This is a genomic window from Anaerovibrio lipolyticus DSM 3074 (genome assembly GCF_900141865.1).
Lineage (GTDB): Bacteria > Bacillota > Negativicutes > Selenomonadales > Selenomonadaceae > Anaerovibrio > Anaerovibrio lipolyticus.
The window spans coordinates 1-57,671 of the sequence record NZ_FQYW01000018.1 but is presented as its reverse complement, the minus strand read 5'-3'; the positions used below and the strand labels follow the sequence as shown (position 1 = coordinate 57,671).

The 57,671-nt window shown below is 44.9% G+C and carries 52 protein-coding genes and 3 tRNA genes (1 of these 55 running past the window's edge); 43 read left to right on the top strand and 12 right to left on the bottom strand.

Annotation, left to right across the window (positions count from 1 at the left end; all coding sequences use genetic code 11):
* A protein-coding gene (locus tag B6K08_RS10595; protein ID WP_052212437.1) for a nicotinate-nucleotide--dimethylbenzimidazole phosphoribosyltransferase crosses the window boundary here: on the bottom strand, positions 1–67 show its beginning. It extends 1,874 nt beyond the left edge of the window; 67 of the gene's 1,941 nt are visible here — the first part of the coding sequence; its start codon is at positions 65–67; its stop codon lies beyond the left edge, outside the window.
* Entirely contained in the window at positions 64–2,259 is a 2,196-nt protein-coding gene (locus B6K08_RS10590) for a Tex family protein (RefSeq protein ID WP_039210630.1), read from the bottom strand. Before B6K08_RS10590 ends, B6K08_RS10595 begins: the two co-directional genes overlap by 4 nt.
* 205 nt (positions 2,260–2,464) lie before the next feature.
* Here B6K08_RS10590 and B6K08_RS10585 point away from each other — a divergent pair, with 205 nt between their 5' ends.
* The 4 genes from B6K08_RS10585 to rlmH all read left to right on the top strand — a co-directional run bounded on the left by B6K08_RS10585 (position 2,465) and on the right by rlmH (position 5,429).
* Positions 2,465–2,902, top strand: a complete 438-nt coding sequence (locus B6K08_RS10585; protein WP_407639843.1) for a transcriptional regulator PerR — start codon at positions 2,465–2,467, stop codon at positions 2,900–2,902.
* 159 nt (positions 2,903–3,061) lie between these two features.
* A complete protein-coding gene (locus B6K08_RS10580) occupies positions 3,062–3,823 on the top strand; it encodes an MBL fold metallo-hydrolase (RefSeq protein ID WP_039210628.1) in 762 nt (253 codons plus the stop codon).
* Between the two features lie 29 nt (positions 3,824–3,852).
* A complete protein-coding gene (locus B6K08_RS10575; RefSeq protein ID WP_052212435.1) occupies positions 3,853–4,944 on the top strand; it encodes a S1C family serine protease in 1,092 nt (363 codons plus the stop codon).
* Between the two features lie 5 nt (positions 4,945–4,949).
* Complete coding sequence (rlmH, locus tag B6K08_RS10570) at positions 4,950–5,429, top strand: 23S rRNA (pseudouridine(1915)-N(3))-methyltransferase RlmH (RefSeq protein WP_039210625.1); 480 nt, start codon at positions 4,950–4,952, stop codon at positions 5,427–5,429.
* Positions 5,430–5,485: 56 nt separating this feature from the next.
* Here rlmH and B6K08_RS10565 read toward each other — a convergent pair whose 3' ends face one another.
* Positions 5,486–5,932, bottom strand: coding sequence for an Lrp/AsnC family transcriptional regulator (locus tag B6K08_RS10565; RefSeq protein WP_027397728.1), 447 nt, complete (start codon positions 5,930–5,932; stop codon positions 5,486–5,488).
* Between the two features lie 193 nt (positions 5,933–6,125).
* On the opposite strand from B6K08_RS10565, the gene B6K08_RS10560 reads away from it, so the two are divergent.
* From B6K08_RS10560 to B6K08_RS10495, 14 genes are all read left to right on the top strand, one after another.
* Positions 6,126–8,102 carry a penicillin-binding protein gene (locus B6K08_RS10560; RefSeq protein ID WP_039210620.1) on the top strand — a complete coding sequence of 659 codons (1,977 nt, stop codon included), beginning with the start codon at positions 6,126–6,128 and terminating at the stop codon, positions 8,100–8,102.
* Between the two features lie 44 nt (positions 8,103–8,146).
* Positions 8,147–8,944: a Cof-type HAD-IIB family hydrolase gene (locus tag B6K08_RS10555; protein ID WP_039210616.1), complete on the top strand. Its 798-nt coding sequence runs from the start codon at positions 8,147–8,149 to the stop codon at positions 8,942–8,944.
* 27 nt (positions 8,945–8,971) lie between these two features.
* Positions 8,972–9,874: an RNase adapter RapZ gene (rapZ, locus tag B6K08_RS10550; protein WP_027397725.1), complete on the top strand. Its 903-nt coding sequence runs from the start codon at positions 8,972–8,974 to the stop codon at positions 9,872–9,874.
* Between the two features lie 13 nt (positions 9,875–9,887).
* A complete protein-coding gene (locus B6K08_RS10545) occupies positions 9,888–11,201 on the top strand; it encodes a gluconeogenesis factor YvcK family protein (RefSeq protein ID WP_027397724.1) in 1,314 nt (437 codons plus the stop codon).
* A gap of 33 nt (positions 11,202–11,234) precedes the next feature.
* Positions 11,235–12,191, top strand: coding sequence for a DNA-binding protein WhiA (whiA, locus tag B6K08_RS10540; RefSeq protein ID WP_039210613.1), 957 nt, complete (start codon positions 11,235–11,237; stop codon positions 12,189–12,191).
* Positions 12,192–12,199: 8 nt separating this feature from the next.
* Complete coding sequence (locus tag B6K08_RS10535) at positions 12,200–12,994, top strand: polysaccharide deacetylase family protein (protein ID WP_039210636.1); 795 nt, start codon at positions 12,200–12,202, stop codon at positions 12,992–12,994.
* Positions 12,995–13,064: 70 nt separating this feature from the next.
* A complete protein-coding gene (gene scfA / locus B6K08_RS10530) occupies positions 13,065–13,208 on the top strand; it encodes a six-cysteine ranthipeptide SCIFF (RefSeq protein ID WP_071997203.1) in 144 nt (47 codons plus the stop codon).
* Positions 13,209–13,289: 81 nt separating this feature from the next.
* Entirely contained in the window at positions 13,290–14,690 is a 1,401-nt protein-coding gene (gene scfB / locus B6K08_RS10525) for a thioether cross-link-forming SCIFF peptide maturase (RefSeq protein WP_039210633.1), read from the top strand.
* A 258-nt stretch (positions 14,691–14,948) separates the two neighbouring features.
* The gene (gap, locus tag B6K08_RS10520) at positions 14,949–15,962 is read left to right on the top strand and encodes a type I glyceraldehyde-3-phosphate dehydrogenase (RefSeq protein WP_080326099.1); all 1,014 of its coding nucleotides are present in this window, start codon (positions 14,949–14,951) and stop codon (positions 15,960–15,962) included.
* Between the two features lie 101 nt (positions 15,963–16,063).
* The gene (locus B6K08_RS10515; RefSeq protein WP_039206112.1) at positions 16,064–17,257 is read left to right on the top strand and encodes a phosphoglycerate kinase; all 1,194 of its coding nucleotides are present in this window, start codon (positions 16,064–16,066) and stop codon (positions 17,255–17,257) included.
* Positions 17,258–17,396: 139 nt separating this feature from the next.
* Positions 17,397–18,149, top strand: a complete 753-nt coding sequence (gene tpiA / locus B6K08_RS10510) for a triose-phosphate isomerase (RefSeq protein ID WP_027397718.1) — start codon at positions 17,397–17,399, stop codon at positions 18,147–18,149.
* Between the two features lie 19 nt (positions 18,150–18,168).
* A complete protein-coding gene (gene gpmI, locus B6K08_RS10505) occupies positions 18,169–19,701 on the top strand; it encodes a 2,3-bisphosphoglycerate-independent phosphoglycerate mutase (RefSeq protein ID WP_039206109.1) in 1,533 nt (510 codons plus the stop codon).
* A 105-nt stretch (positions 19,702–19,806) separates the two neighbouring features.
* Entirely contained in the window at positions 19,807–20,502 is a 696-nt protein-coding gene (locus B6K08_RS10500; protein WP_039206110.1) for an iron-sulfur cluster assembly scaffold protein, read from the top strand.
* A 34-nt stretch (positions 20,503–20,536) separates the two neighbouring features.
* Positions 20,537–21,538 carry a GGGtGRT protein gene (locus B6K08_RS10495; RefSeq protein WP_027406936.1) on the top strand — a complete coding sequence of 334 codons (1,002 nt, stop codon included), beginning with the start codon at positions 20,537–20,539 and terminating at the stop codon, positions 21,536–21,538.
* Between the two features lie 308 nt (positions 21,539–21,846).
* Here the strand turns inward: B6K08_RS10495 and B6K08_RS10490 are convergent.
* The 5 genes from B6K08_RS10490 to lysA form a co-directional block, all read right to left on the bottom strand.
* A tRNA-Glu gene (locus B6K08_RS10490) sits at positions 21,847–21,921 on the bottom strand.
* An 86-nt stretch (positions 21,922–22,007) separates the two neighbouring features.
* Positions 22,008–23,477: a glutamate--tRNA ligase gene (gene gltX / locus B6K08_RS10485; protein ID WP_039212250.1), complete on the bottom strand. Its 1,470-nt coding sequence runs from the start codon at positions 23,475–23,477 to the stop codon at positions 22,008–22,010.
* A gap of 62 nt (positions 23,478–23,539) precedes the next feature.
* Positions 23,540–23,628 (bottom strand) — tRNA-Ser (locus B6K08_RS10480).
* A gap of 83 nt (positions 23,629–23,711) precedes the next feature.
* Positions 23,712–24,653, bottom strand: a complete 942-nt coding sequence (locus tag B6K08_RS10475; protein ID WP_039207775.1) for an AEC family transporter — start codon at positions 24,651–24,653, stop codon at positions 23,712–23,714.
* A gap of 14 nt (positions 24,654–24,667) precedes the next feature.
* Positions 24,668–25,930 carry a diaminopimelate decarboxylase gene (gene lysA / locus B6K08_RS10470; RefSeq protein ID WP_080326098.1) on the bottom strand — a complete coding sequence of 421 codons (1,263 nt, stop codon included), beginning with the start codon at positions 25,928–25,930 and terminating at the stop codon, positions 24,668–24,670.
* 176 nt (positions 25,931–26,106) lie between these two features.
* On the opposite strand from lysA, the gene B6K08_RS10465 reads away from it, so the two are divergent.
* From B6K08_RS10465 to B6K08_RS10435, 7 genes are all read left to right on the top strand, one after another.
* Complete coding sequence (locus tag B6K08_RS10465; RefSeq protein WP_159446768.1) at positions 26,107–26,517, top strand: YkvA family protein; 411 nt, start codon at positions 26,107–26,109, stop codon at positions 26,515–26,517.
* Positions 26,518–26,564: 47 nt separating this feature from the next.
* On the top strand, positions 26,565–29,069 hold the full coding sequence (locus B6K08_RS10460; RefSeq protein ID WP_039207770.1) for a DNA topoisomerase III: 2,505 nt from the start codon (positions 26,565–26,567) through the stop codon (positions 29,067–29,069).
* A 17-nt stretch (positions 29,070–29,086) separates the two neighbouring features.
* The gene (locus B6K08_RS10455; RefSeq protein ID WP_039207768.1) at positions 29,087–30,433 is read left to right on the top strand and encodes a hemolysin family protein; all 1,347 of its coding nucleotides are present in this window, start codon (positions 29,087–29,089) and stop codon (positions 30,431–30,433) included.
* A gap of 1 nt (position 30,434) precedes the next feature.
* Positions 30,435–32,345, top strand: coding sequence for an ABC-F family ATP-binding cassette domain-containing protein (locus tag B6K08_RS10450; protein ID WP_039207766.1), 1,911 nt, complete (start codon positions 30,435–30,437; stop codon positions 32,343–32,345).
* Positions 32,346–32,402: 57 nt separating this feature from the next.
* Entirely contained in the window at positions 32,403–32,768 is a 366-nt protein-coding gene (locus tag B6K08_RS10445) for a VOC family protein (RefSeq protein ID WP_039207763.1), read from the top strand.
* Between the two features lie 97 nt (positions 32,769–32,865).
* Positions 32,866–34,143 (top strand): hexokinase family protein, encoded by a 1,278-nt coding sequence (locus tag B6K08_RS10440; protein ID WP_039207761.1) that lies wholly within the window; start codon positions 32,866–32,868, stop codon positions 34,141–34,143.
* Between the two features lie 98 nt (positions 34,144–34,241).
* A complete protein-coding gene (locus tag B6K08_RS10435) occupies positions 34,242–35,555 on the top strand; it encodes an SGNH/GDSL hydrolase family protein (RefSeq protein WP_052212073.1) in 1,314 nt (437 codons plus the stop codon).
* A gap of 41 nt (positions 35,556–35,596) precedes the next feature.
* Here the strand turns inward: B6K08_RS10435 and B6K08_RS10430 are convergent, their stop codons facing one another.
* The gene (locus B6K08_RS10430) at positions 35,597–35,875 is read right to left on the bottom strand and encodes a hypothetical protein (RefSeq protein WP_159446767.1); all 279 of its coding nucleotides are present in this window, start codon (positions 35,873–35,875) and stop codon (positions 35,597–35,599) included.
* Positions 35,876–35,885: 10 nt separating this feature from the next.
* Positions 35,886–37,598, bottom strand: coding sequence for an ABC transporter ATP-binding protein/permease (locus tag B6K08_RS10425; protein WP_080326095.1), 1,713 nt, complete (start codon positions 37,596–37,598; stop codon positions 35,886–35,888).
* A gap of 192 nt (positions 37,599–37,790) precedes the next feature.
* On the opposite strand from B6K08_RS10425, the gene B6K08_RS10420 reads away from it, so the two are divergent.
* From B6K08_RS10420 to B6K08_RS10380, 9 genes are all read left to right on the top strand, one after another.
* A complete protein-coding gene (locus B6K08_RS10420; RefSeq protein WP_039207753.1) occupies positions 37,791–38,450 on the top strand; it encodes a hypothetical protein in 660 nt (219 codons plus the stop codon).
* The gene (locus tag B6K08_RS10415; RefSeq protein WP_039207750.1) at positions 38,451–39,086 is read left to right on the top strand and encodes a YigZ family protein; all 636 of its coding nucleotides are present in this window, start codon (positions 38,451–38,453) and stop codon (positions 39,084–39,086) included. It begins immediately after the preceding gene.
* Positions 39,087–39,314: 228 nt separating this feature from the next.
* Positions 39,315–40,478 (top strand): glucose-1-phosphate adenylyltransferase, encoded by a 1,164-nt coding sequence (locus B6K08_RS10410; protein ID WP_080326094.1) that lies wholly within the window; start codon positions 39,315–39,317, stop codon positions 40,476–40,478.
* 31 nt (positions 40,479–40,509) lie between these two features.
* On the top strand, positions 40,510–41,610 hold the full coding sequence (gene glgD, locus B6K08_RS10405; protein WP_080326103.1) for a glucose-1-phosphate adenylyltransferase subunit GlgD: 1,101 nt from the start codon (positions 40,510–40,512) through the stop codon (positions 41,608–41,610).
* Between the two features lie 85 nt (positions 41,611–41,695).
* Positions 41,696–44,143, top strand: a complete 2,448-nt coding sequence (locus B6K08_RS10400) for a glycogen/starch/alpha-glucan phosphorylase (RefSeq protein ID WP_080326093.1) — start codon at positions 41,696–41,698, stop codon at positions 44,141–44,143.
* Between the two features lie 12 nt (positions 44,144–44,155).
* Positions 44,156–46,585: a 1,4-alpha-glucan branching protein GlgB gene (gene glgB, locus B6K08_RS10395; protein ID WP_039207151.1), complete on the top strand. Its 2,430-nt coding sequence runs from the start codon at positions 44,156–44,158 to the stop codon at positions 46,583–46,585.
* A 15-nt stretch (positions 46,586–46,600) separates the two neighbouring features.
* The gene (glgA, locus tag B6K08_RS10390) at positions 46,601–48,034 is read left to right on the top strand and encodes a glycogen synthase GlgA (protein WP_039207153.1); all 1,434 of its coding nucleotides are present in this window, start codon (positions 46,601–46,603) and stop codon (positions 48,032–48,034) included.
* A gap of 26 nt (positions 48,035–48,060) precedes the next feature.
* Entirely contained in the window at positions 48,061–51,510 is a 3,450-nt protein-coding gene (gene malQ / locus B6K08_RS10385; RefSeq protein WP_080326092.1) for a 4-alpha-glucanotransferase, read from the top strand.
* A gap of 82 nt (positions 51,511–51,592) precedes the next feature.
* Positions 51,593–51,679, top strand: a tRNA-Leu gene (locus B6K08_RS10380).
* Between the two features lie 239 nt (positions 51,680–51,918).
* Here the strand turns inward: B6K08_RS10380 and B6K08_RS10375 are convergent.
* Complete coding sequence (locus B6K08_RS10375; protein WP_071997202.1) at positions 51,919–52,068, bottom strand: YvrJ family protein; 150 nt, start codon at positions 52,066–52,068, stop codon at positions 51,919–51,921.
* A gap of 369 nt (positions 52,069–52,437) precedes the next feature.
* On the opposite strand from B6K08_RS10375, the gene B6K08_RS14225 reads away from it, so the two are divergent.
* The gene (locus B6K08_RS14225) at positions 52,438–52,569 is read left to right on the top strand and encodes a hypothetical protein (protein WP_268761948.1); all 132 of its coding nucleotides are present in this window, start codon (positions 52,438–52,440) and stop codon (positions 52,567–52,569) included.
* Between the two features lie 78 nt (positions 52,570–52,647).
* On the opposite strand, the gene B6K08_RS10370 is transcribed toward B6K08_RS14225, so the two are convergent.
* Positions 52,648–52,908 carry a hypothetical protein gene (locus tag B6K08_RS10370; RefSeq protein ID WP_039211890.1) on the bottom strand — a complete coding sequence of 87 codons (261 nt, stop codon included), beginning with the start codon at positions 52,906–52,908 and terminating at the stop codon, positions 52,648–52,650.
* A 61-nt stretch (positions 52,909–52,969) separates the two neighbouring features.
* Here B6K08_RS10370 and B6K08_RS10365 point away from each other — a divergent pair, with 61 nt between their 5' ends.
* The 8 genes from B6K08_RS10365 to B6K08_RS10330 form a co-directional block, all read left to right on the top strand.
* The gene (locus B6K08_RS10365; RefSeq protein WP_052212566.1) at positions 52,970–53,353 is read left to right on the top strand and encodes a hypothetical protein; all 384 of its coding nucleotides are present in this window, start codon (positions 52,970–52,972) and stop codon (positions 53,351–53,353) included.
* Positions 53,354–53,555: 202 nt separating this feature from the next.
* Entirely contained in the window at positions 53,556–53,777 is a 222-nt protein-coding gene (locus B6K08_RS10360) for a hypothetical protein (protein WP_039211886.1), read from the top strand.
* A gap of 181 nt (positions 53,778–53,958) precedes the next feature.
* The gene (locus tag B6K08_RS10355; RefSeq protein WP_039211883.1) at positions 53,959–54,393 is read left to right on the top strand and encodes a Nif11 family protein; all 435 of its coding nucleotides are present in this window, start codon (positions 53,959–53,961) and stop codon (positions 54,391–54,393) included.
* A 180-nt stretch (positions 54,394–54,573) separates the two neighbouring features.
* Positions 54,574–55,020, top strand: coding sequence for a Nif11 family protein (locus tag B6K08_RS10350; RefSeq protein ID WP_039211881.1), 447 nt, complete (start codon positions 54,574–54,576; stop codon positions 55,018–55,020).
* A 59-nt stretch (positions 55,021–55,079) separates the two neighbouring features.
* Positions 55,080–55,388, top strand: coding sequence for a Nif11 family protein (locus B6K08_RS10345; protein WP_039211879.1), 309 nt, complete (start codon positions 55,080–55,082; stop codon positions 55,386–55,388).
* Positions 55,370–55,582 (top strand): hypothetical protein, encoded by a 213-nt coding sequence (locus B6K08_RS10340; protein WP_039211877.1) that lies wholly within the window; start codon positions 55,370–55,372, stop codon positions 55,580–55,582. Before B6K08_RS10345 ends, B6K08_RS10340 begins: the two co-directional genes overlap by 19 nt.
* Positions 55,583–55,777: 195 nt before the next feature.
* Positions 55,778–57,157, top strand: a complete 1,380-nt coding sequence (locus B6K08_RS10335) for an S-layer homology domain-containing protein (protein ID WP_039211874.1) — start codon at positions 55,778–55,780, stop codon at positions 57,155–57,157.
* Between the two features lie 218 nt (positions 57,158–57,375).
* Positions 57,376–57,671, top strand: a 296-nt coding sequence (locus B6K08_RS10330) for a hypothetical protein (RefSeq protein ID WP_143254905.1), incomplete at its 3' end; no start/stop codon positions are given.

Genomic DNA, 57,671 nt, shown 5'->3' with positions numbered 1-57,671 from the left:
CCTTGGGAGGTATTTGAGCTATGAGAGCTTTAAAATCCTCTTCCTTCATTACGGGTAAATTCGTCATATAGCCTTGGCCTCCTGAGGGACCTGTTTGATGCTAAGGCCAATACGGCCCCTTGCTTCGTCCACGCTAATGACCAGAACGGTGACAATATCACCAACAGCCACCACATCCAAAGGATGCTTGACGTGCTTGTTGCTTAATTCGGAAATATGTACAAGACCAGCGGTTTTTATGCCAATATCTACAAAGGCACCAAAGTCGGTTATATTGCGGACAGTACCACGCATAATGGTACCTACCTTAATATCAGACAGCTTTACAATGGCTTTTCTGGTAAGAGGCACTGGCAGATCTTCACGAGGATCACGGCCAGGCTTGGACAAAGCATCCAAAATATCCTTAACAGTTGGTACACCGGCATTTAAGTCCTTGGCCAGCTTTTCAGGATTAGCAATTTTTATTTTGGCCTGGAGCATTTCCAGCTGCTTTTTGTCATTTAAAATATCCACATCGGCCCCTAATTTTGCCAAAATATTTTTGGCCAGCTCATAGGATTCAGGATGTACAGGGGTATTGTCCAAAGGCATTTTGCCCCCGCCGATACGCAGGAAGCCGGCACACTGGGTGTAGGCGGCATTGCCCAGACGGGCTACCTTTAGCAGCTCTTTACGGGAGCTGAAAGGACCATTTTCATTTCTGTAGGTTACTATATTCTTGGCAATAGTGGCATTTATGCCTGCCACATGCTTCAAAAGGGCTGGGGAAGCAGTATTCAGTTCTACACCAACGTGGTTTACCGCTGATTCAATGGTCTGATCCAGAGTATTGGCCAGTTCCTTTTGATTTACGTCATGCTGATACTGGCCGACGCCAATGGCCTTTGGATCGATTTTTACCAGCTCTGCCAATGGATCCTGCACTCTGCGGGCAATGGACACTGCACCGCGGATAGTAACATCATACTCAGGCAGTTCCTCCTTTGCCAGTGGGGAAGCAGAATATACGGAGGCCCCAGCTTCGCTGGTAACTATGTAGTGAGTATCAAGTCCGTTATCCTTTATGAGCTTGGCGGCAAATTCCTCTGTTTCAAAGGAGGCAGTACCGTTGCCAATGGAAATGAGATTGACCTTGTATTTTTTGATAAGAGCCAGTGCTTTTTTTGCAGATTCAGCGGCACCTTTTTCACCATGGGTAATATAAAGAACTCCATGGTCGAGGACATGTCCAGTTGGATCTACAATAGCCATTTTGCAGCCAGTACGGTAGCCAGGATCCAGTCCCATTACGGTAAAGCCTGCCAGTGGTGCCTGCAGTAACAGTTGGCGTAGGTTAGTTCCAAAAATATCAATAGCCTGTTTTTCTGCAGTTTCGGTAAGCTGATTTCTGATTTCTCTTTCAAGGGATGGCTGAATGAGACGCTTCCAGCTATCAGCCACAGTGTCTTTCAAAAGGCTTTGGAAAATGGAGTTACCTTTTATGAAACGCTTGCCAATGATAGAGAGAATTTTTTCTTCATCATCCTCCATTTTTACCTTCAGGCATTCCAGCTTTTCGCCACGGTTAATAGCCAAAATACGATGAGATGGCAGGGTGCGCACCAGTTCCTTATATTCCTTGTACATCAGGAATACTTTGCCCTCATCGGTGTTTTCTTTTTCCTCGTCCAAGGTGGTGGTAATAAAGGCGTTATTCCAAAGGAATTTACGCAGCTCCTGACGAAGCTGGGCATCCTCGGAAATCATTTCCGCAATAATATCCTGAGCTCCAGCCAAGGCATCCTGGGCAGTCTCCACTTCCAGTTCTGGATTGATGTATTCTGCAGCCACTTCCTCAGGAGTACCCACAGCAAGATTTTGCAGAATAATAGTGCTTGCCAGTGGCTCTAAGCCCTTTTCCTTGGCTTTTTGGGCTCTGGTGCGCTTCTTCTGCTTATATGGAAGATAAATATCCTCCAGCTCCTGCAGCTTAGTGGTTTTTTCGATGGCCAGCTGCAGCTCAGGGGTTAGTTTTCCCTGTTCCTCTATCTTGTTGATGATTTCCTCCTGGCGTTTTACAAAATTGCGGAGGTAGGCGAGTCGTTCGGAAATAATTCTAACCTTCTCCTCGTCCAGTTCCCCGGTTTTTTCCTTGCGGTAGCGGGAAATAAAAGGAATGGTGTTGCCCTCGTCTAAAAGCTCTGTAACAGCATCAACCTGAAATACTTTTATTTTTAATTCGTCAGCAATAATTTTACTGATATTTTCTGTTTTCATCTCAATTTATTCCTCCATCGTGTAAGCAATCGACAAATAATTATATCACATTATTTCCTTTTAAGAAAAATGAAACTATTATCCTATATTTTTATTGACATAAATGTTAAATATATGTAAAATACTCAATGGATAGTAATTATCCATTAATAATTGGGAGAAAGTAGTTACGTTTTACAACTAAATTTGGAGGAAGAAGAATATGATGATGGACATGCAAAGTGTAGCAGATATACTTCGCAGTCATGGCTTTAAGGTAACTCCGCAGCGTCTTGCTGTATATGATGCGTTGCAGAATACAACTGAGCATCCTAATGCGGAAATGCTTTATAATATGCTTTTGCCAAGTTATCCGGCCATGAGTCTGGCAACTGTATATAAGACCATGGAGATATTTGATCAGATTGGTTTGGCTCAGGTACTGAATATTGGTGAGGACAGTTATCGTTACGATGCCAGAATGGAAAATCATCCACATGTGCGCTGCAACACATGTGGCCGTGTAGATGACATTATGGAGTTTGAGGATGAGGCCATTATGGAACAGGTAGCAAAGCTGTCCGATTACAAGCTGACAGGCAGACAGCTGTATTTTTATGGTGAGTGTCCTAAATGTCAGGGAAAAAAGAAAAAATATAATTAAGGTAAATTGGGGCAGGACTGGACAAGGAGTCAGTCCTGTCCTTTTCTTTTGACCTTTTTGACCATTTTTGTTATGGTATATAGGGTTCTAAACAAAATCTAATAATATTTACAGAATTTTTTCAGCAGGGCTTCTTATACTTGGCTTATAGGAGGAAAGATGCAGGTTTCGGTTTTGGCCAGCGGCAGTAAAGGAAATTGTACCTTCATTGAAATGGAGGGAAGCAGACTTTTAGTGGACGCTGGTATCAGCGCCAGGCGCATTAAGCAGGAACTCAGTAATATTGGTCAGGCCATTGAGAAATTGGATGGGGTCTTTATCACCCATGAGCATAGTGACCATATTAATGGGCTTGCCACTTTGACAAAAAAATATGGTATACCGGTGTACAGCCGTCCGGAAACCTTTAGGGCCATGAACTGCTACAGGGATATTCCCCAGGAGTGTATTAATCCAATTATGGATCGGGTCAGAATAAACAAGCTGACTGTAAAGGCCTTTGGAATTCCTCATGATGCGGCTGACCCTGTGGGGTACTCCATAACTGGCAGTGTAAAATGTGTGGTAGCTACTGATATGGGCTTTGTGGACAGCAATCTGCGCAGAGAGCTGGAATCAGCCAGAGTAATGATATTGGAAGCAAACCATGATGTGGATATGCTGAAAAACGGCGAATATCCCTGGCCACTGAAACGGCGTATTTTAAGCAATCGGGGCCACCTGTCTAACATTGATACGGCCTGGACACTGGTGCATTTAAAGCAAAAACCGCAAAAGGTCTTGCTGGCACATCTAAGTGAATCCAACAACCTGCCGGAATTGGCAATGAAAACTGTGCGGCAGATTCTTGACCAGCAGGGAGTTAAGAACATGGAGCTCATACTTACTGCTCAGGATAGATGTGTCAGTGTGGATTTTTGATATATTTTTGTATTTTGGAGGGAGAGAAAATGATTACAAAGAAGAGAATTTTTAAGTCTTGTCTGCCGGTTGTAATGGGTCTCCTGGTAGCGGGATCGGTAATGCTGGGGGGATGCGGCAAGAATAATGTGGCCGAAGGAATTCCAGCCTCCAGTCCAAGCTATAATACCAATGTATCCGATGCCAGAAACACACCTGTGGTCAGGGCAGCCAAGAATGTGGGGCCTGCCGTGGTGGGTATTACCAATAAAGCCGTTGCCAGAGATTTCTTTTTTAACCTTCGCGACGTCGAGGGCTATGGTTCCGGTGTTATCTTCCGCAAGGATGGCTATATTGTAACCAATAATCATGTAATCGATGGGGCAAAGGAGATCATAGTATCCCTTTCTGATGGACGCAGTCTTAATGGCAAGCTGATTGGGGCGGATGAAATCACTGATTTGGCCGTGGTTAAGGTGGATGCAGATGATTTGCCGGCAGCAGATTTCGGCGACTCCGATGACATTATGGTGGGAGAGCCTGCCATTGCCATTGGCAATCCAATGGGGCTGGAATTTCAGGGTAGTGTCACCACCGGCGTAATAAGTGCCGTAAATCGTGTTCTTAACAAAGGCGAAAGCAATATGAAGCTCATTCAGACAGATGCGGCCATCAATCCGGGTAATTCCGGCGGTGCACTGGTAAATGCCGATGGCAAGGTCATTGGTATTAATTCCCAGAAAATCGTCACAAATGCTGTAGAAGGTATGGGATTTGCCATTCCAATTAATACTGTACGTTCTGTGGTTGAGGAGCTTATTTCCCAGGGACATGTTACCAGACCATATCTTGGGGTAAGTGTTTTTGACAAGGAGTCCGCAGCCCGTCAGGGTTATATTTTAAATGTGGATAAGGGCGTATATGTATTTAATGTATCCTTGGATGGACCTGCCGGACGTGCCGGTTTCCGTCGCGGTGATATAATTTTGGCTGTAGGTGGCACAGAGGTTAATACTGTGGGTGAACTGCGGGCAGCCATTACTGCTCATAAAGTGGGTGAAACGGTAGAGGTTAAATATGATTCCAATGGAACCACAAAGACTGTAAATGTAACTTTGGATGCCCAGCCTGTTGAGGGTTAAGCAGAATGAAGATTAATATAGTTACCGCCGGCAAAATAAAGGAAAAATACCTGACCGAGGGAATAAACGAATTTTTGAAGCGTCTGGGTCCCTTTGCCAATGTGAAAATCATAGAGATAAGTGAAGAAAAAATGAAGGATAATCCTTCAGAGGCTGAAAAGCAGCAGACTCTGACCTGGGAGGGACAACGTCTTTTAAAGCAGGTGCCTGAGGGCAGTTATCTTATAGTATTGGATGTATATGGCAAGGAGCTTTCTTCTGAGGAGCTGGCTGCCAAAATTGACAGCCTGGGCCTGTCGGGAAAGAGCAATATAACATTCCTTATAGGAGGAGCCTTTGGCTTGTCTTCTGAAGTAAGGTCAGCTGCAGATATGCTTCTTAGCTTTTCAAAAATGACCTTCACCCATCAGATGGTACGTCTGCTGCTGGTTGAGCAGATATACAGGGCATTTAAAATAAATCGTGGAGAAAAGTACCACTGGTGATGGAACAACAAAAAAATGGGGCTGCCTGGGGCAGTCCCATTTTTGGTATTTACGATTTACTCAATGGTAACGGAAGGTCTGTCTATAATGGAGGACAGCACAACAATAGTTTGTGTTTTGATTACACCGGTTTGTTCCTTGATGCGTGTCAGAAGATTTTCCAAAGTAGTTGTATTCTGGGTGATTATTTTTAAGGAATAATCAAAGTCACCAGTGATGTAGAAGCATTCCTTGATGTCCGACTCACCAACCACAAAATTTTTAAAGCTGTCACCATGGCTAGGATTATCAAAGCTCAGGTAAACCAAAGCCATAAGTTGCTTGTCCACAAGCTCAGGATTTAAAATAGCGGTATACTGCTTAATGACACCAGAAGCCTCCAGCTTTTTTAAGCGTTCACTGATAGCCGGCATGGATAGGGAAATCTCCGAACTCAAAACTGAAATTGTGACACGGGCATTTTCTTGTAGGCGCTTAAGAATCTTCTTATCAATATCATCCATTTTTAACACCACCATTCTGCTTACATTATACCAGTGAAAGGATACAAAAGTAAACTTTTATCTTCAAAATCATAAAATAATTCTTTAAAAAGAAAATATTCTGACATTTTATTTTGTTTAAGTGAAATTTTTGCATTTACTTTGTATTGGTGTAAAATAGTAAGTTAGAATAGTATAAATTTGGGGTAGTGTAATGAAAAATAAACAGACAAAGATTCTTATAAATATTAATAGACTCACCTTGTTTCTGATGTTTCTGTTTGTGGTTACCATTGGCAGATATTTTATTTTACAGGTAATCCAGCACGATGAAATGGAAGAAAAGATTATGAATATAGCCCGGGATAACGTGGTGCGCCAATCTCCCAGAGGGAAGATACTTGATCGAAATGGCAGGGAGCTGGCCATCAGCCGCATAGCCAAGCTGCTGGTCATACGGCCGGATAAAGTTGGCAGTGAGGAGGATATTCAGGTTTTATCAGCGGAGTTGAGTCCAATAATTAATATTCCTGCGGAAACTATTGCCAACCGCATACGTGAGGGCGGTGCCTACTATGCCGTTAAGCATGGATTGGAAAGTGATGAGGAAGCGGCAATAAATCAGCTAAAAAAAGACAAGGGATATGAATGCCTCTGGATGGATGATGAGGTTAAAAGATATTATCCAAACGATATGTTGGCCGCAAATATAATCGGATTTATCGGTATGGAAGATAAGGGCCTTGAAGGACTGGAATACTCCATGGACAGCATAGTAAAGGGGGATGTCCAGGAGGAGGATGTACTTACGGACATGAGGGGCCGTACCATTTTTGATTCCATTTTCTCCCTTTCTCAGAAGCGTTATAAGGGAGATAACTGCAAGACAGTTACCTTAACAATAGATGCCACTATGCAGTTTATTGTGGAGCAGGTTCTGGATAAAGCAATGATTGAGAACAAGCCTCAAAATGTTACTGCCATTGTTATGGATCCTAAAACAGGTGAAATTCTGGCCATGGCTTCCAGACCAAGTTATAATCCGAATAAATTTGGTGATTATAGCATGGAGGCAATAAAAAATCGTGCTGTGTCGGATATTTATGAGCCAGGATCCACCTTTAAGTCAGTTGTGGCCGGTGCTGCCTTGGAGGAAGGCGTGGTAACACCTAATCAGACTTTCTACGATCCGGGGCGTATTAACGTATCGGACAAGCATATTCAGAACTGGAATGGTGAGAGTTTTGGTACCGTAACCTTTACGGATATTGTTAAGAATTCCATTAACACCTGCTTTGCCATGATAGGTCAGATACTTACCGGTGAAAAGCTCAACGAATATGCCAAAAAATTTGGTTTTGGTGAGCCTACAGGTGTAGAGCTGCCGGGTGAGGCTACTGGTATGCTCTTTGAAAGTGATAAGATGGTGGATTCCGATATTGCGACCATGTCCATTGGCCAGAGTATTGCGGTGACACCTATTCAGCTGTGTACAGCCATGTCTGCCATTGCCAACGACGGTGTGCTTTTAAAGCCTCATATCGTAAAAAATATCACCAATGCTGATGGCTCCCTTTATAAAGAAAATGGCCGCGAGGAAGTGCGTCGCGTACTGAGTTCTGCCACTGACAAAACTCTCATGGGACTGCTGGAACAGGTAGTTGCCACCGGTGGCGGTCAAAAGGCTCAGGTTAAGGGCTATCGGGTGGCGGGAAAAACCGGTACAGCCCAGAAAATTAACAAGGACACTGCCGGCTACATGGAAGGCCGTTATATTGCGTCATTCTGTGGTTTTGCTCCTGTGGAAGATCCTCAGCTTGTGGTTCTGGTTATAATTGATGACCCTACAGCCGGTTCTTTCTACGGTGGTCAGATTGCTGCACCGGTGGCAGGGGAAATCTTTGCCCAGCTGCTTCGTTATAAACACATTGAACCATCATCTGACCCATTTGAGGATATGGATAAGAAGCACAAGGAACAGGAATCACAGCCAGCTGTCAAGACCGCTCCGCCGGGAAAACAGATAATGCCTGATCTCAATGGTATGAGTATTCGTGAGGTTTCCCAAAAACTGGGAGAGCTGGGAATTGGGATGAATATTCAGGGTACGGGCCTTTCCACAGGCCAGAGTATACCAGCAAATACAGTAGTGGATCCAGGTACAAGCGTAACGGTTTATTTTAAGCCATAATGATATTTATCTAATATCAATATACATAGGAAAGGAACATTATTATGAAAGCTAAGCTCTTTGTTACAGATATGGATGGTACCCTCTTAAACAGCCAGCGCAAGGTAACCAATGGTGTAAAGGCTGCCGTTAAGAAGGCTGTGGATGCTGGGGTTATTTTTACTGTAGCCACTGGAAGAATGCATATTTCTGCCCTGCCCCATGTGAAGGCTTTGGGAGTAAATGTGCCAATTATTACATATAATGGTGCCCTTGTAAAAACTGTGGATGGGGAGGAAGTATTTGCCTCCTATCTGGATCGTAAGCTGGTGGAAGAGCTGGTGGAATTTGCCGAGTCGAGAAAGCTTTATATTCAGATTTACAGCAATGAAAAGCTCTATTATAGAGAGGAAAATGATAAATCAGCATATTATCGCTGTGCTGCCGGTGTTAATGGTAATCCTGTGGGGAACGAGCTGGAAAAATTCATGGACAATGTGCCAAAGCTTTTGATTATGGTGGATACCCCGGAGGAAGGGGATAAAGTGGTTGATGCAATTTCGGAGCAGTTTGGTGGCCGTATAGAGGCTGTTAAGTCTACGCCAGTTTATATTGAGCTTATAAAACCGGGAGTAAATAAGGCAACAGCCATTGCTCGGCTGGCGGAGAAATACAACATACCTATGGATTCGGTGCTTGCTATTGGTGATTCCAACAATGATTTGACCATGATTCAGGCAGCAGGCTTTGGGGTAGCCATGGGCAATGCCAACGAAAACGTGAAGAAAATTGCAGAATATGAGGTGGCTGACTGTGACCATGACGGTGTTGCAGAAGCTATCGAAAGATTTTGTCTGGACTAACAGGCTGATTTTTAGAAGGAGGCTGTTATGGATAGAGATGAAAGAATGGATTTTATTATCGTAACGGGTATGTCCGGGGCGGGAAAAACCCAGGCGTGTCGCTATATGGAGGATATTGGGTATTTCGTAATAGATAATCTGCCTCCGGTGTTTATTCCAAAATTTGCCGAGCTGTGCCGTCATTCTGATGGTCATGTAAACAAGGTGGTGCTGGTAGTTGATACCAGAAGTAGGGAATTCTTTGATACATTTATCCATGTACTGGAAAATATGGACAGGGATAATCAGCCCTATGTAATGCTGTTTATGGATGCATCCGATGCTGCCATTATTCGCCGTTACAAGGAAACTCGACGTCGTCATCCTATGGCCCCTAGCTCCAGAATTCCCGAGGGAGTTGCCAAGGAGCGTGAGCGGTTGGCCCCTATCAGAAATAAGGCTACCTACATCATTGATACTTCAGATCTGAAAAAGATTGAGCTTAAGGAAAAAATACTGAATATATTTGCCAGCAAGCCAGGGGATAAGCTCAGCACCAATGTAATGTCCTTTGGATTTAAGTTTGGTATGCCTCTGGATGCAGATTTGGTATTTGATGTGCGTTTTTTGCCAAACCCCTTTTATGTGGAATCAATGCGCCATAAGAGCGGTGCTGTGCCGGAGGTGGCCCAGTATATCGAGCAGTATCCTGTTACCAAGGAGTTTGAGAAGCATCTTGATAATATGATAGATTTTCTAATGCCCCAGTATGAAAAAGAGGGGAAGACTCAGCTGGTAATAGCTGTGGGGTGTACCGGGGGAATGCACCGTTCTGTGTTTATTGCCAAGCATATATATGACAGACTGAAGGATAAGGGGTATTTGGTGAATTTAGAACACCGTGACCTGATGAAAAATGATGTTTGGGAACACGTTCGTGAGGAATGTTAAGGAGTAACAAACAATGAATTTTTTGAAATGGTTGTATCCAGGCATGAGATTCAAGCGCTGGCTGCTGCTGTTTGCCGCCGGTGTTATGCTGGCCAGTCTGGGCATAGCAATTATGTTCAACTATAAATATATAGACAGTATAGAGGAGTCCATATTCTGGGCTGTTTATACCTTTTCCGGGGAATACACCTATACTGCCACGGCGGTTATGGGATCTGTGATGGTAGTCATAGGCTTTTTGATTATGGCTATGGCGGCCCGCTTTATTATCCAGTCGGTTATTGATGTGGTGTATCCATCCTCTTCGGAGAAGCTGGTGGATTTGATTTATGAGAAACGAATGCTGGGCAAGGGACCTGCTGTTACCGTTGTGGGTGGCGGTCACGGACTCAGCGTGCTTTTGCGTGGCATAAAGGAGGTTACCACCAATGTTACAGCAGTGGTGACCGTGGCTGATGACGGTGGGTCCTCTGGCAGGCTTCGTGAGGAGCTGGGGATTATTCCGCCAGGGGATTTGCGAAATTGTCTGGTGGCCTTGGCTGATACGGAGCCTTTGATGGAAAAGCTGTTTCAGCACCGTTTCGGAGGCAGCAGCTCATTGTCTGGCCATAGCTTTGGCAATCTGTTTATTGCCGCTATGGCAGAGGTTACAGGTGATGTGGAAACTGCCCTGACAGAATCCTCCAAGGTTCTGGCTGTAAAGGGACGGGTGCTCCCTGCCAGTAAGGAGCATGTACGGCTGGATGCTATCATGGAGGATGGCACCATCGTCTGTGGTGAATCCCATATTCCGGAGGTTCATAAGCGGATTCATCGTGTTAAGCTGTTCCCTGAGCATGTGGAGGCAGTACAGTCCTCTTTGGATGCCATACGGGATGCCAATGCAATCGTTCTTGGGCCTGGCAGCTTGTACACCAGTATTATGCCTAATCTTTTGGTGGAGGGCATAGGTGATGCAATTTGCCGTAGCAAGGCAATTAAGATTTACATTTGCAATGTCATGACCCAGCCCGGGGAAACCGATGGTTATACCGCCTCCATGCATGTAAAGGCTATCTTGGATCACGCGGGGCGGCAGGCCATAGATTATGTTATTGTAAATTCCACTCCGGTACCTGAGGACTTGGCTCAAAAATATGCGGAAAAGGGTGCCTATCCGGTGGAGGTGGATGATGATGCACTTAATGCTCTGGGGGTAGGCCTTATTAAGGCAGACCTTATAAGTGGCAAGGATGTAATTCATCATGATTCCCGCAAGCTGGCCAGTAGTGTTATGCGGGCAGTTTATGGCATAAAGGCTGGCCTTGATGAAATAAGGAAGCATTAACAGAAATTATATTAGAAGTTTGGTGAGAAATATATGCCATCTTTTGCAGCTGATGTGAAAAATGAGCTGGCCCACAAACTGGATAAAAAATTATGCTGCCAGACTGCGGAGCTGGCAGCACTTTTGCGTATGGGTGCATCCATGACCCTGGGCCCTAACATGAGTCTGGGACTTAATTACGTTACTGAAAATGCGGCGGTGGCCAGAAAGACTCTGAGCTTGCTGAAGGCCACCAGCAATGTGCAGACGGAGGTAACTGTAACCAGGAGCAAGCGGCTTAAAAAGAATAACCGCTATATGGTGCGCGTGGTTCCATCGCCATTGGTTCGGCCACTAATGGAAAAGCTGGGAATGCTGGGTGAGACAGAGGGCTCCCTGGGCCGGGATAAGGCCCTATTGAAGAAGGTGTGCTGTCGTCACGCATATCTTCGTGGGGCCTTTATGGGTGGTGGCAGTATTAACAAGCCTGAAGCAGAGTGCCATCTGGAAATGGTCACTTCAAACTACGGCTTTGCTGACACCATTGCAGGAGTCCTTAAGCGCATGGGCTTTCCTGCCGGCTTTACGGACCGGAAAAACCATTACCTCATTTATATGAAAGATGGAGAGGCTATAATGGATTTCTTGTCCATTATAGGTGCCACTAAATCTTTGGATGATTTCGAGGGAGGCCGTAATCTTAAGGAAGTACGCAACCAGGTAAATCGTCTGGTTAACTGTGAAACTGCTAATCTGCAGAAAACCGTGGATGCAGCAATTTATCAAAATGAGTGTATAAAATATTTAAGGGATGAGGGAAAGCTGGAAGGCCTCACCAAGGCCCTTAGAAAGACAGCCCAATGCAGGCAGGATAATCCCGATGCCACCTTGGCAGAACTGGCAGAAATGCTGCTTGTGACCAAGTCCTGTGTAAATCATCGGCTGAGAAAGCTGGTGGCCCTGGCAGAGGAACTGCGGGGGAAAAATAAAGAAAAAGGTGAAGATGATTGAAAAAGTATATGAGGTTTATTAAGATAGCACTGTTGGTTGTTGTCCTTGGGGCAATATTGCTTTTTGCCGGGATTCAGTATCTTTTGTCTCAGCCGGCTCCGGAGGGATTTCCAATTTTGGAGTACCACATGGTACAGGAAGCTAATCCGGACAAGGCATATGAATACAACGTACCACCGGCAGAATTTGAGGCACAGCTTGATTATCTGGAGCAGCAGGGCTACACTACCATTTCCATAAGGGACTATCTGAGAGCAAAAAAGGGGCTGCAGCAGCTGCCGGACAAGCCGGTGATTCTCACCTTTGATGATGGCTACGAGACCAATTACACGGAGCTTCTGCCAATTTTGGAAAAGCGGGGGCTTAAGGCTACCATTTTTATGGTGGGAAATGATATTGGCAAGGAAAATTATATGTCCTGGGATCAGTTAAAGGACATCCAGCATCGTGGTGTGGAAATAGGCAGTCATACTGCTAACCATTTGCCGTTGACCAGTATGAGCCTTGCTGAAGCCAGGGACGAGGTTAAGCTTTCCAAGCTCTTAATGGAGTGGAATGGGATGGATACCATCTATACCTTGTCCTATCCTAATGGCAAATATGACAAGGAGCTGCTGGATATGCTGAAGGAGGAGGAGTATCTGGCGGCAGTAACTGGGGATGCAGGGCTTAATACCTTTGAAACAAATCCCTATCTTCTTCAGCGTATCAACATTCCACATCCATTGTTTGGCTTGACGGAATTTAAATGGCGCCTGTTAAAGGGAAGAATTATGACCCAGTTGGGAATAAACCAGCATTAAAATTTGCATATATAGACAAAAAAAGGTAAAATAACTTAAGACTTTGTTTAAGGTGAGGAGGTTACCTAATATGAAGCACATTCAGACTGTAAATGAGCCTACTTTGCAGGCTACCAAGACTTCTGGCGGCTGTGGCGAGTGCCAGGCATCCTGCCAGTCCGCATGCAAGACTTCTTGTACTGTCGGCAATCAGGTTTGTGAAAGCAAGAAATAATTATTTAGTGAGAAGGGCTCCCCGGGAGGGAGCTTTTTTCTTGTGTTTTTAGGAGAGTACTGTTTTATTATGAATAATGAAATGAGCACAAAAATCCATAAATTCGTCCAGAACGGCATGTATATTCTGCTGGATGTGAATAGTGGTGCTGTCCATGTAATAGATAAAATGATTTATGATATCATGGATATTTTTAATGGCAAAAATGATAATGAGGTTATAAATAACCTTAAAACCCAGTATACGGAAAATGATTTGAAGGAAGCTTTGGATGAACTTCATATTCTTATGGACAAGAACCAGCTGTTTGCTCCCGATATTGATGTTCCGCCTACCTTCAAGGCCAAGGGCCTGGTTAAGTCCCTGTGCCTGATGACTGCCCATGACTGTAATATGCGCTGCAAATATTGCTTTGGTGATACCGGCGAGTACGGCGGTGAGCGTCAGCTCATGAACAACAAGGTGGGCCGTGGGGCAGTTGATTATATCGTTGAACATAGCGGCCCTAGAAAACATTGTGAAATCGACTTCTTCGGCGGTGAACCTCTCATTAATATGCCTTTGGTGAAGGAGGTTACCGAGTATGTAAGAAAGCGTGAAAAGGAAACTGGCAAGGAATTCAAGCTGACCTTGACGACCAATGGTTTGGCCCTTAATGATGACAATATTAAGTGGCTCAATGATAATAATATCAGCCTGGTACTAAGCACCGATGGCCGTCGTGAGACCCATGACAATATGCGCCCTGACTGTGGCGGTCAGCCAACCTATGACAAGGTAATGAAGAATTTCAGGAAGTGCGTGGATTCCCGTAATGGCGAAAATTACTACATGCGAGGTACATATACTGCAGAGAACCTTGATTTTACCAAGGATGTTGAGGCTATGGCGGATGCAGGCTTTGATATTTTGTCCATGGAGCCGGTGGTGCTGAAGGATTCTCCGTATGGTCTTACTGAGGAGATGCTTCCGGCGATTTTCGCTGAGTACGACAGACTTACTGATTTCTATCTGAAGCGTCATCGTGAAGGAAAGGGCTTCTTCTTCTTCCATTTTAATATGGACCTTTCCAATGGTCCATGCGTGGCTAAGCGTCTGGCTGGCTGTGGCGCTGGTCATGAATACTATGCAGTGGCTGCCAATGGCGACCTTTATCCATGTCATCAGTTTGTGGGCCGCAATAAGTATAAATTGGGTAATGTATTTGATGACCTTGATGAGGGTGCTGAGGATATCACCAGATATTTCCGTGAATCCCATGTTATGAACAAGGAACGCTGTAAGACCTGCTGGGCAAAGTATTTCTGCTCAGGTGGTTGTCATGCCAATGCAGATCTGTTCCATGATGACATAAGAAAGCCTTATGAAGTGGGCTGTGAAATTCAGAAGAAGCGCCTTGAATGTGCCATCGCTGTACAGGCAGTTTTGTCCATGGAAAAGATAGGAAAAAAGGATTATAAGCCTGCCAGCGTTAATTGCTGATAAAGGTGCTAAAATTATTACTTTATAGTGATTGTAAGCTTACTTTAGTATGATACATATTATTTATGCTATAGTTATTGAAGCTTATGAATTTGCGTTGACAAGGTATCTTGAATTGGTGTAATATTAACTTACTTGAAAGATAAGGGACACTAGGATATATGATTGCCATCTGTCTGCCGTTCAGGTAGATGGGTGTCTTTTTCTGACGTGTTCTCAAATTATTTTATCTATATATTTTTAGGGGGTATTTTACAAATGGCAGTAAAAGTAGCTATTAATGGTTTTGGCCGTATTGGTCGTCTGGCATTCCGTCAGATGTTCGACGCAGAGGGTTATGAGGTTGTTGCAATCAACGACTTGACCAGCCCTAAGATGCTGGCTCATCTTCTGAAGTACGATTCTTCCCAGGGTCGTTACAAGTACGCTGACAAGGTAACTGCTGGCGAGGATTCCATCACTGTTAACGGCAAAGAAATCAAGAACTATGCTTGCGCTAACGCAGCAGAGATTCCTTGGGGCAAGCATGATGTAGATGTTGTTCTGGAGTGCACTGGTTTCTACACTTCCAAGGAGAAGGCTTCTGCACATCTGACTGCAGGTGCTAAGAAGGTTGTTATTTCTGCTCCAGCAGGTAAGGACCTCCCTACTATCGTTTACAATGTAAACCACAAGGTACTCACCAAGGAAGATAAGGTTATTTCCGCAGCTTCCTGCACCACTAACTGCTTAGCTCCTATGGCTAAGGCTCTGAACGATCTGGCTCCAATCCAGTCCGGTATCATGGCTACCATTCATGCTTACACTGGTGACCAGATGACTCTTGATGGTCCACAGCGTAAGGGTGACCTCCGTCGTTCCCGTGCTGCAGCTGTTAACATCGTTCCTAACTCCACTGGTGCTGCAAAGGCTATTGGCCTTGTTATTCCTGAGCTGGACGGCAAGCTCATCGGTGCTGCACAGCGCGTTCCTACCCCTACTGGTTCCACTACTCTCCTCTACGCTGTAGTTAAGGGTAATGTAACTGTAGAGCAGGTTAACGAGGCTATGAAGAAGCAGGCTACTGAGTCCTTCGGTTACAACGAGGACGAGATCGTATCCAGCGATATCGTTGGTATGCGTTATGGTTCCCTCTTCGATGCTACCCAGACTATGGTTAGCAAGGTTGCAGACGGCCTGACTCAGGTTCAGGTTGTTTCCTGGTATGATAACGAGAACTCCTACACCAGCCAGATGGTTCGTACCATTAAGTACTTCGCTGAGTTAGGCTGATAACTCGTCATCAAAAAACAATAGTTTAAAAGATCCATTGAGGTCCGGCCTTTGTTTGGGCCGGACCTATTTTATTGACGGAGGTTTTTATTAATATGGGTATGAATAAGAAAACCATTAAAGATGTAGATCTTAAGGGTAAGAAGGTATTTTGCCGCGTAGATTATAACGTACCATTTGATGAGAATATGAATATCACCAACGATACTCGTATTCAGGCTACCAAGGAAACTGTTAAGTACATGCTGGAGCAGGGTGCAGCAGTTATTTTGGCATGCCACATTGGCCGTCCTACCGAGGCTCGTGAGGACAAGTTCTCCACCAAGCACATCGTTAAGCGCGTATCCGAGGTTATGGGCGTAGATGTTAAGTGGGCTCCTGACTGTGTAGGTCCTGAGGCTGAAAAGGCTGCAGCTGACCTTAAGCCAGGTGAGATTCTCCTCTTAGAGAACCTCCGTTATCATAAGGAAGAGAAGAAGAACGACCCTGCCTTTGCAAAGCAGCTTGCTTCCCTTGCTGACATTGCCGTAAACGATGCATTCGGTGTTTCCCATCGTGCTCATGCAGCTAATGTTGGTATTGCACAGTATCTTGAGTCCGTTGCAGGCTTCCTCATGGAAAAGGAAATTAAGTTCATTGGTCAGACACTTGAGGCTCCAAAGCGTCCATTCGTTGCTATCATCGGTGGTGCTAAGGTTTCTGACAAGATCGGCGTTATCTCCAACATGATTGACAAGGTTGATACCATCATCATTGGTGGCGGTATGGCTCACACCTTCGATGCAGCACAGGGTTTGCCAATCGGTAACTCTATCTGCGAGAAGGATAAGTTTGAGGAGGCACTTGCACAGCTTAAAAAGGCTAAGGAGAAGGGCGTAAAGGTTGTTCTTCCTGTAGACCTTACTATTGCTGATGATTTCTCTGCTACTGCCAATACCAAGATTGTGGATGTTGACAAGGTTCCAGAGGGCTGGGAGGCTTTGGATTCCGGTCCAAAGACCTGCGATGAGTATGTAAAAGCTCTTGATGGTGCAAAAACTGTTGTTTGGAATGGCCCAATGGGTGTATTTGAGTTCGATGCATTTGCAAAGGGTACCCTGGCTGTTGCTGAGGCTGTTGCCAAGGCTACCGAGAATGGTGCAACCTCCATTGTTGGTGGCGGTGACTCCATTGCAGCTCTGAAGAAGACTGGCCTTTCTGACAAGATTTCCCACATTTCCACAGGTGGCGGTGCTACTCTCGAGTTCTTAGAGGGTAAGGAGCTGCCAGGCATTGCAGCCATCGCAGACGCATAAATGCTTGTCTTTGAACATGCCTTCCCCTTTTGGGAAGGTGCCCCGCAGGGGCGGATGAGGTATTCATTTTATAGTTTTGTGGCTATATTGTAACGTTTTTTTAAAAATATATAGATAATTTGAGGAGGATATAATTATTATGGCACGTAGACCTATTATTGCTGGTAACTGGAAGATGAACAACACTATCGCTGAGGGCGTTAAGCTGGTTAAGGAGCTGGCTCCATTGGTAGCTGACGTTGAGGCTGTAGATGTAGTAGCTTGCCCAACTGCAACTGCTCTGGCAGCTGTAGCTGATGCTTGCAAGGGTACCAAGATTCATGTTGGTGCACAGAATGTTCATTGGGAGCCAAAAGGTGCTTTCACTGGTGAAATCTCCACTGGCATGCTGAAGGAAATCGGCGTAGAGTATGTTGTACTTGGTCATTCCGAGCGTCGTGACTACTTCGGTGAAACTGATGAGGGCGTTAACAAGCGTGCTCGCGCTGCTTATGCCGCTGGCATTACTCCTATCATCTGCTGTGGTGAGTCCCTGGAAATCCGTGAGGCTGGTACTTACATCGATCATGTTGTAAAGCAGATCAAGGCAGCTCTTGATGGCTTCTCCGCTGACGAGGTTGCTAAGCTGGTTATCGCTTATGAGCCAATCTGGGCTATCGGTACTGGCAAGACTGCTACCTTCGAGCAGGCTGAGGAGGTTTGCAAGGCTATCCGTGAGGCTGTAGCTGAGGTATTTGGTCAGAGCGCTGCAGATGCTATCCGCATTCAGTATGGCGGTTCTGTAAAGCCTGCTACCATTAAGGATCTCATGGCTCAGCCAAACGTTGACGGTGCTTTGGTTGGTGGTGCTTCCCTGAAGGCTGCTGACTTCTCCGCAATTGTAAAGTTCTAATTTAGAGGTTGATAAAATAATGGCAAAATTAAAAAATGCACCTGTTGCATTAATTATCATGGATGGCTATGGAAACGGCAAAACCTGTGATCCAAATAATGCTATCCAGATAGCTAAGACTCCTGTTATTGATAGTCTCAGACAGAATTTCCCATCCACCCATATTCAGGCCTCCGGCGAGTTCGTTGGTCTCCCTAATGGACAGATGGGTAACTCTGAGGTTGGTCATACCAACATCGGTGCCGGTCGTATTATTTATCAGGCACTGACCCGTATCACCAAGGCTATCAAGGATGGTGATTTCTTCAAGAATGAGGCTCTGGTAAGTGTTGCTGATCAGGCTAAGGCCAATGGCGGCGCTCTCCATCTCATGGGTCTCGTTTCCCCAGGCGGTGTACACAGCCATAGTGAGCATCTCTATGGTCTCTTACAGTTCGCTAAGAACCAGGGCTTCAAGGATGTATATGTTCATGCATTCCTTGATGGCCGTGATGTTGATCCTTCCTCCGCAGCTGAATATGTTGCAGAGCTGGAGTCTAAGATTGCTGAAATCGGTTGTGGTAAGATTGCTTCCATGTCCGGTCGTTATTATGCAATGGACCGCGACAACCGCTGGGATCGTGTACAGAAGGCTTATGAGGCCATTGCGTTGGGCAAGGGCGTGACTGCTGATGATGCAGTGGCAGGCGTTAAGGCATCTTATGCAAATGAGGTAACTGATGAGTTCGTAGTTCCTGCTGTTGTAGGTGACTACAAGGGAATGAAGGATGGAGATGGTGTTGTATTCTTCAACTTCCGTCCTGACCGCGCCCGTGAGCTGACTCATGCATTTACTGATGTTGAGTTTAGCGGTTTTGAGCGCAAGGCTCTGAAGCTCTCCTTTGTTACCATGACTCAGTACGAGGAAGGCCTTAATGTAAAGGTTGCATATCCGCCTGAATCCATCACCAACACCCTTGGTGAGGTTATTTCCAAGAATGGTATGACCCAGCTGCGTATTGCAGAAACTGAGAAGTATGCCCACGTAACCTTCTTCTTCAACGGTGGTGTTGAGGAGCCTTATAAGGGTGAGGACCGCATTCTGGTTCCTTCTCCAAAGGTTGCAACCTATGATTTGCAGCCTGAAATGAGTGCTATTGAGGTTACTGACAAGGTTGTGGAGGCTATTAAGTCCGGCAAGTATGATTTCATCATTCTGAATTATGCTAACGGCGATATGGTTGGCCACACCGGCGTTATTGAGGCAGCTGTAAAGGCTGTTGAGACTGTTGATACCTGTGTTGGCCGCTTTGTTGAGGCTATTCGCGAGGTTGGCGGTGAGGTATGCATCACTGCTGACCACGGTAATGCAGATCAGATGGTTGATCCTGAGACTGGTGCACCTTTCACCGCTCATACAACCAACCCTGTACCATTCATCGTTGTATCTGACCGTGTAGGCTGGATTGCCAGCGATGGTGCTCTCTGTGATATTGCTCCAACACTGCTTACCCTGGCAGGCATGGAGATTCCTGCAGAGATGACTGGTACTCCAATGGTTAAGCTGAAGTAATAAGGCTGCCATTTAGATGTGTTTGAAGGTGTATAGTGGCCCGGACCTGGCTTTAGGGCCACTTGGCACTGAGTATTATATTATTAGCGAAGAGAGGAATACAAAATGATTTATTATGATAAGCATGTTGAAGACATGACTTGCATTGCAAAAGAAGTAAACCATGGTCCAGCTCCAATTCCTGAAGAGGGCAAATGGGTACAGTCTAAGGAAATTAAGGATATCAGCGGTCTGACTCACGGTATCGGCTGGTGTGCTCCTCAGCAGGGTGGCTGCAAGCTGACTCTGAATGTTAAGGATGGTATCATCGAAGAGGCTCTCATTGAGACCATCGGCTGCTCTGGTATGACTCATTCCGCAGCTATGGCTGCTGAGATTCTCCCAGGCAAGACTATTCTGGAAGCTCTCAACACTGACCTGGTTTGCGATGCTATCAACACTGCTATGCGCGAGCTGTTCCTGCAGATCGTTTATGGCCGTACTCAGACTGCATTCTCTGATAATGGTTTGCCAGTTGGCGCAGGTCTGGATGACCTTGGTAAGGGTCTCCGCAGCCAGGTAGGTACTCTGTACTCCACCAAGCTGAAGGGTGCTCGTTACCTCGAATTAGCTGAAGGTTATGTTACCAAGATGGCAGTTGACAGTGAAGACCGCGTAATCGGTTATGAAGTTGTTCACCTCGGCAAGGCTATGGAAGCTATTGCTAATGGTACTGATGCTAACGAAGCAATCAAGAAGAACACCTCCACTAAGGGCCGTTACGCAGATGCTGCCCGTTACATCGATCCTCGTAAGGAATAATTTGAGATAACGAACAGGAAGGACTGAAAATAAAATGGCATTATTTGAAGGCTATGAGCGCCGTATTGACGGTATTAATGAAGTTTGCAAGAAATATGGTATTGCTTCCATTGAAGCTGCTGCTGATATTTGTAAGGAAAAGGGTTTTGACCCAGCTGCTATCGTAACTGATCTGCAGCCAATCTGCTTCGAGAACGCTAAGTGGGCTTACACTCTTGGTGCTGCTATTGCTATCAAGAAGGGTGTAAAGACTGCTGCTGATGCTGCAAGAGCTATCGGCGAGGGTATTCAGGCATTCTGCGTACCTGGTTCCGTTGCTGACCATCGTAAGGTAGGTCTCGGCCATGGTAATCTGGCTGCTATGCTCCTCACTGAGGATGCAGAGTGCTTCGCATTTCTGGCTGGTCACGAGTCCTTTGCTGCTGCTGAGGGTGCTATCGGTATTGCTCAGACTGCAAACAAGGTTCGTAAGAACCCTCTCCGCGTAATCCTTAATGGTCTTGGTAAGGATGCTGCTCAGATTATCTCCCGTATCAACGGCTTCACCTATGTTCAGACTCAGTATGACTACAAGACTGGCAAGGTTAACGTTGTTAAGGAAGTTAAGTACTCTGACGGCCCTCGTGCAGCTGTTAAGTGCTATGGTGCTGATTCCGTTCCAGAGGGTGTTGCTATCATGCATCTGGAAAAGGTTGATATCTCTATTACTGGTAACTCCACTAACCCTACCCGTTTCCAGCATCCAGTAGCTGGTACCTACAAGAAGGAGTGCACCGAGCAGGGTAAGAAGTACTTCTCCGTTGCTTCCGGTGGCGGTACTGGCCGTACTCTGCATCCAGATAACATGGCTGCAGGTCCTGCTTCCTATGGTATGACTGATACTCTCGGCCGTATGCATTCTGATGCACAGTTCGCTGGTTCTTCTTCCGTACCTGCTCATGTTGACATGATGGGCCTCATTGGTGCTGGTAACAACCCAATGGTTGGTATGTCTGTTGCTGTTGCTGTTGCTGTTGCAGAGGCAATGAACAAGTAAGATTTGCTTACATAAATAAAATTAGGGCTTCCGCTTTGCGGAGGCCCTTTTTGTGTATATTATAACGCCATTGTTCAAATTTTTCTTCTTTTAGAAGAAAAATCTTCCAATTAGCGTTTCAACGAGCTGGGAGATATGCTCACTAGCTGTTGTAGTTTGTTTTCCCCCACCTAAAGAGGAAGGGGACATCTTAAAGCTCGTTATATTAAGGGCAGGAACTGCCTTTTTAAATTCTATACAAGGGTAGAAAACTACTGCCATTTTTCTAAAATAAAAAGCTCAAGGCAAATGCCTTGAGCTGAATTTTCTGGTGACGCGTAGGGGATTCGAACCCCTGAAGCCGCCGTGAGAGGGCGGAGTCTTAACCACTTGACCAACGCGCCGTTGACAAGGAATATAATACCTCTTTTAAAGGAACTTGTCAAATATTTTTTTTTAAAGTTTTAAGCGTAATTTTCTGCTTATGAAATTAGCCCTGAACCTTGGTAAGACCAAGATTTAAACGCTTCATGGATTCTTCACGGCCTAAGAGATAGAGCAGCTCAGTTACACCACCTGGTGTTACCTTCTGGCCGGAAAGAGCAATTCTGGCAGGCCACATAAAGGTGCCCATTTTGATACCGCTTTCAGCAACGCCTGGCTGCAGTACCTCATCAATACCCTCAGGAGTCCAGGTCTGAACCTTTTCAAGAACCTCAATAACTACTGGGAGAATTTCAGCAGCCTTTTCCGGAGTTACCTTGTTGCGTTTGTTATTATAGAGATCCACATCGTAATCTGGCAAATCCTTGAAGAAGCCAATCTGTTCAGGAATCTCATTGAAACGGCTAACTCTGGTCTTAAGGAGAGAAGCAAGATAAGTCCACTTGTCACCTAAAGACTCTGCAATAATGCCACCAAAGGCACTGGATTTCTTGGCAAAGTCCTCATCGCTCATGGCCTTGAAATACTCGCCGTTAACCCAGTCCAGCTTGTTGTAGTCAAATACAGCAGGGGATTTGCTGAGGCCCTCTAAAGAGAAGCGTTCAATCAGCTCATCCATAGTGAAGATTTCCTGCTCGGATTTAGGGGACCAGCCCAAAAGTGCCACATAGTTGGTAATGGCCTCCGGGAGATAGCCCATATCCACCAGCTGGCTGAAGCCAGTGGCACCGTGACGCTTGGAGAGCTTGGAAATGGAGCCGTCCTCGTTCTTGCCCATTACAGGTGGCAGATGGATGAATACTGGTGGCTCCCATCCCAGGAACTGATATAACAGTACGTGCTTAGGGGTGGAGGTAATAAATTCAGTACCACGGAAAATATGGCTGATGTCCATAAGATGGTCATCGATAACGTTGGCAAAATTATATGTAGGCATGCCATCACGCTTCAATATAACCTGATCCTCCAAAGTGTCACAGGCGATGGTAATATTTCCGTGAACCACATCGTGGAATGTAACCTCACCGGTAAGAGGCATCTTCTGACGGATTACATAAGGTCTGCCCTCGGCCAGATACTGGTCAATAACAGACTGCTCCAAATCGCGGCAGGCACGGTTATAGCCACCGAAGCTCTTGGCATCGCCGGCTTCCTGAGCTGCATGCTGCTCCTCGCTGCAATCATTGCAGAAGCAACGGTATGCATGGCCCTTTTCAATAAGCTCCTCGGCGTACTTCTTGTAAATATCCAGACGCTGGCTCTGGATATATGGACCGCAGTCACCGCCGATATCAGGCCCCTCATTTGGGATGATGTTGGCTGCCTTTAAGGTATTCTGAATGAATTCCACTGCATCAGCCACATAACGCTTTTGGTCAGTGTCCTCGATGCGAAGCAGAAAATCACCATTCTGGGACTTGGAAAAAAGATAACCATATAGTGCGGTACGAAGATTACCGATATGCATGTAGCCGGTTGGGCTTGGAGCAAAGCGGGTACGAACGCGATTTGACAAAATAACTCCTCCTAAAAAAAGAGATTGCTGGTGAGCAATCTGTTAAATACACTAAGTGATACTGGCAGAGAGGGTGGGATTCGAACCCACGGAGGCTATTAACCTCACTTGATTTCGAGTCAAGCACCTTCGACCACTCGGACACCTCTCCATAGCATTAAATTATATAGATGAATCCATCTGCATAACAGAGATATTATACACTAAAATGGGTCTAAAATAAAGAAAAAGGGCTTAAATAAGCCCTAAAGTCTTTCCAAGGAAAATCCAGCCGAAAAGAGTGAAGCAGGATAGTCCAGAGGTCATTATTATGCAGTTGCCAGCCAGTTCATAATCGCTTTCCATTTGCTGGGCCATGGTAAAGCCCACCACAGCACATGGTGCTGCAAAAACAGTCATAAGGGATACCAGCTCAATATTTCGATATCCCATCCATACAGCAATGGGCAGAATAATTGCCGGAGCAATTACAAGTCTTCCCAGTGTACACAGCATGATGGACAGATGGTCCTTCTTTATGCTGGAAATGGTAAAGGATGCGCCCAAAAGAATTAAAGCCAGTGGGGTTGTGGCACTGCCTATTTGGAAAATGGGCTTTAAAACGGCATTGGGTACCACAAGATGGCATAGATTAAAGATGATACCAACAACACAGCCCAATATCATAGGGTTGTGGGCTATCCCCAGAAGTACAGGCTTCAGTTTTATCTCGTTGCCTCGGAAGGTTTCAAAGATGGTTACGGCCAAAATGTTGTATAGTGGTATAACCACCGTAATGAGCATAGCGGTAATGGCAATATTGTCCTGGCCATAAATATTGGCTGCCACAGGAATACCTATAATAATAAAATTACTGCGGTAAATGGAATGAATCATGGCCCCACGCCGTTTATTATCCGTGACGAAATAACAAACAACAACACTGGCTACTGCTACGGTAGCAAGAATGGCTATCAGGGTAAAAAGCAGCAGCTGAGGCTGAAAGGCAATACTGAAATCTGCCTGGTACATATTTTTAAACAAGAGGCAGAAAAAGAGAATCTTAAACACCAGCTTGTTCACATGGGCGATTTCATCCTTGGTGAGCAGCTGCATTTTTTTTGTCAGCATTCCCACACCTATAAGAATGGCTATAGGAAGGACTGCCTCCAGAGATACTATAAAATTACTGTACATTAATTATCCCAGCTTTACTTCATAATTGCCCCATCAAAACCGGTGAGTGTGGCGAAGTAATCATCCAGAGTTTCGGCACGGCGAATCATTTCCACGCTGCCGTCTTCACGCAATAAAAGCTCTGCGCTTCTCAGCTTGCCGTTGTAGTTAAAGCCCATGGAATGGTCATGAGCACCGGTGTCGTGAATAACGATACGATCACCCATATCAATCTTTGGCAGCTGACGGTCAATGGCGAACTTGTCGTTGTTTTCGCACAGGGAACCGGTTACATCGTATACATGGTCCTTAGGGGCGTGTTCCTTGCCCACAACAGTAATATGATGATAAGCACCATAAAGGGCAGGACGCATGAGATTAGCCATGCAGGAATCAAGACCAATGTAATTTTTGTAGGTGTGCTTTTCATGGATAGCTGTGGAAACCAGATAGCCGTAAGGCCCGGTAATTGCACGGCCGGATTCAAAGCAGATGGCACACTGGCCAAGTCCTGCTGGTACCATGATTTCATCATAGAGCTTATGAATGGCCTCGCCTACTTCCTCCAGATTTACTTCCTCCTGTGAAGGCTCATACGGGATGCCGATACCACCGCCAAGATTTACAAACTCCAGGGTGATGCCCAGCGTTTCCTTGATTTCCTTGGCAAGATTAAACATGATGGAGGCTGTAAGGGCAAATCCTTCAGTTCTCAGCTCATTGGAAATAACCATACAGTGGAGCCCAAAGCGCTTTACACCACGGTCCTGAGCCATTTTATAGGCCTTGAGAATCTGATCATGGGTAAGACCGTACTTGGCTTCCATTGGCTTGCCGATAATATCGTTGCCGGCAATAAGATTACCAGGGTTGTAGCGGAAGGACATAATCTTTGGCATCCCCGCATGCTTTTCCAGATACTCGATGTGGGTAATGTCGTCAAGGTTGATTACAGCTCCCAGATCAATGGCCTTCTGAAATTCGTCTGCAGGGGTATCATTGGAGGTGAGCATTATTTTTTCACCAGTGATGCCAGCGGCCTCTGAAAGACAAAGTTCAGCCAGGGAGCTGCAGTCAGAGCCGGCACCTTCCTCTGCCAGAATCTGCATGAGTCTTGGATTTGGAGTGGCCTTTACAGCAAAATGCTCCCTGAATTCAGGAGCCCAGCTGAATGCTTTAAAAAGACGGCGGATGTTTGCCCTGATAGCCTTTTCATCATAGATATGAAATGGTGTAGGGTACTTTGCGATAATTTCTTCCAGCCGCTGCTGGGAAATTGGGAAAACCTTTTCTTTCATAAACAAGCCCTCCATATTTTAATTTGGTAGTTATAGCTAATTGATAAGCACTATTAATTACATAGATAGTATAAATTGTCATAGATAATATGTCAATTATATATTTTTTGTTATATTACAAAAAATAACCTTAATTTTGTGGTATAGCTTAAATATGGTAAAATATTATGATAGACATGTACATAATTGCAGTAAGTACAGAAGGAGATGAATTTATGAACCGGCTCTTTATGATTTTTCGTCTGATACGCAAAGACATTGTTGTAATGCTCTTTGCTCTTATAAATCGTCGTACCCCAAAGGTATTTCGTTTGGCCATATTGGCGGCTATTTTATATTTCGTCAGTCCCGTGGATATTGTTCCGGATGCCATCCCCGCCGCTGGTCTTGTGGATGATGCGGTAATTGTGCCGGCTATATTGGCGGGGCTGCGCCAGCTGTTGCCTCCGGAGGTGCTGGAGGATTGTGAGCACAGTGCCGGTCATTATGGAAAGTTTCTGCCCATGGTGGTGGTAATAGCTACCATATTGCTTCTTTTGTGGACTTTCCTTGTGGTATACGGAATTTACAAGTTGCTTTTCACTTGATTTATCCAATAAATATTTAGACAGAATTTATTCGAGAGGTTTTTACAGTGCGTTTATATATAGCAGAGAAGCCCAGCATGGGTGCTGAAATTGCCAAATGTCTTCCAGGGCCAATGCACCGGGGAGATGGCTTTATTGAAACCCAGGGGGGCGTTGTTACTTGGGGCTTTGGCCATATTTTAAGGCAGGCTGAACCCCAGGAGTATGATGAAAAATATAAAAGCTGGCGGGCAGAGGATCTGCCAATCGTTCCTACGGAATGGAAATTGTTGGTGGATGCCTCCTGTGCCAAGCAGTTTAATATTATAAAGGGCCTCATAGATAAGGCTGATGAAATAGTTCACGCAGGTGACCCGGACCGGGAGGGACAGCTGTTAATAGATGAAGTGCTGGATTTTGTGGGCAACACTAAGCCTGTAAGACGAATTCTTCTCAATGCCCTTGATGAAAAGAGTATTAAGGAAGCTAACAGTTCCCTTAGAGAAAACAGTGAGTTTTTCAATCTCAAGCAGTCAGCTCTGGCCAGAGCACGGGCAGACTGGCTTATTGGCATGAATTTATCCAGAGCCTATACCCTGGCAGCCCAGAGGGCAGGCCACAGGCGTCTTGTACTTCCCGTGGGACGGGTTAAGACACCTACCCTTGCTTTGGTGGTGCGCAGGGAACGGGAAATAGAAAACTTTAAACCAGTGGACTATTACACCATAAAGGGTAAGTTTCACCATGAAAATGGAGATTTTTACGCTACGTGGAAGCCAAAGGAGATTCAGGCTGGTCTGGATTCTGAGGGGAGACTGGTGGACAAGGCCGTGGCGGATGCCAAGATGGCGGAATTTCTCGAAGCCCCAACAGATGGTGTTATATCTGCCTACACCAAGAGCAAAAAGCAGGAGCAGCAGCGGCTGCCATTTTCCCTGTCATCACTCCAGGTGTTGGCTGGAAAACGGTTTGGCTACGACCCACAGCAGGTATTGGATACAGCCCAGAAGTTATACGAGCGAAAGCTCACCACATATCCCCGTTCTGACTGTGAGTATTTGCCAACCAACCAGTTCAAGGATAATGGGGCCATTTTAAAGCATTTGCAAAATTTCGGTGATGAACAGCTGGCCAAGTGGGCGGCTGCAGCAGATGGCTCAATCAAGAGCCGTGCCTGGAATGACAAGAAAATCTCTGCTCATCACGCTATTATTCCTACCCGTGTTCCAGCCGGGGCAGAAAAGCTGACCCCAATGGAGCGAAATATTTATTTTTTGGTGGCTCAGGCATATATTGCCCAGTTCTATCCTGTGCATACATATAATCAGACAAAAATAGAGATCGATTACAAGGATGAGCTTTTTACAGCCAGCGGTAGAGTAGAGCTGGATTTGGGCTGGAAGGCTCTTTATACATCCCAGACAAAGGATAAGCATGAAGAAAATGGTGATAACGGAGATAATAACGAGGAAGATGACAGTGCTTCCTTGCCTATGATGAAGAAAAAGGATGGGGTAGCTTATCTTGAAGGTGAAATGAGCCAGAAGGCCACTAAGCCTCCAATGAGATTTACCACATCTACTCTGTTGGCGGCCATGAAGGATATTCATAAATTCGTAAAGGACCCCGAATCCAAGAAGAAGCTGAAGGATGTGTATGGCATCGGCACAGAGGCCACCAGGGCTACCATTATCGATGATCTTATCCGCCGTAAGTTTATGAACCAGACCGGAAAGAAAAAATATCTTCAGCCTACTCAGTCAGCCTATATGCTCATTGATGCTATGCCGGAGGAGCTGTCATATCCGGATTTTACAGCCATTTGGGAGGATAAATTGCATTCCATGGCTGATGGTGACGGCTCATTAAGTGATTTCATTGAAAATCAGGTGAAATTTACCACAGAGCTCTGTCAAAAGGCCTATGGAGCCAAATTACAGGTGGCCTCCACCACAGAGGGGGGAGAAGCTGCCAATGTGTGCCCGCGGTGCAAAAGTGGTGTGCTTTTGAAGCGCCACGGAAAAAACGGTGATTTTTGGGGCTGCTCAGCCTTTCCAAAGTGTCGTATGACCTGTGACGACAAGGATGGAAAGCCGGATCTGGAGGGGGCAAAAGCCCGTATTCAGAGCCGTAGTTTTGGTGGGGGCTCCAATTTCTCAAATGGTAACCGCAGAATTGTCACGGCAGCGGCAAGTATTGACGAAAGCCCTTTTGGTAATCCGTATATTAGCGAGGAGGAGATGGCAGCCTTTAATCAGGAATTTCAGCTAATGGATTCCTTTACGGCTTCTTCCTTCAGTGGCTACAATGAAACAATACCTTCCTTTGGTAATCCACGCAACAATGGCAATCAGGGCGGTTGGAGCAAGGATGAGCCAAAGGCTTCGGCGGCACCTATGGAGCATTTAAGTTCAGAAGATAAAAAGGCTGATTCCAAATATCTCTGTCCGAAGTGTCGTGAGGGCAGTTTGCGGCGCATCAAGGGGCGTAACGGAAATTTCTGGGGATGCAGCAATTATCCACGTTGTACAGCCACCTTTGATGACGAAAAAAATATGCCTGTTTTCAATTAACATAGGAGGAAATTTTCTTGGATATAACAGAGGTTATAATTAAACTTATAATCATAGTAATTTTGGTTGCCCTTAATGGATTTTTTGTGGCTGCAGAATTTGCCATTGTAAAAATGCGAATGTCCCGCTTAAACTCCATGATAGAGGCAGGTAACCGTCGGGCTGTATATGCCAAGCCTTTGGTGGAGCATGTTGATGTCTCTCTATCCGTAACCCAGCTGGGGATTACCTTGGCTTCCCTGGGCCTTGGACTTTTGGGAGAGCCTACCATCAGTCATGTGTTGAAGCCGGTATTTGAAATTATTGGACTTAGTGGAGCATTGTCCACCACCATTTCCTTTATTATTGCCTTTTCACTGGTAACGGCAGCCACCATTATTATTGGTGAGCTGATTCCAAAAAATGTGGCAATCCAGCAGGTGGAAAGGGTAATGCTGGCAGTGGCCATTCCCCTCATGTTCTTCCAGAAAATTATGTACCCATCTGTATGGGTGTTGAACAAGGTTGCTGTGTTTGTGGCCGGCATTTTTGGGGTTGATATATCCAACAACGGCGATGAAGTGGCCCATACAGAGGATGAAATCAGACGTCTTATGGAGGAAAGCCATAAGCAGGGCTACATAGATAAAACAGAGCTGGATTTTGTGGACAATGTATTTGATTTTGCAGACCGCAATGTACGTGAAATTATGATTCCACGCACTGATATGGTATGTCTTTACTTGGAGGACAGCTTTGAGGAGAATATCAAGGTAGCCATGGAGGAGCACCTTACCCGTTATCCGGTGTGCGGTGAGGACAAGGATGATATTGTGGGATTTTTGCATATTAAGGATTTGATGCAGTCCTTATACAAACGTCGTCGTCCTATTCTGAGAAAGCTGGTACGACGTACTCTGGTTGTGCCGGAAACCATGAAAATCAGTATGCTGTTGAAGATGATGCAGAAGCAGCGTTCACAGCTGGCCATTGTGGTGGATGAATACGGCGGCACTGCAGGCATGGTTACCATTGAGGATGTCATTGAGGAAATTGTAGGTGAAATTCAGGACGAATTTGACCAGGAACGCCCTTCCATTGAAAAGCGTTCTGACCTTATTTACTCCATTGATGCCATGCTGTTATTGGAGGAAGTCAGCGATATTTTCGAAATGGAAATTGAGGCGGATAACATTGATACTATTGGTGGCTGGCTCTATAACAATGTTCAGTCGCCTCCTATGATTGGCATGAAGGCATCCTGTGACTGCGTGGATTTCTTTGTGGAGGAAATCGATAATTTGCGCATTACCAGAATATTGCTTCAGTTGAAGAAGCCGTTGGTGGAGGACCATCCGGAAATCACCGCCGAGGAGGAAATATAACTTGGTTTTGACAGTGGAAGACCTGGGCAAGAGCTACGGCGAAAAAGTCTTGTTCAGCCATGTAAATCTCAATGTAAATGAAAATGATAAAATCGGTATAGTGGGCGTAAACGGCACTGGAAAGTCAACATTTCTGAAGACGGTGGCGGGGAAGCTCACAGCGGATACAGGAAATATGGTGACCATGAGAAACCTCCGTATCAGCTTTTTGGAGCAGTCCAAGGAATTTGATATGGAAAACACTGTGCTCATGGAGGTATTCAAGGATGATAGCCCATTAATGAGTGCCCTTAGGGATTATGAGGCAGCTCTTGCAAAGACTGAGGCCGGGGATCTTTCCCCAGAGGTGCAGCAGGCACTGGTTAATGCCTCTGCCAAAATAGACAGTGTTAATGGCTGGAATATGGAAAGTGAAGCCAAAACCATTTTGAATCATTTGGGCATTCACGATTTTGAGGCCAAGGTGGGGAGCTTATCCTCAGGCCAGCAAAAGCGCATGGCTTTGGCCACGGCCTTGATTCAGCCTTGTGATCTGCTGATTTTGGACGAGCCTACCAACCATCTGGACAGTGAAACCATTGGCTGGCTGGAGGACTATCTTGCCCACTGGAAGGGCTCACTTCTGACAGTAACCCATGACCGTTACTTCCTTGACAGGGTTACCAACGGCATATTGGAATTTGACAAGGGGCGAACCTATAGCTATGATGGCAACTATTCCCAGTTTTTGGAATTAAAGGCAGCCCGTATCGAACAGGAGGAAGCAGGAGAGCGTAAGCGTCAGAACTTCCTTCGCAACGAGCTGGCATGGATTCGCCGTGGAGCACAGGCCCGCAGTACAAAGCAGAAGGCCCGTATTCAGCGTTATGAACAGGTAAGGGACCAGAAGGTGGACCTTAACCGCAATCAGGTGGAAATCGGGCTGGCAGGCAGCCGTCTGGGACGAAAAATTATTGAGCTGGAAAATGTCACCTACGAATGGGAGGGCAAAACCTATATCAATGATTTTACCTATACCGTCCTAAGAAATGACAGAATTGGTATTTTAGGTGGAAATGGTACGGGAAAATCCACCCTTCTTAACATAATTGCGGGGCGTCTTCAGCCTACAAAGGGAGTAGTGGACATTGGCCAGACCGTTAAATTGGGGTATTTTGCCCAAACAAATGTGGAAATGGACGGAAGGCTCAGGGCTAAGGAATACATCCAGGAGGCTGCCCATTATATTACCATGGCCGACGGCACCAAGCTGTCAGCAGGCCAGCTGATGGAAAAATTTCTATTTCCTCCAGACCTTCAATGGACGGAGATTTCCCGTCTGTCAGGAGGCGAAAAGCGCCGTCTGTACCTTTTGCGCATTTTAATGGAGGAGCCTAATGTACTGCTTTTGGATGAGCCTACCAATGATTTGGATTTGGACACCATGGCGGTACTGGAGAATTTTATAGAGGACTTTAACGGCGCTATCATTTTTGTTTCCCATGACCGTTTCTTTACTGACCGCATGGCCCAAAAGGTCTTTGTATTTGATGATGATGCCCATGTTCAGATTTTCATGGGCGGCTATTCCGATTACAAGGCAAAGGCTGATGCAGAGCAGGCAGAAAAGATGCATCTCCAGCGTCAGGCGGAAAGGGCAAAGACCACTGCAGAGCCAGCCATGGAAAAGGCCAAGCCAAAAAGCAAGAGCAAGGGCCTGAGCTATAATGAGGCCAGAGAGTACGGAGAAATTGAGGCGGTAATTGCCAGCAAAGAAAGTGAGCTTAAGGTAGTGGAAATGCAGATGTCAATGAACGGCTCGGATTATGATATGCTGCGGGAGCTTACTGGGGAGCAGGAGCGGATTACCGCTGAGCTGGACAAGCTCATGGACCGCTGGGCCTACCTTGAGGAAAAGGCTCAGGAGTCATAAAACAAGAATTTTTACTTAAATATGGATTTTTATCTTTAAAATAAGGAGTTTTGGGTAATGAAATTTACTATGGCACATAGCAGTATTGCAGTTAAGGACGTGGAGCGTTCCGTGGATTTTTATAAAAAGGCTGTGGGACTTAAGGTGAAAAGCGTGAAGGATTTGCCACATATTAATCTCACCTACATGGTGGATGAGGAGGAGTCCGGTTATGAATTGGAAATTACTCTGAAAAAGGACCATGAGGGGAATTATAATTTAGGTGAAAATCCTGTTCATCTGGCCTTTTGGGTGGATGATTACAAGGGAGCCCTGGCAATGCATCAGGAGATGGGCTGCGTATTGAGAGTAGTGGAGCCGGCGGGTATTCATTTTATCCAGGACCCGGACGGCTATGTAACGGAAATAATGCCAAATCCTTAACCTTCCCCTGGAGGGGAAGGTCAGACTGTAGACAAATAGGACTGTCTGCGAAGCAGACGGATGAGGTGTTTTGTATAGTTTTTAGGGGGCATGCAGGGTGGCGTTTAATGAGGTTTTATACAAGGAAATAATGGAGGAGCTGGATATCAGTAAGGAGTTTATTACTGATGTGGCCGGGGCCTTTCGCTGGGATTTGGAGCAGGGGCTTAAGAAAAGCGAATATTCTTCTCTGCCTATGCTGCCTTCCTTTATTGGCTTGCCTGCTGGCAATGAAAAGGGAGAATATCTGGCTGTGGATTTTGGGGGCACCAATGTGCGGGCTTCTGTTGTACGCCTTATGGGAAATAGCACCTTTGAAGTCCTGCGCTGGGTTGAAAAGCCTCTGGTAACTGCTGAATATAATTTAATCAACAGCTCTGCATCCTCTGATGACCTCTTTGATTTTTTGGCAGAAGCAGTGGGAGAAGCTGTTGAAGGAGATAGGGAAAAGCCATACTTTTTGGGGCATACCTTTTCCTTTGGTACGGAGCAAAAGGATATTAATCGTGCAAGGCTCATAAAATGGGCCAAGGAATTTGCCGTACCAGGGGTTGAAGGCGAAGATATCAATGCTTTGCTGGAAAAGGCCCTTATTCGTAAAGGATTTGGCAATATAAAGCCTGTGGCTATTCTCAATGACACTGTGGCTGTGCTTTTGGCATCAGCCTACAACTATCCTGATACCCGCATAGGCTGCATTTATGCTACTGGCTATAATACTTGCTATATGGAGGTTATGCCAGATGTAGGAAGGCCGGCCTGTATTATTAATATGGAGTCCGGGGCCTTTTCCAAGATGATTCCGAGCAAATGGGATCTGGAGCTGGATAGGGCGTCAGAGCAGCCGGGGCGGCAGCGCTTGGAGAAAATGGTATCGGGAAAATATATTGGGGAGCTGTTCAGCAGGCTTACAAAAGAACTGTTGGATTTATCCCAAAAGCCCAGCTTTTCCACTGTGGATATGTCCGCCATAATGGAGAACTCATCCGAGTCTGTTAAAATATTTGTTGATACCCTGGGTAATGTGGCTGAGGATGAAGAAATTATTGAAAAGTTGCGTAATCTGGCCAAGGCCATTACCATTCGTTCTGCCCGAATTGTTGCTGCCAGCTGGGCCGGCACTTTATGGCATATCGCTGGCAGCGGCAGGGTGGAGCCCCAGCATATAGCTGTGGATGGTTCCTTGTTTCAGCACATGCCCTATGTTCAGGAGAATGTGAGACGGGCCCTTTATGAAATAATGGGAGCTGAAGCGGGAGGCTTGGAGCCGGTTCTTGTGAAGGATGGCTCCAGCATCGGTGCCGCTATCGCCGCAGCTGTTGCAACCTGTCATTAATAGTGATAAGCTATTATACAAGTATTACTTTTTACCTATGTGTTATGGTAAAAAAATATGGATAAAGCAAGTTTATCTATGTACTTGGGAGAGATAACATGAAGTTTTCCAATAAAATTGTGGTGGCGGTTATAGTTGGCCTAATGTCCTTTTCCGGGGTGGTCGTGGCAGAGGATATTAATACTGAGGCTATTGGTAACGCCATTGGAAATATAACTAACGAGATTGATACTGAAAAACCACTTCAGACTGAGCCACTGAATAAGGTCAGAATTAGCTGGGAAACCATTCCGGGGGCAGTAAGCTATCGTCTGGTTATAACAGATGGGGACTCCGCCAGCAAAGATGCGGAGGTAAAGCATTTTAATCTCATACCAAATAATGGTTATGAGTTGGATACTGCCAATATGTTTAAAGCCAAGGATTATTATTGGCGGGTGTGTCCTTTGGATTATGACGGCAATGTCATGGGAGCTTACAGCGACCCTAAGCCCCTTGTTGGTGAGGAGGTAAATCCAAAAGCTCCGTTGGCTACTGCGGAGTTTGAGAAAATGGCATATATGCCTCTGTATCCGGTGTTTTCCTGGATTCCTGTTGATGGCAGCGGTGGCTATGAAATCAGGGTCAGCCGTGAAAATAAATTTTCTCCTGGACGGTATGAAGTGGTTCGGGTAATGACCACCAAGAATAATGTTTACTATGAAGAAGGTGGCTACACCTGGCCAGGTCATTATATGTGGCAGGTCCGTTCACAGAACAAGGCGGGAGAGCCAAATACTGAATGGTCTGAACCAAAATATTTTGATGTGGAGAGCCATGTGAGGGTAGCAGCTCTGGGTGACAGTATTACCCATGGTGGTGGCGTATGTAATGTTCCTCCTGGTTATGCTATGTACAGCTGGGAATATTATTGCCAGGTTCCTGTTAAGAATTTAGGACGAAGTGGTGACAGTGTTCAGGATATGGCCCAGCGCTTTGACCAGGATGTGATGGCTTTTACTCCGGGGATGCTGATAATAATGGGGGGCGTAAATAACTTCCGAGCCGGCGAGGACGGCTGGGATACCATTGCTGCCATGGAGCAGATATTGGCAGAATGCCAGTACCACAATGTGATTCCCGTTTTTGTAACCGCGACTCCTATAAATCCTAGTTTAATGTCAAAGGTACCTACCATTGAACCGGCGGCCTGGAACTGGAAGGAGCAGCAGCAGCTTCTGAATCAGTGGATAAAGAATCAGCCATATCATGTGGATGTGACTCCGGCCCTCACTGATGCCAACGGAAATCTGAAAGCAGAGCTCACTACTGATGGCCTTCATCCGGACCATCTGGGCAAAAAAATAATAGGGGAGATCATCAGCAACTATCTGCTGACCACCTTTCCAAATTACAATTTAACAGCAAAATAAAAAAAGCTGTCTCACGAAATAATTGTGAGGCAGCTTTTGCGTTAAAGGAGAACCATCATAATGGAGCCGATGAACATGGCGATGCTCATGCCCTTTAGCAGATTGGACATAAACCAATCCTGATTTCCTCTGGCCAGCTTTAAGACTACATGAAATTCATATATGAGGAAGGAGGCCGTAAAAAAACATAGGGGCAAATCACCATCGGAAAGGCCAAAAAGAAATAAGACCAAAGACAGGGCTATGCCGGCTTTTTCGCCATTACTGAAGGCGGGCTCAACTTTATTGTTATTTTCCTCTATAGGTATTTTTGAACGCATTCCGGGCATATTAAACGGTCCTTTCAATCATCCAGGCACCGCCTCCAATGAGACGGAGAATGGTATTATGACGGGATAGCAGTGTGGAACGGTGGCCTACACTGACCACAGACATCTCTGGTAATTGGGCTTTTAGGGTATCGTAGGAATGAGCCTCCATATCCTCGTCCATGGCGGAGGTTGATTCATCCAGGAATACCATTTGTGGCTTAAAGAGCAATATACGGATAAAGGCGATGCGCTGCTGCTCACCCAATGACAGAATACGGCTCCAGTCGTCCACGTCGTCCAAACGGCTTGTTAAATCTGCCAATCCAAAATCCTTAAGATATGCTCCCAGGTCTGTGGAGTCATTTTCTGGAACATTTTGTGGGTAATAAATGGCCTGACGCAGGGTACCCAATGGCAGATAAGGACGCTGTGGCAGGAACATCAGACGCCAGTCATCCGGCCTTGCAATGGTTCCGCTGCCGTAAGGCCAAAGATTTGCCAGGGCTCTTAAAAGAGTGCTTTTGCCAGAGCCGGAGGGCCCGCTTATTAGGGCGTATTCCCCAGGGGTAAATTCCAGATTAAGGCTTTCGATGATTTTTTTGCCTTCTGGAAGAAGTATATCAATATTGGAAAGGGTTACCTTGTTATCAGCTTCGTTAACTGTGGTGAATTTGGATTCCAGCTCGTCCACTTCCTCCATGTGGGCGGTAAAGTCACCAAGACGGCGGATAACTGCTGCGTATTGGGCAATGGAATCGTAGGCTGTAACAAAATAGCTTAGGGCATCCTGTACCCGACCAAAGGCACTGATGGTCTGCATAAGGCCGCCTAGCTGCATTTCCCCAGAAAAATATTTTGGGGCTGCCATAATAAGGGGATAAATAATGGCCAGCTGGGCATAACCGTTAATGTAGAAGTTCAGTAGCTTGGTACGCTTCATAAGGCCCCAGAAGTTTTTAACCACCATTTTAAAGCGGTCTCCAAAGCCATTGAGCTCTGGGGATTCACCGCGATAAAAGGCGATGCTTTCACTGTTTTCCCGGACACGTATCATATTGAAACGGAAATCTGCCTCGTAGCGTTGCTGGTCATAGTTCAGCTTTATCAGCTTGCGGCCAACTATATGGGCCAGCCAGGTACCTGCAATGGAGTACAGTAGTGATAGCCATACCATGTAACCAGGAATGGAAATGGCTGTTTCGCCAAGGGTCAGGTCCAGGGAACCGGAAAGGCTCCACAATACAAAGATAAAGGCTGCTAATATGGTGAGCTGCTTCAGAAAACCTAGTGAAAGGCTCAGGGTCAGGGTAATAAAGGAATTGATATCCTCGGAAATACGCTGGTCCGGGTTATCCATATCTGACTTTAAAACTTGGAGCTTATAATAGACCTGTTTGGCCATCCAGCTATTTAAATAATTGTTTGTCATCCATGTACGCCATTTTATTTGCAGCATTTGCTGTAGATAGATGGCATAAACTGCAGCGATTATGTATATGAATGCTATAAGGGTAAAGTGCCTCACCAGGGGCCAGAAGTTATCAAGATCATAATTCTGCAGGGCATTATAAAAATCATTATTCCATTGATTCAGCATTACCAGGAGATAAACCTGGGCCAGATTTAGAATGATGATGACTGCCAGCATGCCCCGTGCCCACCATCGTTCTTCAGATTTCCAATAAGAGCGCATCATACTCCAGATGCTTTTTGCAATATCCTTTTTCGTCATTAGGAGTCTCCTTTTTATAAAAATAACTTTTATAATTATAACGCTATTGTTCAAATTTTTCTTCTTTAAGAAGAAAAATCTTCCAATAAAGGGTATTGTATGAAAACTGTGATATTTTGCCTCAACCCCAGTTTGGTGTATAATATCTTAATAGATTTTACATTGTCTTAAATTCTGTTGAAGGGATTTATTATGCTATTGCCTATTCTAATTGCAGTTATAGTGCTGGCCCTTATGGTTCTGGTGCTGGAAAAAAATATTAAAAGCCGCATGGCATTTTATGCCTTTTGTGGTTCCCTGTTGCTGGCTACTTCTATTGTGGGGTATGGCTATTATTCAAGTACCTCTAACTCATACGAGGAGCTGGATGAGTCGACTATACGACATATTACAGCCCAGCAGCTGGCCTTTGGTGAATGGTATACCAATTACAAGAAAAAGCTGGATGCCATTGATTATTGTTGGGTATCCTATCATCGTATAATGAAGGATTTTCAAAATGAGGATATTTCCCTGCGAGAGGCATATAACCGCCTTACTCAGCTGGAATCCAACGTGGTCAGCCTCCATAATGAGATTTATCAGATGACACCGCCCATTAGCTTGGATGATGCCAACTATGATTTGACGTCATCCATTTTGAAAAAGACTAAGGCTTATTCTGATGGTCAGCTAAAGACAATACGGGCCACCAAGATGATGGCAGATCCGGAAAAAATGCTTACGGAACAGCATGATGTACAGATGGGTTATTTAAAGGATGCCATGCTTGTAAATTCTCCTGATATGCTCTTTACTGCCGGTGAGATTAATTCTCTCAGAAAAAATCTTACTATACCGGAGGTGAACTGATTGCAGCCATATAAGACCACCTCGGATTTTGGAACATCATATTATGAAATCCAAAAATCAAAATTTTATACATATACAGCCCATGTGGAGAATGAGGCAGCAGCCAGAGAGTTTGTGCAGGGTATCAAGAAAAAACATTTTGATGCCAGACACAATTGCTCCGCATGGATTTTGGGCACTGACAGCAGCCAGCAAAAATCCAACGATGACGGGGAGCCGGGAGGAACTGCGGGAAATCCTATATTGGAAGCTATAAAACAGCATGGCCTCACCAATGTGGTGGTAGTGGTAACCCGTTATTTTGGTGGAATTAAGCTGGGAGCTGGCGGCCTTATCAGGGCCTATAATCATTCAGCCTCATTGGGGTTGGAGGCCACACCTCAGGTGGAGGTAAAGCCCTTTTGCATGGTTTCGGTGGAGATGGATTATACTTTGTTGGGCACTGTGGAAAATTGGGTACGAACCAATAATCTTCGCTCCGGGGAAACGGAGTATACAGACAAGGTGACCGTGAAGCTGTTAATTGAGCCCGATGATGTAGAAAATATACAGTCATCCTTGGTGGATTTAACTGCAGGCAGGTGTGACATTAATGTAGCCACCCCTGAATATTTGGAAGTTCCGGTGAAAAAGTAGTTTGACAGCATAATATATATCTGAATTCTGTGAAAATGATAGGAAAAAACGTTTATTTTTTCAACAAAACTACTTTTTTGCAGGATTTTTTTTTTATATGAAGAAATAATTACAGTACAAGTAATATATTTTTATTTTTCAGTAGTGTAGTTTTTCAGGTAACGGCTACGTAGGGAAATATATACAATGGCTGAGCCTGGAGCTGAATTAAGCGCAGGAGTGAGTATTATGAGTAAGACAACATGTGTGGCCATGATACTGGCAGGTGGTCAGGGAAGCCGCCTGGGGGCACTAACTAAAAAAATTGCCAAACCAGCTGTACCGTTTGGCGGTAAGTATCGAATTATTGATTTCCCACTTTCAAATTGTGCCAATTCCGGCATAGACAAGGTTGGCGTACTGACACAGTATCGCCCATTGGAGCTTCATAATTATCTGGGTACTGGTGATGCCTGGGACTTGGATAAGTCAGATGGTGGTGTTTTTATTCTGCCACCTTATGCAAGGGACAAGGGGGCAGACTGGTACAAGGGTACAGCAGATGCCATTTATCAGAACCTGAATTTTATTGACATGGTGGACCCGGAATATGTGCTGGTGCTTTCCGGCGATCATATTTATACCATGGACTATGCCAAAATGTTGGCAGCCCACAGGGCCAACAAAGCCGATGCCACCATCGGCGTATTTGAGGTGCCTTGGGATGAAGCACCACGCTTTGGCATTATGAATACCGATGAAAAGGACGGCCGTATTGTAGAATTTGAGGAGAAACCAGCAAAACCAAAGAGCAATCTGGCTTCCATGGGTATTTATATTTTCAACCGGGATTTCTTGGATAAATACCTTAGAGAAGACGCTACTGACGATAACTCCTCCCACGATTTTGGCAAAAATATTATTCCTAAGATGTTGAATGATAAGGCCAGGATGTATTCCTATGCCTTTGAGGGTTACTGGAAGGATGTAGGAACTATTGAGAGTCTGTGGCAGGCCAATATGGATCTTTTGCAGGATGAACCTCCATTCTCCTTTACCAGTGCATGGACAATTTATTCCAACAATCCATCCTTGCCACCTCATTATTTAGGCAAGGAAGCCAAAGTCACCTGTTCTATGCTGAATGAAGGCTCCATGATTATGGGGGAAGTTGATCATTCGGTATTGTTCTCCGGCGTTAAAATCGGTAAGGGAGCCAAGGTTACAAATTCAGTAATTATGCCATTTACCGTTATTGAGGAAAATGCAGTAATTGACCATGCCATTGTTGCACAGAACTGCATAATTTCCGCCGGGGCTCACGTTGCTGGTTCAGAGGGGGCTATTGCCGTGGTTCCGGAAGGTGAAACCGTTGCGGCAGAGCAGGCAAGTGTGGGACAGCAGGTAAGCTGATTTACGAAAACGAGAAATGGAGCTGATCATATTGGGTAATGTAATGGGGATTATAAGACTCGATGGTGCCAACAGTATGCTGAAGGAGCTTTGTGAACACCGTCCGGTGGCCGCGCTTCCTATTGCGGGCCGCTATCGTATATTGGATTTTGCCATGTCCAGCTTGGTAAATTCTGGTATTGGTCATGTAGGTGTTCTGGTATCAAAAAAGGCAAGACCTGTTTTTGACCATCTGCGCTCTGGTAAGGATTGGGATTTGGCACGTCATCGTGATGGCTTGGCTTATCTCCCTAATGACGGCGAAAATGGTAATAATAGCGCACTCGCCGGACTATATCAAAATATAGATTTTGTTATGCGCAGTTCGTCAGAGTACGTGTTTTTGGTACAGGCTGATACGGTGTATAACATTGATTTTAGACATGTTCTTCTGTTCCATCAGAATACTGGGGCAGATATCACCATGGTATATTGCAAGGCTCGGGAGGATTTGCCGGGAGAGGCAGCTTCCATGCAGGTTGCTGAAAATGGCAAGGTGACTGACATCGCCAAGCGTATGACCTCCACCAAGGGTTCCAACGACTTCATGGGTATCTACCTCATGCGAAAGGATACTTTGGTGAAGCTGGTTACCTCTACCTTCGAACGTGGAGGCAACAGTATGCTGGTGGATGGTATTATACGTCATATGGATGATTTCAGCATTTATGGCTACGAGCACAAGGGCTTTTCCACCAGAATAAATTCCACTATGGCCTACTTTAACGCCAACAAGGCCATATTAAATCCTGATATTTGGAATGAGCTTTTTATGAGTGAACATCCTATCCACACCAAGAAAAAGGATGCGGCTCCGGTGCAGTACAAGAATACTGCCAAGGTTACCAATTCCCTCATCGGCAATGGCTGTGAGATTTATGGTGAGGTTGAGGACAGTATCCTCTTTAGAGGAGTACGGGTGGCTGAAGGCGTAAAGATTAAGGATTGCATTATTATGGAGCAGTGCCAGATAGAGCAGTATGCAATGCTCAGGGATGTAATCTGCGACAAGAATGTTGTCGTTTCTGAGGATCAGTGGTTAAAAGGTGCTGAGAATTATCCTTTGATTATTGCTAAGAGCACCGTTATTTAATAATTGATTTCAGGCCGCTGATGATAAGGGGTATCCTGTCGTCAGGGGCCTGTTTGGCTTTTTTTTATTATATGGGAGTGATTATATGGCATTTATTGAAAGAGATATTGATGAAATCAAGGATGAACTTAAAGAACGCTTTATACTTACATCCAAGATATTGTATGGACGTGAGCTTTCGGAGCTTTCCCAGAATGAGGTATACAATGCTGTTGCAGCAGTGGTAAAGCAGTACACCACTGAAAATTGGATTAAGACCAACAAACAGTATGCTATTAATGACAATAAACAGATTTATTATTTTTCCATTGAATTCCTGCTGGGCAGACTTCTTAACACCAATTTGATTAATCTGGATTTGAAGAATGCCCTGAAAATTGTATTGAAGGAGCTGGATGTTAAGCTGGACGATATCTACAACGAGGAGCCAGATGCAGGCCTGGGTAATGGTGGTCTGGGCAGACTGGCCGCTTGCTTTATCGATTCCATGGCTTCTCTGTCCTTGCCAGCCCATGGTTGCGGCCTTCGCTATCAGTATGGCCTTTTTGAACAGAAAATAATCAATGGAACCCAGATTGAGATTCCGGATAACTGGCTTCGCGATGGTTACGCCTGGGAATTCAGAAAGCCTAACAAGGCTGTAAATGTCCGTATTGGTGGTCATGCCTATATGAAGGAAGTTCCTGGCGAGGAAAATTTACAGCTGGTGTATGAAGGCTATACTGATATTATGGCTGTTCCGTATGATGTGCCTGTTATCGGTTACAAGAATACCACCGTTAATACTCTGCGCCTCTGGAACGCAGAGGTTAATATGGACTTTTCAGACTATGGCACATTGACTCAGGAGGAGATAAACCAGCGTCAGGAGTATCGTCGTTGGGTAAACCGTATTACTGAGTACCTCTATCCTGACGATAGACTTTCCGATGGTAAGAAACTCCGTTTGCTGCAGGAGTATTTCTTTGTGTCTGCCGGTGTACAGAGTATTATCCGTCACTTTATGCGGACCCACGACAATGTTTATGATCTTTCTGACAAGATTGGTATTCATATTAATGATACCCATCCAGCCACCGCTGTACCGGAAATGATGCGTATTTTGGTGGATGACTATGGACTTGAGTGGGAAGATGCATGGGATATTACCACCCAGACCTGTGCATATACCAACCACACCATTTTGCCGGAAGCACTGGAGAAATGGGATGTGGGCCTCTTTAAGGAAATGTTGCCTCGTATCTACATGATAGTGGAGGAAATTAACCGTCGCTTCCTGGAGGGGATTCGCAAGAAATATCCTGGTGATGAGGCACTGGTTCGTGAACTGTCCATCATTGAAAATGGTCAGGTTCACATGGCCCGTTTGGCAGTGGTTGGCTCTTACAGCGTTAATGGCGTGGCCAAAATTCATTCAGATATCTTAAAGACCAGTACCTTGAAATATTTCTATAAGGTATTCCCTAGAAAATTCAATAATAAGACCAATGGTATCACCCATCGTCGTTGGCTTATCAGTGCAAACAATGATTTGGCACATCTCATAGATGATAAGCTGACCCGTGAGTGGCGCCAAAATATTAAGCTTTTAAAGAAAATTAATAATTATGTGGATGATCCTGATTTCCTGAAGGCTATCAAGAAGGTAAAGAGGGCAAGAAAACGGGATTTGGCAAAGTATGTATTGTCCCATAACAAGGTTCGTGTAAAGATTGATTCCATCTTTGACATTCAGGTTAAGCGAATTCACTCCTACAAGCGTCAGCTTATGAATATACTGCATATTATGTATCAGTATAACCGCTTGAAGAATGACCCTGATTACGATATGCCTGTACCGGTGGTATACTTCTTCGGTGGCAAGGCTGCGCCTGGTTACTACACAGCCAAGGAGACAATCCGTCTTATCAATGCAGTGGCTGACAAGATTAATAATGATGAGAGTATTAACGGTAAGATTAAGGTAATATTTCTGGAGAACTTCGGAGTGTCCTTGGGTGAGATGGTATATCCGGCAGCTGATGTCAGTGAGCAGATTTCCACAGCCTCCAAGGAAGCATCCGGTACAGGCAACATGAAATTTATGATGAATGGTGCCATAACTCTGGGAACCATGGACGGTGCCAATGTAGAAATTCATGAGCAGGTGGGCGACGATAATTGCGTAATCTTCGGGCTAAGAGCTGATGAGGTTATTTCCTACTATGAAAATGGAAATTATAACGCGTGGGATGAATACAATACCAATGAAAATGTCCGCACTGTTATGAATCAGCTTACTGATGGTACCTATGGTAATTTCCGGACATTATTTGATTATCTGATTAACAGTAATGATGAGTTCTTCATCTTGAAGGACTTTAACGCATATATTGAAGCTCATGAGGAAATCGTCCGTCGTTATCAGGATCAGGATGCATGGCTTAGATCCTCTGCTGTCAATATTGCAAATTCTGGTATTTTCTCCTCAGACCGTACCATTACTGAGTATGCTGAGGATATTTGGGATATTGAGCCTGTAGAGATTAAGTAAGAGGGGATATACATGGAGACATCAGAGTTAAGCGAGTATGATTTGTTCTTGTTCCATCAGGGGACTAATTACCGTGCCTATGAAATGTTAGGTGCCCATATAATGGAGCAGAACGGTAAAAAAGGTGTACGATTTACAGTTTGGGCACCTCATGCCAAGGAAGTTTCAGTTGTGGGTGATTTCAATAACTGGGACACAAGAGTAAATAAAATGTCCAAACTGGGGGATGGAGAGATATGGAATCTCTTTATCCCCGATGTCGGGCCTGGTACTGTGTACAAATATGCTATTTTGCCACAGCATGAGGGACCACATATTATGAAGGCTGATCCCTATGGCTTTTTTGCCGAGAAAAAGCCTGAGACAGCTTCTATTGTTTATGAATTGGGAAACTACAAATGGAAGGACAGCAAGTGGGCTAAATTCAAGGAGGACCACCCTTCCTACACCCGTCCAATGCTCACCTATGAGGTTCATCTAGGTTCCTGGAGACGTACTCCTGATGGGGAGTATCTTTCCTATATGGATATGGCTGACCAGCTGGTGGACTATGTAAAGAGCATGAACTACACCCATATTGAATTGATGCCGCTTTGCGAGCATCCGTTTGACGGTTCATGGGGGTATCAGGCTACAGGATATTATGCCGTTACCAGTCGCTATGGCACTCCTGATGAGTTCCGTTATCTGGTGGATAAGGCTCATCAGGCTGGTATCGGCATCATTATGGACTGGGTTCCTGGCCATTTCTGTAAGGACAATCAGGGACTTCGTGATTTTGACGGCCAGAATTTGTACGAATCCGACAATATACAGCGTGCTGATAATGCAGGCTGGGGTACTGTAAACTTTGACTATGGCCGTACTGAGGTACAGAGCTTTTTGATTTCCAATGCCATGTTCTGGATGGATCAGTATCATATTGATGGTTTGCGCATTGATGCTGTGGCAAACATGCTGTATCTAAATTACGGTCGTCAGGATGGCGACTGGGTGCCTAATAAATTTGGCGGCGATGGTAATCTGGAGGCCATTGATTTTCTGCACAAGCTAAATGAGGCAGTATTCAAGAATTACCCTCAGGCATTGATGATTGCTGAGGAATCCACCTCATGGCCAAATATTTCCAAGCCGGTTTACATGGGGGGCATGGGCTTTAATTATAAGTGGAATATGGGCTGGATGAATGATATTCTGCGCTATATCAGCCTGGATCCTATTTATCGTAAGTGGCATCATGACAAGCTGACCTTTTCTCTGATGTATGCTTTCAGTGAAAACTTTGTGTTGCCGTTGTCACATGACGAAGTGGTTCATGGCAAGTGTTCACTTATAAGTAAAATGCCAGGTGATTATTGGCAGAAATTTGCCGGTCTCCGCGCCTTCTTCGGCTATTGGATGGCTCATCCCGGAAAGAAGCTGCTCTTTATGGGAGGAGAGTTCGGTCAGTTTATTGAATGGAACTTTGATGACAGTCTCGATTGGCATCTGGTGGAGCAGTATGAAAAGCATACCCAGATGTTGGAGTATTCAAGAGCCCTTAATAAATTCTACGTTGACCATAAGGCATTCTGGGAGGTGGATTTTGACTGGAGAGGCTTTGAGTGGATTGATTGTGACAATGCTGATGACAGTTTGGTATCATTTATTCGTAAGGCTGAGGATGGCTCTTTCATTATTGCCATTTCCAACTTTACTCCGGAGGTGCGCCATGGCTATCGTTTCGGCGTTCCTGCAGCCGGCGTTTATCGGGAAATATTCAATAGTGATGCAGAGGAATTTGGTGGTTCCAATGTACTGAATGATTATGATATTGTCTCCGAGGATATGGAATGGCAGGGAAAGGCAAATTCCATTCTGGTTACGGTGCCACCGTTGGCAACCATTTATTTGGAATTACAGTCCCCCAGTGACGATGGGGTGAAGAAAAAGACAACCGCCAAAAAGACTACAGCAAAAAAGACAACAGTAAAGGCCAAGGCAACTTCTGCGGCTAAGACCCGGACAACTGCAAAAGCTAAAAAAGATGAACCAGAAAAAGCAGAATCCACGGCCAAGAAAACTACTGTAAAGAAAGCGTCTACTACTAAGAAGACAACAACTACAAAGAAAACTGCCACGGCAAAAAAGACTACGGCAACTAAAACGGCTGCTGCCAAAGCCGAGGCAGAAGAGGAAACTAAGCCTAAGACAACAAGGACCAGAAAAACTGCTGTAAAGGCTAAGGAGGATGGGGCAAAGGAAGTAAAGCCTAAAACTACCCGGGGAAGAAAGCCAAAAGCTGAAACTGCCCAGGAAGCTGAAACCAAACCTAAGCCCCGGACCCGCAAAGCCACAACTGCAAAGGCTAAAGAAGACGGTTCAAAAACCGCTGCAAAAAAGGAAGAAGTAAGTGAGAAGCCCAAGAAAACAACCAGGGGTCGTAAGAAGACCGAGGAATAGAGAGAGGTGCAAGCTATGAAAGTTTTGTATGTAGTTTCTGAAGCAGTTCCTTTTATTAAGACTGGCGGATTGGCTGATGTGGCCGGTTCTTTGCCAAAATACCTTAAGGCTGAGGGCATTGATGCCAGAGTTATTTTACCTAAGTACAGCTCCATTTCTGAGGAATATCGCAACGCGATGGAGCATGTGGGTGATATTACAGTACCAGTATCCTGGCGTGAAAAGTATGCCGGGGTGGACAAGCTGGAATATGAGGGGGTTACCTATTATTTTGTAGATAACCAGGAGTATTTCTATCGGGATGGCCTTTATGGCTACTTTGATGATGCTGAGAGATTTTCCTTTTTCTCCCGTGCTGTACTGAATTTATTGCCAGCCATGGATTTCTGGCCAGATGTCATCAACAGCAATGACTGGCACGCAGCACTTGTAAATGTGTTCCTGAAGCTGGAGCATCAGGGAGATAGCCGGTACGAAAATATTAAGACTGTATTCTCCATCCACAATCTTAAGTATCAGGGCGTTTTCGACAAGAATATTATGGGAGATGTACTGGGCCTTGATTGGCAATATTTCAATAACGGTGATTTGGAGTTCAATGATTGTGTGAACTTTATGAAGGGCGGTATTGTTTATGCGGATAAAATCAGTACCGTAAGCCGTACTTACGCTGAGGAAATTCAATATGAATTCTTTGGGGAACATCTGGATGGTCTGCTTCGTTCCCGTTGTGAGGATTTGCGGGGCATTATCAATGGCATCGATAATTCTGTATACGATCCGATGACTGATAAACATCTCTATGAGAATTTTGATATCCATTCCCTGGATAAGAAACTTACCAACAAGGAAAAACTTCAGGAACAGCTGGGGCTTCCTGTAAGCCGCAACACTCCGATGTTGGCCATGGTTTCCCGTTTGGTGGAGAACAAGGGTATTGAGCTGATTATCAGAATTTTAGATGAGCTCCTGACCCATGAGGACTGCCAGTTCGTTATTTTGGGTACTGGCGATAAGGGTTATGAGGATTGGTTCCGGGAGCTTCAGTGGCGTTTCCCTACCAAAGTGTCCGTAAATATTTACTTCTCCAATGATTTGGCCCAGAAGATCTATGGTAGTGCGGACTTCTTCCTTATGCCATCTATTTTTGAACCATGTGGTATTGGCCAGATGATAGCTCTTCGCTATGGTACTGTACCAATTGTCCGTGAGACAGGTGGGCTCAAGGATACGGTAAGACCATTTAATAAGTATGATAACACTGGTAACGGATATACCTTTGCCAATATAAATGCCCATGATTTGATGTATTGCGTTAAGCGAGCCCTTACCGAATACGATAATATTCGGATTTGGAACATGCTACAGCATAATGCCATCAGCTCTAATTTCGATTGGAAAAAGTCGGCAAGTGAATATATTGATATGTACAAGCAGCTTTTAGCCTAGTGCTTATGCTGTAAGGGGGTCATTATGTGGCTGCGCTATTAAACGTTATTCACGACTCGCAAAATGAATTTTACCGTTTCCCTGTTGGGGCGGCTGCCACCGAAAGCAAGGTGCGGCTGAGATTAAAGGTGGAAACAGACAAGGACACTGAGGTCAGCGGTATAAAAATCCGTATATGGGAGGACCGGGTAGGGGAAACCCTTTATAGTATGGCCCGTATGGAGGATGGGGAATACTATGAGGGATATGTTAATATGCCTAAAAAGGGAACCCTGCTTTGGTACTATTTCATAATCAGCGTTAATGGTCAGGTTTGTTTTTACAGCAACAATGATGAAATGATGGGGGGCGTGGGACAGCTTGCTGATTATCCTCACGCAGCCTATCAGATTACTGTCTACAATAAGGAAGCAAAAACTCCTGACTGGTTTAAGCACTCCGTAATGTATCAGATTTTCCCTGACCGGTTCTATCGTAAGGGAAATGAAATGGTGGAGAAGCCAAATGCTCTCTATCATGCATCCTGGAAGGATAAACCAAGGTATTACAAGGACCCGGATAATGGGGAAATAATCGCCTATGATTTCTTTGGGGGAAATTTTGCCGGCATCAGGGAAAAGCTTCCTTACTTAAAAGATTTAGGGATATCAGTGGTGTATCTCAACCCAATATTCGAATCTGCCAGCAACCATCATTATGATACTGGTAATTACATGAAAACGGATCCTATCCTGGGGACAAACGAGGAATTTGCCCAGCTTTGTGCCGAGGGTAAAAAAATTGGTATACGGTTCATCCTGGATGGTGTGTTCAGCCATACCGGCGAGGACAGTATATATTTCAACAAGTATGGGAATTATGATTCGGTGGGTGCTTGTCAGAGTAAGGATTCACCTTATTACAGCTGGTACAGCTTTATTGATTATCCAGATAAATATGAGAGCTGGTGGGGCTTTACCAATCTCCCAAATGTGAGGGAGGAGACCCCTGCCTATATGGATTACATTATTCATAAAGAGGATAGTGTACTTCATTATTGGAATAAGCAGGGAATCAGCGGTTGGCGTCTGGATGTTATAGATGAGCTTCCGGAAAAATTTTCTCAAGCCTTCTATAAGGAGCTGAAAAATACCGATCCGGATTCGGTACTTATCGGTGAGGTATGGGAGGATGCATCCAACAAGGTGGCCTATGGCGTGAACCGGCATTATCTTTGTGGCTATGAGATTGATTCTGCTATGAATTATCCTTTCCGCAGGATAGTAATAGACTTCCTTTTGGGGTATGTGGATGGCCATCAGATTTGCCGAAGGATAATGAGTCTTAAGGAAAATTATCCGGCGCAGAACTTTTATGCAATGATGAACCTTTTGGGAAGCCATGATCGGGAGCGTATACTGACCATATTTGGTGAAGCACCTTCCTGTGAGGGCGTCCCGGAGAGAATTCAGGCAAAGTATAAGCTGGATGATGAAAGACTAAAGCTGGGTAAGAGTCGTCTGAAAATAGCTGCGGCATGGCAGATGACATTCCCTGGAGTACCGTGTATATATTATGGCGATGAGATTGGTATGGAAGGCTATAAGGATCCTTTCTGCCGTCTCCCTTACGATTGGGATAATGGGGATGAGGACCTGCGCCAGTGGTACAAAAAGCTCATTCATCTCAGAAATGAAAATGTGGCCCTGCAGACAGGAAAATTCCTACCAATTTATTCCGATGGTGATATCTTCGGTTATGCAAGGGTTATTGATGATGGCAAGGATGTATTTGGCGAACCGGCGGAAAATGACGTTTTCATTGTTCTTATGAACCGTGGTAATGAAATGCGGACGGTCTATGTGGATGTTCGTGATCTGTGGGCCGGCAGCTTTATAAATGTCTTTGGTGATGGCAGGGAGCTCAACGTTATTCGTGAAGTTCTCCATGTTTCCATGAAGCCGTGCAGCGTCAAAATATATCGGTGTGTGAAGAATGAGGAACAGCATATCAGGGAGTGCGGTGTGTTGATGCACCCGACCAGCTTCCCGTCAAAATATGGTGTGGGAGATTTTGGTGCCTCGGCGTATGAATTCGTGGATTTTTTGGCAGAGGCCAATCAGAAAATATGGCAGCTTTTGCCATTGACTCCTGTGGATGACTGCAATTCTCCGTATGCATCCCCATCAGCCTTTGCTGGCAACACTATGCTAATATCTATGGAAAAGCTGGTGGATATGGGGCTGCTCACTGATGAGGATATTAAGGTACCTGAAAAGGGAGCCACAAATAAAACGGATTATGAATTTGCCCGTCAAGTTAAAGGAAAGCTCCTGGCCAAGGCTGCGGATAATTTCTTTACCAAGGGTAATGCCGATGATATGGCCGTGTTTGAGGGCTTTTGCAGTCAGGAGGCCTATTGGCTTAATGATTATGCGTTATTTAAAGCTATTTCTAAGCAACAGCTGGAAGCTGGCTGGATAGAGTGGCCAGAGGACCTGAAAAAGCGGAGGCCTGAGGCTTTGGAAAAGGCTAGAAATGAGCTGGCTCAGGAAATCGGCAGGGAATGCTTCTACCAATATTTGTTTTCCACGCAGTGGCAGGAGCTTAAGATTTATGCCAATGGAAAAGGTGTAAAGATTCTGGGAGATATGCCAATATTTGTATCTCAAAACAGTGCCGATGTGTGGGCTAACCAAAAACTCTTTAAGCTAGGTGAGGATGGCAGGCCACTGAAGGTAGCAGGAGTACCACCTGATTACTTCAGTAAGACTGGTCAGCTGTGGGGCAACCCACAATACGACTGGGATGAAATGGCCAAGGATGGCTACCGCTGGTGGATAAGCCGTTTGGGCCGTATGCTTGAGCAGGTAAACATGGTTCGTATTGATCACTTCCGTGGTTTTGAGGCGTATTGGGAGATAGACGGCGATGCGGAAACCGCTATTGATGGTGAGTGGGTCAAGGGCCCGGGAATGGAGTTCTTCGGGAAATTAAAGGATTCTTTGGGCGAACTGCCAATAGTGGCAGAGGATCTGGGGATTATCACCGATGAGGTTGAGATACTTCGTGAAAGATGCGGCTATCCAGGAATGAAGGTATTGCAGTTTGAACTCCATTTTAATGCTTTCCACAGAATTAATTTCGTGGAACCTGAAAATAGTCTGGTTTATACGGGAACTCACGATAATAACACAGTGGTGGGTTGGCTGGAAAATGATATAGATACTGAAACCAGAGCTGCAGTGGCAAAGCTTTTAGGTAAAGAAGGGGCAGACAGCCAAACACTCTGTCAGGCTTTGGTGGAACATGCTTACGCTTCCAGAGCCCGTACAGCCATCGTACCGGTGTGGGATATTTTGGCATTGGACGGCGATAACCGCATGAATTTGCCTGGAACCTCAGGAGGGAATTGGAGCTGGAGAGTGCTTCCAGGAGCCTTAACATCAGAAAAGGCCAAATGGTTGGCCGGTCTGGTGGAAAAATATAATCGGTAGTTATGTTCTAAAACTGTTGACAATATTGATATAGTATGTTAGTATAGCACTGTTGTGTGATGTTGTTGCATGACTCAAAAGTGCCGAAGTGGCGGAATTGGCAGACGCAGCAGACTCAAAATCTGCCGTATGCAAATACGTGCCGGTTCGAGTCCGGCCTTCGGCACCACAGTAAAATCAAGGCTTCCGAGATTTCGGAAGCCTTTTTGCTTTACCCATAATTTTCCCAATGATTGCCAAATGATTGCCACAAAGATTTTTAGTTACAAAAATAAATGAGCCCATCCCTATTTCATGGGTAAAAAATATAGAAAAGTGGGGAATGGGAGATAATACATTTTTAGTGTATAAAAATAAAAAAATCGTGCAGCCAAAACCTAAATTTTAGGCATGGCCACACGATTTTTTTTACGAGTGTTCCTTGCGGATTTCCAGTATCAGGGCATCCAGCTTGTCGCAGAACTTGTCCATGGTAGTCTGGAACCTTATCAGAAGATAAAAGGTAATGACTATCGGAAAGCCTACGGTGCTTACTGCCGATAAAATCTTTTCTTCCATATGTACTCCTTTCGTTGATAAGAAAGCCCCCCTGCAGGCCGCCAGGCAAGCAGAGGGGCAATCATCAGGACCTATCAGGCCAACTTAGTGACAACGGTTTCCTTCAGATAAACATCATGGACACCGGTAACCTTTATTATAAATGATTGGGATTATCGTGTCAGGATACAGAACAAAATATATAAAATGTATTTATTCTGAGTATGTATGGGCGGGGCGTTTCCGTTACCCAACTGGGTCTATTATTATAATTAGATTAAAAGCTCGCTATTTGGCCCATATATTCCGATATACCCAGTAAGAAATGGTATAATGAGGTTGGCTGGAACGTATACTATTGGTCAGCCAGAACCAAAGGGGTGATTTTACATGGCGATAAATTGGGCTCTTGTATTAATATTAGGATTGTTTATCGGCTTGACCGGTTCGTTGGTAATTATGGGCGGAAAGATGCTGTATCGCCTGTTTGTAGGGTTATATGAGGAAATTCATCAATATTAAGGTTTCATGATCTGGGGCTGCTTCGGCAGTCCCTTTTTATTTTGGGCAATAAAAAAGGACTCAATTGAGCCCTTGAATTTATTTAATCCTATCTGAAATATCAGTAACATACCAGTCGTTATTTGAATTCACAGTGTGATCAAACCTGGCAGCCGTTTTATAATTTTCACTGGTTACAGAATGATTAAAGCTCTTATAATATACCCCCATACTGCCGTCCTTATGACCAAAGGATATAGTATATCCATTCTTCAACAAAGATTCATCACCGGCAGAAGCTATTGCTAACTTTTGTCTTGTACTCTCGATTCCAGCAGCAGTTAAATCAATCCCTGCCATCTTTAACTGTTCACCATATTATCTCACCATTGATGGCCGCCATGAGTGGCATGAGAAGGCTTTGAAAAGATTTAAGGATGCGGACCTTGTATTTATGGACCCGGACAATGGCCTGCTGGTTAAGTCTGTGGGCAAAGGTTCAGCCAGAAGTATTAAGTATGTTTTTTACGAAGAAGTAAAGGATTTTATAGACTCAGGAAAGAGTGTTCTGGTTTATAACCACAGATGTAGAAAGCCGGCAAAGAAGTATTTTGATGATATTAAAGATAGGCTGTATGATAATGTCAAAATCAATATGGGCCTGATACAAACCATAACCTTTTCTAAGGGAACTACACGAGATTACATTGCTATTCCTGCCAGCAAGAAACATTGTGATATGTTCGGGGATGCCTTTGATGATATGAGGGAAAGTATGTGGGGAAAATTAGGCGTTTGCAGATAAGTAGTAGCCCTATCGTAGTCCCCGCAGGGCGGAAGCCATAAGAGGGGGCGGCTGTGGGGGCGACGCAAGCGAAGCGCCGCTAGTACCTTTAGGTACTTCCTTTTATCCCCATTATTTTTAAAATTTTTATAACACTTCTATTCACCCATGGATATAAAGGACAAAGAAAAACAAACAACCACACAGAAAGGGGAGCTTAAAAATGACTGAGATGAAGAAGAACAACGCAATGAACATGGATGAAATGGACAAGGTGGCTGGCGGCATGCTTCATGATACTCCAAATGATGTATTAGAGCCTCTACAGCCTAAAATCCTTAAGGACGTTCTTCCACCACAAGATAATACCAAGGTTCCAAGCCCAAAGCTGGGTGAAAAGGACCCTACTATTATCGGTGACCCTACTGAAAGTATGATTAAGTAATTTTAATCCATCAAAAAATGCTTAGATGAAAACGGGGCCTTCTCAATTTGAGATAGGCTCCATTTTTGCAGGAAAACCAAATTTTTTGCAGAAAAATAAAAAAAGAGAAACACTTTTATCCTCTCATGGATATAAAGGACAAGAGCAAATAATAAAATTTAAATATAAGGGGGAAAATACCATGGCAAAGGAAAACGTAGGAAAGTTTTATGATAAGTTAGCCCAGGATGCATCTCTGGCTGAAAAGCTCAATGCTTTGGACAAGAAGTTTGATGAGTCCAATGAGGCTTCTTTAGATGATGCTGCTATGCGTGAAAAGGCTGCTGCAGCTATTGTTCTTCCACTGGCTGAGGAAATTGGCCTCCCATTTACCATTGAGGAATTGAAGGAATATGAGGAAGAGCAGCTGAGAGAAATGACCCTTTCCGATGATGAGCTGGATCAGGTGGCCGGCGGCTCCCTGAAAGATGGCGGGGATAAATCTACAAGCAAAAGGGTAGATTGTAATCATGCGGCTTGTGCCTATATCGGTGTAGGGATAGGACTCAAAAAAAAGAACGGAAAAACGGCCTTCTGTATAATCATCGGTGGTTCCAGCGGTCCGATTGCAGGATGAGGCAAAAACTAACAACAATCTTTATACTATGAGAGCGGTTCATTCATTATGGACTGCTCTTTTTTTGCAGGAAAACCAAATTTTTTGCAGAAAAATAAAAAAAGAGAAACACTTTTATCCTCTCATGGATATAAAGGACAAGAGCAAATAATAAAATTTAAATATAAGGGGGAAAATACCATGGCAAAGGAAAATGTAGGAAAGTTTTATGAGAAGTTGGCCCAGGACGCAGCTTTGGCTGAAAAGCTCAATGCTCTTGATAAGGATTTCGCTGAGAAGAACGTGACTTCTTCAAATGATGCTGCTATGCGCGAAAAGGCAGCGGAGGCTATCGTTCTCCCACTGGCTGAGGAAGTTGGCCTGCCATTTACCCTTGAGGAATTAAAGGAATACGAGCAGGAGCAACTGAAGAACATGACTCTTTCCGAGGATGAGCTGGATCAGGTAGCTGGGGGGGATTGGTATCAATATGACTATAACAAACGGAATCGAAAAGGAAAAAAGGGCGGTACTGCCGCCGCCTGTGCCTTCATCGGCGTTGGAGTGGGGAAGGTCAAGAGTGGTAAAAAGACAGCATTTTGTATCTTTGTTGGTATCTCCAACGGGCCTATCGCCGACAGCAATTAAAAAATGGACGATGAGGAAAGAACAATCAAACGAAAAACTATAAAGAGGAGGACGACACCATGGCAAAAGAAAATGTAGGAAAGTTTTATGATAAGCTGGCCCAGGACGCAGCTTTGGCTGAAAAGCTCAATGCTCTGGATAAGGATTTCGCAGAGAAGAAAGGGGCTTCTTCAGATGATGCTGCTATGCGTGAAAAGGCAGTTGAGGCTGTTATTATTCCGCTGGCAAAGGAAGTAGGTCTGCCATTTACCCTTGAGGAATTAAAGGAATATGAGCAGGAGCAGATGAATAACATGACTCTTTCCGATGATGAGCTGGATCATGTGGCTGGTGGTGCCGCAAGATTAAAATGGAAAACAAGAAGATGAACATTGACGAGATGGATAAGGTATCAGGCGGCAACGCTGGGAACATTGGTCAGGGGGATTTGGATATCTTAACTCCTAAAGACATTGATATCAAGATCACGAAGCCAAATAATGATGGCAAGGTTCCTAGCCCAAAGCTGGGTGAAAAAGACCCTACTATTATCGGCGATCCTACCCAGGGGATGATTAAGTAATTTTAATCCATCAAAAACACTTAGATGAAAACGGAGCCTATCTCTCAATGAGAAGACTCCATTTTTGCAGGAAAACCACATTTTTTGCAGAAAGGTAAAAGAGATAACACTTTTGTCATCTCATGGATACCTTCTTTGTAGTAAGGAAATGGCGATTGCCAGGGCCGAGCTCCACTATTGGAGGGAATCACAGTCATGAATTTTCAGATTGCCATGAAAAGTGTATTTGTTATATATCTGCTCTGCCTTTTTCCCTTTTGCAGAGCAGAGGCAGCCAATCATTTTCGGGATGTTCCTGCAGATCATTGGTCTTATGATGTTTTGCAGGAACTGCATTCACGCGGTATTGTTCTGGGCTTCGGTGACAATAGTTACCGAGGATACCGTAATATGACTCGCTACGAAATGGCACAAATTACAGCAAGAGCTATGGCTTGCGCAACTGATAAAAGGGACAAGGATTTGATTGACCGTCTATGTGCTGAATTTCAAGAGGAATTGAAAGATTTAGGTGTACGGGTCAAGGAACTGGAAAAAAATGTTGATGCCGTAAAATGGACGGGGAGGGCAAATTATCTATTCACAAGTGATCAAACAGAAGGAAGAAGAACCAGGGAAAAATCAATTTTTTCTTTTCGCATGGAGCCTACTGCCAAAATAAACAAGCACTGGAAGGTCAATGGCCGCTTGGATATGTCTTTGAATATAAACCGTAATTCTGCAGGCACAGTTCAAATGAACCGTGTATGGGCAGAAGGAAAATATGGAAACACTGTTATTCGGTTAGGCAAAGTACCTCTTTCTACCAATGAGAACGGCATTGTCCTGGAAAGCTCTTTTACTGGATTCACGGTGCAGACCGGTAAGAGTTGGAAGGTGTTGCTTCTGGGAGGAAGGTTGAATATGTCAAAAACTGGCGCCTACCGCGTCGGTATGGGATATTCCAGGGAACTGAGAGCAATGGGGATGACCAAGGAGGCAGCGGAAGTGCGGGCTATGGCTCGTGACCCCGCCACCATTTTTGGAGTAAATCTTCAATACAAGACAAATAAAAAAATTTTTGGTGGTTTGGGTTATTACCATCTAAGCTCTAAGGCTTATAATTTTATTGCTGATATGGAAAACGAAAGCAAAGCTGGCGTTAACATTGGTTCCGTAAATCTAGGTTATCGCTTCTCTCCCAAATGTGTACTGACGGGAGCCTATGCCAAGGCCTATTACAGCAAGGACCCGGATATGATTGAAGGTTTTGGAAATATGCAGGATTACTCCTGGGAGGTGGAGCTTTCTTATGGAAACTATCGTAAGGCCAGTAAAAAGGGCGAGTGGAAAGCATATTTGGCTTACAGTAATTACGGGTATATTTCTTCCGTAATCCCCGCCAGCAGCAATATCGATGACATGTACGATGACGACATGGGTATTGCCAACTGGGGAGAACGGGGCTGGGAAATCGGCGGATCATGGGCACTGGAGAAAAATGTAGGCTTGGTGGCCAGTTACTTTTGGGGCAGCTCCATTACATCCCACCGGCACATGAAATCTGTGCTGGCACGGTTGGAAATGTTTTTTTAACGAGTGAAAAATGTTGCAGGTATAAGGACAAGAATAAACAACGCTCAATGCTCTGGATTAGGATTTTGCTGAGAATAACGTGACTTTATGAATTGCTCTATTTTTGCAGGAAAACCAAATTTTTTGCAGAAAAGTAAAAAAGAGATAACACTTTTATCCTCTCATGGATATAAAGAACAAGAAACAACAAAAACCTATAACAAAAGGAGGAGTTAACTATGACAGAATTAAACAATGACAAGATTCAGGCATTTCGGGATGCGATTGACGGCGAGAAACTGGCGCAGGTGATTCAGGAGATGCCCGAGGAACGAATCGAAAAGGCGTTCCAAAACAAGGACATCCAAAAATTGGCGGACAAGATTGGCGAGGATGTGGAACTCTTCGAGGCGGTCATGGGCGTCTATGACACGGAGAAGTCCTACGCGGCGGCTGTCGCGGCTGTGCCGGGCAATTACACGAAGGAGGAGTTCGATGAATTTCGCACGGTTTACGCCAATCTTGTCCTGAAGGG

Bases quoted from the DNA above. Each gene is read 5' to 3' on its own strand.
- scfB (WP_039210633.1), top strand. From the start codon at position 13,290: ATGAGCACAAAAATCCATAAATTCGTCCAGAACGGCATGTATATTCTG.
- B6K08_RS10435 (WP_052212073.1), top strand. From the start codon at position 34,242: ATGAAGTTTTCCAATAAAATTGTGGTGGCGGTTATAGTTGGCCTAATG.
- B6K08_RS10350 (WP_039211881.1), top strand. From the start codon at position 54,574: ATGGCAAAGGAAAATGTAGGAAAGTTTTATGAGAAGTTGGCCCAGGAC.
- B6K08_RS10340 (WP_039211877.1), top strand. From the start codon at position 55,370: ATGGAAAACAAGAAGATGAACATTGACGAGATGGATAAGGTATCAGGC.
- B6K08_RS10400 (WP_080326093.1), top strand. From the start codon at position 41,696: ATGGCATTTATTGAAAGAGATATTGATGAAATCAAGGATGAACTTAAA.
- rapZ (WP_027397725.1), top strand. From the start codon at position 8,972: ATGGATAGAGATGAAAGAATGGATTTTATTATCGTAACGGGTATGTCC.
- B6K08_RS10410 (WP_080326094.1), top strand. From the start codon at position 39,315: ATGAGTAAGACAACATGTGTGGCCATGATACTGGCAGGTGGTCAGGGA.
- B6K08_RS10515 (WP_039206112.1), top strand. From the start codon at position 16,064: ATGAATAAGAAAACCATTAAAGATGTAGATCTTAAGGGTAAGAAGGTA.
- lysA (WP_080326098.1), bottom strand. From the start codon at position 25,930: ATGAAAGAAAAGGTTTTCCCAATTTCCCAGCAGCGGCTGGAAGAAATT.
- B6K08_RS10565 (WP_027397728.1), bottom strand. From the start codon at position 5,932: ATGGATGATATTGATAAGAAGATTCTTAAGCGCCTACAAGAAAATGCC.
- glgA (WP_039207153.1), top strand. From the start codon at position 46,601: ATGAAAGTTTTGTATGTAGTTTCTGAAGCAGTTCCTTTTATTAAGACT.
- whiA (WP_039210613.1), top strand. From the start codon at position 11,235: ATGCCATCTTTTGCAGCTGATGTGAAAAATGAGCTGGCCCACAAACTG.
- B6K08_RS10355 (WP_039211883.1), top strand. From the start codon at position 53,959: ATGGCAAAGGAAAACGTAGGAAAGTTTTATGATAAGTTAGCCCAGGAT.
- B6K08_RS10360 (WP_039211886.1), top strand. From the start codon at position 53,556: ATGACTGAGATGAAGAAGAACAACGCAATGAACATGGATGAAATGGAC.
- B6K08_RS10495 (WP_027406936.1), top strand. From the start codon at position 20,537: ATGGCATTATTTGAAGGCTATGAGCGCCGTATTGACGGTATTAATGAA.
- B6K08_RS10475 (WP_039207775.1), bottom strand. From the start codon at position 24,653: ATGTACAGTAATTTTATAGTATCTCTGGAGGCAGTCCTTCCTATAGCC.
- B6K08_RS10580 (WP_039210628.1), top strand. From the start codon at position 3,062: ATGCAGGTTTCGGTTTTGGCCAGCGGCAGTAAAGGAAATTGTACCTTC.
- B6K08_RS10535 (WP_039210636.1), top strand. From the start codon at position 12,200: ATGAGGTTTATTAAGATAGCACTGTTGGTTGTTGTCCTTGGGGCAATA.
- B6K08_RS10425 (WP_080326095.1), bottom strand. From the start codon at position 37,598: ATGACGAAAAAGGATATTGCAAAAAGCATCTGGAGTATGATGCGCTCT.
- B6K08_RS10545 (WP_027397724.1), top strand. From the start codon at position 9,888: ATGAATTTTTTGAAATGGTTGTATCCAGGCATGAGATTCAAGCGCTGG.
- B6K08_RS10590 (WP_039210630.1), bottom strand. From the start codon at position 2,259: ATGAAAACAGAAAATATCAGTAAAATTATTGCTGACGAATTAAAAATA.
- B6K08_RS10555 (WP_039210616.1), top strand. From the start codon at position 8,147: ATGAAAGCTAAGCTCTTTGTTACAGATATGGATGGTACCCTCTTAAAC.
- B6K08_RS10430 (WP_159446767.1), bottom strand. From the start codon at position 35,875: ATGCGTTCAAAAATACCTATAGAGGAAAATAACAATAAAGTTGAGCCC.
- B6K08_RS10345 (WP_039211879.1), top strand. From the start codon at position 55,080: ATGGCAAAAGAAAATGTAGGAAAGTTTTATGATAAGCTGGCCCAGGAC.
- B6K08_RS10420 (WP_039207753.1), top strand. From the start codon at position 37,791: ATGCTATTGCCTATTCTAATTGCAGTTATAGTGCTGGCCCTTATGGTT.
- B6K08_RS10500 (WP_039206110.1), top strand. From the start codon at position 19,807: ATGATTTATTATGATAAGCATGTTGAAGACATGACTTGCATTGCAAAA.
- B6K08_RS10370 (WP_039211890.1), bottom strand. From the start codon at position 52,908: ATGGCAGGGATTGATTTAACTGCTGCTGGAATCGAGAGTACAAGACAA.
- glgB (WP_039207151.1), top strand. From the start codon at position 44,156: ATGGAGACATCAGAGTTAAGCGAGTATGATTTGTTCTTGTTCCATCAG.
- rlmH (WP_039210625.1), top strand. From the start codon at position 4,950: ATGAAGATTAATATAGTTACCGCCGGCAAAATAAAGGAAAAATACCTG.
- gpmI (WP_039206109.1), top strand. From the start codon at position 18,169: ATGGCAAAATTAAAAAATGCACCTGTTGCATTAATTATCATGGATGGC.
- B6K08_RS10445 (WP_039207763.1), top strand. From the start codon at position 32,403: ATGAAATTTACTATGGCACATAGCAGTATTGCAGTTAAGGACGTGGAG.
- B6K08_RS10465 (WP_159446768.1), top strand. From the start codon at position 26,107: ATGTACATAATTGCAGTAAGTACAGAAGGAGATGAATTTATGAACCGG.
- B6K08_RS10375 (WP_071997202.1), bottom strand. From the start codon at position 52,068: ATGGAAGAAAAGATTTTATCGGCAGTAAGCACCGTAGGCTTTCCGATA.
- tpiA (WP_027397718.1), top strand. From the start codon at position 17,397: ATGGCACGTAGACCTATTATTGCTGGTAACTGGAAGATGAACAACACT.
- B6K08_RS10560 (WP_039210620.1), top strand. From the start codon at position 6,126: ATGAAAAATAAACAGACAAAGATTCTTATAAATATTAATAGACTCACC.
- scfA (WP_071997203.1), top strand. From the start codon at position 13,065: ATGAAGCACATTCAGACTGTAAATGAGCCTACTTTGCAGGCTACCAAG.
- B6K08_RS10335 (WP_039211874.1), top strand. From the start codon at position 55,778: ATGAATTTTCAGATTGCCATGAAAAGTGTATTTGTTATATATCTGCTC.
- B6K08_RS14225 (WP_268761948.1), top strand. From the start codon at position 52,438: ATGGCGATAAATTGGGCTCTTGTATTAATATTAGGATTGTTTATCGGC.
- B6K08_RS10585 (WP_407639843.1), top strand. From the start codon at position 2,465: ATGATGGACATGCAAAGTGTAGCAGATATACTTCGCAGTCATGGCTTT.
- gap (WP_080326099.1), top strand. From the start codon at position 14,949: ATGGCAGTAAAAGTAGCTATTAATGGTTTTGGCCGTATTGGTCGTCTG.
- B6K08_RS10575 (WP_052212435.1), top strand. From the start codon at position 3,853: ATGATTACAAAGAAGAGAATTTTTAAGTCTTGTCTGCCGGTTGTAATG.